Origin of the sequence: Rahnella victoriana (genome assembly GCF_021276285.1) — a bacterium.
Classification (GTDB): Bacteria; Pseudomonadota; Gammaproteobacteria; order Enterobacterales; family Enterobacteriaceae; genus Rahnella; species Rahnella victoriana.
Window position 1 is genome coordinate 1,267,350 of record NZ_CP089919.1, and the last position, 57,671, is coordinate 1,325,020.

46 protein-coding genes, 2 tRNA genes, 3 rRNA genes and 2 riboswitches (2 of these 53 cut by a window edge) are annotated in these 57,671 nt (G+C 53.7%); of the genes, 16 read left to right on the top strand and 35 right to left on the bottom strand.

Annotation, left to right across the window (positions count from 1 at the left end; genetic code table 11):
* Positions 1–1,017, bottom strand: partial view of a replicative DNA helicase gene (gene dnaB / locus J9880_RS05895; protein ID WP_013577363.1) — the 5' portion only. Its footprint begins 390 nt before the window's first position; only the first 1,017 of its 1,407 coding nucleotides appear in the window; its start codon is at positions 1,015–1,017; the stop codon falls past the left edge of the window.
* Positions 1,018–1,199: 182 nt separating this feature from the next.
* Here dnaB and J9880_RS05900 point away from each other — a divergent pair, with 182 nt between their 5' ends.
* Complete coding sequence (locus J9880_RS05900) at positions 1,200–2,183, top strand: quinone oxidoreductase (protein ID WP_232770210.1); 984 nt, start codon at positions 1,200–1,202, stop codon at positions 2,181–2,183.
* Between the two features lie 396 nt (positions 2,184–2,579).
* Here J9880_RS05900 and pspG read toward each other — a convergent pair whose 3' ends face one another.
* Positions 2,580–2,816 carry an envelope stress response protein PspG gene (pspG, locus tag J9880_RS05905; protein ID WP_095924325.1) on the bottom strand — a complete coding sequence of 79 codons (237 nt, stop codon included), beginning with the start codon at positions 2,814–2,816 and terminating at the stop codon, positions 2,580–2,582.
* 201 nt (positions 2,817–3,017) lie between these two features.
* Positions 3,018–4,025, bottom strand: a complete 1,008-nt coding sequence (gene dusA / locus J9880_RS05910) for a tRNA dihydrouridine(20/20a) synthase DusA (protein WP_095924324.1) — start codon at positions 4,023–4,025, stop codon at positions 3,018–3,020.
* A gap of 264 nt (positions 4,026–4,289) precedes the next feature.
* Here dusA and zur point away from each other — a divergent pair, with 264 nt between their 5' ends.
* A complete protein-coding gene (zur, locus tag J9880_RS05915) occupies positions 4,290–4,799 on the top strand; it encodes a zinc uptake transcriptional repressor Zur (protein ID WP_095924323.1) in 510 nt (169 codons plus the stop codon).
* A gap of 134 nt (positions 4,800–4,933) precedes the next feature.
* On the opposite strand, the gene J9880_RS05920 is transcribed toward zur, so the two are convergent.
* The 4 genes from J9880_RS05920 to J9880_RS05935 all read right to left on the bottom strand — a co-directional run bounded on the left by J9880_RS05920 (position 4,934) and on the right by J9880_RS05935 (position 8,098).
* The gene (locus tag J9880_RS05920; protein WP_013577368.1) at positions 4,934–5,143 is read right to left on the bottom strand and encodes a CsbD family protein; all 210 of its coding nucleotides are present in this window, start codon (positions 5,141–5,143) and stop codon (positions 4,934–4,936) included.
* Between the two features lie 199 nt (positions 5,144–5,342).
* Positions 5,343–6,698 carry an MATE family efflux transporter DinF gene (gene dinF, locus J9880_RS05925; protein WP_119823721.1) on the bottom strand — a complete coding sequence of 452 codons (1,356 nt, stop codon included), beginning with the start codon at positions 6,696–6,698 and terminating at the stop codon, positions 5,343–5,345.
* 303 nt (positions 6,699–7,001) lie between these two features.
* Positions 7,002–7,610: a transcriptional repressor LexA gene (gene lexA / locus J9880_RS05930; RefSeq protein WP_095924321.1), complete on the bottom strand. Its 609-nt coding sequence runs from the start codon at positions 7,608–7,610 to the stop codon at positions 7,002–7,004.
* Positions 7,611–7,729: 119 nt separating this feature from the next.
* The gene (locus J9880_RS05935) at positions 7,730–8,098 is read right to left on the bottom strand and encodes a diacylglycerol kinase (RefSeq protein ID WP_095924320.1); all 369 of its coding nucleotides are present in this window, start codon (positions 8,096–8,098) and stop codon (positions 7,730–7,732) included.
* 130 nt (positions 8,099–8,228) lie between these two features.
* On the opposite strand from J9880_RS05935, the gene plsB reads away from it, so the two are divergent.
* Positions 8,229–10,712 (top strand): glycerol-3-phosphate 1-O-acyltransferase PlsB, encoded by a 2,484-nt coding sequence (gene plsB, locus J9880_RS05940; RefSeq protein ID WP_095924319.1) that lies wholly within the window; start codon positions 8,229–8,231, stop codon positions 10,710–10,712.
* Between the two features lie 98 nt (positions 10,713–10,810).
* On the opposite strand, the gene ubiA is transcribed toward plsB, so the two are convergent.
* The 4 genes from ubiA to pgi form a co-directional block, all read right to left on the bottom strand.
* Positions 10,811–11,677 (bottom strand): 4-hydroxybenzoate octaprenyltransferase, encoded by an 867-nt coding sequence (gene ubiA, locus J9880_RS05945; RefSeq protein ID WP_133823668.1) that lies wholly within the window; start codon positions 11,675–11,677, stop codon positions 10,811–10,813.
* Positions 11,678–11,718: 41 nt separating this feature from the next.
* Positions 11,719–12,258 carry a chorismate lyase gene (gene ubiC, locus J9880_RS05950; protein ID WP_119823725.1) on the bottom strand — a complete coding sequence of 180 codons (540 nt, stop codon included), beginning with the start codon at positions 12,256–12,258 and terminating at the stop codon, positions 11,719–11,721.
* Between the two features lie 89 nt (positions 12,259–12,347).
* Positions 12,348–12,755 carry a phosphate-starvation-inducible protein PsiE gene (gene psiE / locus J9880_RS05955; RefSeq protein WP_095924316.1) on the bottom strand — a complete coding sequence of 136 codons (408 nt, stop codon included), beginning with the start codon at positions 12,753–12,755 and terminating at the stop codon, positions 12,348–12,350.
* Between the two features lie 251 nt (positions 12,756–13,006).
* The gene (gene pgi, locus J9880_RS05960; RefSeq protein ID WP_119823727.1) at positions 13,007–14,653 is read right to left on the bottom strand and encodes a glucose-6-phosphate isomerase; all 1,647 of its coding nucleotides are present in this window, start codon (positions 14,651–14,653) and stop codon (positions 13,007–13,009) included.
* A 228-nt stretch (positions 14,654–14,881) separates the two neighbouring features.
* Positions 14,882–15,070: riboswitch (Lysine riboswitch) on the top strand.
* Between the two features lie 108 nt (positions 15,071–15,178).
* Between pgi and lysC the strand changes: the two genes are divergently transcribed.
* Together lysC and panS are read left to right on the top strand one after the other, a co-directional pair.
* Positions 15,179–16,570 (top strand): lysine-sensitive aspartokinase 3, encoded by a 1,392-nt coding sequence (gene lysC / locus J9880_RS05965; protein WP_095925258.1) that lies wholly within the window; start codon positions 15,179–15,181, stop codon positions 16,568–16,570.
* A 90-nt stretch (positions 16,571–16,660) separates the two neighbouring features.
* Positions 16,661–17,578: a ketopantoate/pantoate/pantothenate transporter PanS gene (gene panS / locus J9880_RS05970; RefSeq protein ID WP_095924314.1), complete on the top strand. Its 918-nt coding sequence runs from the start codon at positions 16,661–16,663 to the stop codon at positions 17,576–17,578.
* Between the two features lie 62 nt (positions 17,579–17,640).
* On the opposite strand, the gene J9880_RS05975 is transcribed toward panS, so the two are convergent.
* The 7 genes from J9880_RS05975 to J9880_RS06005 form a co-directional block, all read right to left on the bottom strand.
* The gene (locus tag J9880_RS05975; protein ID WP_095924313.1) at positions 17,641–19,293 is read right to left on the bottom strand and encodes a Na/Pi cotransporter family protein; all 1,653 of its coding nucleotides are present in this window, start codon (positions 19,291–19,293) and stop codon (positions 17,641–17,643) included.
* A gap of 15 nt (positions 19,294–19,308) precedes the next feature.
* Positions 19,309–19,965, bottom strand: a complete 657-nt coding sequence (locus J9880_RS05980; RefSeq protein WP_095924312.1) for an HAD family hydrolase — start codon at positions 19,963–19,965, stop codon at positions 19,309–19,311.
* Positions 19,962–20,954 (bottom strand): ABC transporter ATP-binding protein, encoded by a 993-nt coding sequence (locus tag J9880_RS05985; protein ID WP_095924311.1) that lies wholly within the window; start codon positions 20,952–20,954, stop codon positions 19,962–19,964. The genes J9880_RS05980 and J9880_RS05985 overlap by 4 nt, the downstream gene beginning before the upstream one ends.
* Before the next feature lie 2 nt (positions 20,955–20,956).
* Positions 20,957–21,742 carry an ABC transporter permease gene (locus J9880_RS05990; RefSeq protein WP_131694010.1) on the bottom strand — a complete coding sequence of 262 codons (786 nt, stop codon included), beginning with the start codon at positions 21,740–21,742 and terminating at the stop codon, positions 20,957–20,959.
* Positions 21,743–21,763: 21 nt separating this feature from the next.
* A complete protein-coding gene (locus J9880_RS05995) occupies positions 21,764–22,606 on the bottom strand; it encodes an ABC transporter permease (protein ID WP_095924309.1) in 843 nt (280 codons plus the stop codon).
* A 26-nt stretch (positions 22,607–22,632) separates the two neighbouring features.
* On the bottom strand, positions 22,633–23,430 hold the full coding sequence (locus J9880_RS06000) for an alkaline phosphatase family protein (RefSeq protein ID WP_232770211.1): 798 nt from the start codon (positions 23,428–23,430) through the stop codon (positions 22,633–22,635).
* A gap of 76 nt (positions 23,431–23,506) precedes the next feature.
* Positions 23,507–24,565 (bottom strand): ABC transporter substrate-binding protein, encoded by a 1,059-nt coding sequence (locus tag J9880_RS06005; protein ID WP_095924307.1) that lies wholly within the window; start codon positions 24,563–24,565, stop codon positions 23,507–23,509.
* Positions 24,566–24,769: 204 nt separating this feature from the next.
* Here J9880_RS06005 and J9880_RS06010 point away from each other — a divergent pair, with 204 nt between their 5' ends.
* Positions 24,770–25,480, top strand: a complete 711-nt coding sequence (locus J9880_RS06010; RefSeq protein WP_232770212.1) for a UTRA domain-containing protein — start codon at positions 24,770–24,772, stop codon at positions 25,478–25,480.
* A 235-nt stretch (positions 25,481–25,715) separates the two neighbouring features.
* Here J9880_RS06010 and metH read toward each other — a convergent pair whose 3' ends face one another.
* Positions 25,716–29,417, bottom strand: a complete 3,702-nt coding sequence (metH, locus tag J9880_RS06015; RefSeq protein ID WP_133823662.1) for a methionine synthase — start codon at positions 29,415–29,417, stop codon at positions 25,716–25,718.
* Between the two features lie 247 nt (positions 29,418–29,664).
* Between metH and iclR the strand changes: the two genes are divergently transcribed.
* Positions 29,665–30,507 (top strand): glyoxylate bypass operon transcriptional repressor IclR, encoded by an 843-nt coding sequence (gene iclR, locus J9880_RS06020; protein WP_232770213.1) that lies wholly within the window; start codon positions 29,665–29,667, stop codon positions 30,505–30,507.
* Positions 30,508–30,554: 47 nt separating this feature from the next.
* Here the strand turns inward: iclR and aceK are convergent, their stop codons facing one another.
* The 9 genes from aceK to J9880_RS06065 form a co-directional block, all read right to left on the bottom strand.
* On the bottom strand, positions 30,555–32,267 hold the full coding sequence (gene aceK, locus J9880_RS06025; protein ID WP_232770214.1) for a bifunctional isocitrate dehydrogenase kinase/phosphatase: 1,713 nt from the start codon (positions 32,265–32,267) through the stop codon (positions 30,555–30,557).
* A gap of 51 nt (positions 32,268–32,318) precedes the next feature.
* On the bottom strand, positions 32,319–33,641 hold the full coding sequence (aceA, locus tag J9880_RS06030; protein WP_095924302.1) for an isocitrate lyase: 1,323 nt from the start codon (positions 33,639–33,641) through the stop codon (positions 32,319–32,321).
* Between the two features lie 40 nt (positions 33,642–33,681).
* On the bottom strand, positions 33,682–35,280 hold the full coding sequence (gene aceB / locus J9880_RS06035; RefSeq protein ID WP_232770215.1) for a malate synthase A: 1,599 nt from the start codon (positions 35,278–35,280) through the stop codon (positions 33,682–33,684).
* 370 nt (positions 35,281–35,650) lie between these two features.
* Positions 35,651–36,580, bottom strand: coding sequence for a homoserine O-acetyltransferase MetA (metA, locus tag J9880_RS06040; RefSeq protein ID WP_095924300.1), 930 nt, complete (start codon positions 36,578–36,580; stop codon positions 35,651–35,653).
* 292 nt (positions 36,581–36,872) lie between these two features.
* A 5S ribosomal RNA gene (rrf, locus tag J9880_RS06045) occupies positions 36,873–36,988 on the bottom strand.
* A 127-nt stretch (positions 36,989–37,115) separates the two neighbouring features.
* Positions 37,116–40,011: ribosomal RNA gene (locus J9880_RS06050) — 23S ribosomal RNA — on the bottom strand.
* A gap of 215 nt (positions 40,012–40,226) precedes the next feature.
* A tRNA-Ala gene (locus tag J9880_RS06055) sits at positions 40,227–40,302 on the bottom strand.
* Between the two features lie 136 nt (positions 40,303–40,438).
* A tRNA-Ile gene (locus J9880_RS06060) sits at positions 40,439–40,515 on the bottom strand.
* A 71-nt stretch (positions 40,516–40,586) separates the two neighbouring features.
* A 16S ribosomal RNA gene (locus J9880_RS06065) occupies positions 40,587–42,119 on the bottom strand.
* The 16S, 23S and 5S rRNA genes sit together here with 2 tRNA genes alongside, the layout of an rRNA operon.
* Before the next feature lie 547 nt (positions 42,120–42,666).
* Between J9880_RS06065 and purH the strand changes: the two genes are divergently transcribed.
* The gene (gene purH, locus J9880_RS06070; RefSeq protein WP_095924299.1) at positions 42,667–44,256 is read left to right on the top strand and encodes a bifunctional phosphoribosylaminoimidazolecarboxamide formyltransferase/IMP cyclohydrolase; all 1,590 of its coding nucleotides are present in this window, start codon (positions 42,667–42,669) and stop codon (positions 44,254–44,256) included.
* A 46-nt stretch (positions 44,257–44,302) separates the two neighbouring features.
* Positions 44,303–45,592 carry a phosphoribosylamine--glycine ligase gene (gene purD / locus J9880_RS06075; RefSeq protein WP_095924298.1) on the top strand — a complete coding sequence of 430 codons (1,290 nt, stop codon included), beginning with the start codon at positions 44,303–44,305 and terminating at the stop codon, positions 45,590–45,592.
* Between the two features lie 65 nt (positions 45,593–45,657).
* On the opposite strand, the gene J9880_RS06080 is transcribed toward purD, so the two are convergent.
* From J9880_RS06080 to nudC, 6 genes are all read right to left on the bottom strand, one after another.
* A complete protein-coding gene (locus J9880_RS06080) occupies positions 45,658–46,344 on the bottom strand; it encodes a DUF1481 domain-containing protein (RefSeq protein WP_232770444.1) in 687 nt (228 codons plus the stop codon).
* Between the two features lie 18 nt (positions 46,345–46,362).
* Positions 46,363–46,635 (bottom strand): nucleoid-associated protein HU-alpha, encoded by a 273-nt coding sequence (hupA, locus tag J9880_RS06085; protein ID WP_013577396.1) that lies wholly within the window; start codon positions 46,633–46,635, stop codon positions 46,363–46,365.
* 190 nt (positions 46,636–46,825) lie between these two features.
* A complete protein-coding gene (locus J9880_RS06090) occupies positions 46,826–47,416 on the bottom strand; it encodes a YjaG family protein (RefSeq protein ID WP_095924297.1) in 591 nt (196 codons plus the stop codon).
* Between the two features lie 70 nt (positions 47,417–47,486).
* Positions 47,487–48,167 carry a deoxyribonuclease V gene (gene nfi, locus J9880_RS06095; RefSeq protein ID WP_095924296.1) on the bottom strand — a complete coding sequence of 227 codons (681 nt, stop codon included), beginning with the start codon at positions 48,165–48,167 and terminating at the stop codon, positions 47,487–47,489.
* 9 nt (positions 48,168–48,176) lie between these two features.
* A complete protein-coding gene (hemE, locus tag J9880_RS06100; protein ID WP_119823097.1) occupies positions 48,177–49,241 on the bottom strand; it encodes a uroporphyrinogen decarboxylase in 1,065 nt (354 codons plus the stop codon).
* A 71-nt stretch (positions 49,242–49,312) separates the two neighbouring features.
* Positions 49,313–50,098, bottom strand: a complete 786-nt coding sequence (gene nudC / locus J9880_RS06105; protein ID WP_119823099.1) for an NAD(+) diphosphatase — start codon at positions 50,096–50,098, stop codon at positions 49,313–49,315.
* 105 nt (positions 50,099–50,203) lie between these two features.
* Between nudC and rsd the strand changes: the two genes are divergently transcribed.
* The 7 genes from rsd (at position 50,204) to thiH (ending at position 56,529) form a co-directional block, all read left to right on the top strand.
* Positions 50,204–50,719 carry a sigma D regulator gene (gene rsd / locus J9880_RS06110; protein WP_095924293.1) on the top strand — a complete coding sequence of 172 codons (516 nt, stop codon included), beginning with the start codon at positions 50,204–50,206 and terminating at the stop codon, positions 50,717–50,719.
* A 73-nt stretch (positions 50,720–50,792) separates the two neighbouring features.
* A riboswitch (TPP riboswitch) is annotated at positions 50,793–50,919 on the top strand.
* A gap of 112 nt (positions 50,920–51,031) precedes the next feature.
* Positions 51,032–52,984, top strand: coding sequence for a phosphomethylpyrimidine synthase ThiC (gene thiC, locus J9880_RS06115; protein ID WP_232770216.1), 1,953 nt, complete (start codon positions 51,032–51,034; stop codon positions 52,982–52,984).
* A complete protein-coding gene (thiE, locus tag J9880_RS06120; protein WP_232770217.1) occupies positions 52,981–53,634 on the top strand; it encodes a thiamine phosphate synthase in 654 nt (217 codons plus the stop codon). Before thiC ends, thiE begins: the two co-directional genes overlap by 4 nt.
* Positions 53,627–54,376, top strand: a complete 750-nt coding sequence (locus J9880_RS06125) for a HesA/MoeB/ThiF family protein (RefSeq protein ID WP_232770218.1) — start codon at positions 53,627–53,629, stop codon at positions 54,374–54,376. Before thiE ends, J9880_RS06125 begins: the two co-directional genes overlap by 8 nt.
* Positions 54,373–54,573 (top strand): sulfur carrier protein ThiS, encoded by a 201-nt coding sequence (thiS, locus tag J9880_RS06130; RefSeq protein ID WP_119823105.1) that lies wholly within the window; start codon positions 54,373–54,375, stop codon positions 54,571–54,573. Before J9880_RS06125 ends, thiS begins: the two co-directional genes overlap by 4 nt.
* A 1-nt stretch (position 54,574) precedes the next feature.
* Positions 54,575–55,354 (top strand): thiazole synthase, encoded by a 780-nt coding sequence (locus tag J9880_RS06135; RefSeq protein WP_232770219.1) that lies wholly within the window; start codon positions 54,575–54,577, stop codon positions 55,352–55,354.
* The gene (gene thiH, locus J9880_RS06140; protein ID WP_232770220.1) at positions 55,351–56,529 is read left to right on the top strand and encodes a 2-iminoacetate synthase ThiH; all 1,179 of its coding nucleotides are present in this window, start codon (positions 55,351–55,353) and stop codon (positions 56,527–56,529) included. Before J9880_RS06135 ends, thiH begins: the two co-directional genes overlap by 4 nt.
* A 232-nt stretch (positions 56,530–56,761) precedes the next feature.
* Here thiH and rpoC read toward each other — a convergent pair whose 3' ends face one another.
* Positions 56,762–57,671 carry the final stretch of a DNA-directed RNA polymerase subunit beta' gene (rpoC, locus tag J9880_RS06145; RefSeq protein ID WP_095924286.1) on the bottom strand. Its footprint extends 3,311 nt past the window's final position, so the window shows 910 of its 4,221 coding nt (coding positions 3,312–4,221); its start codon lies beyond the right edge, outside the window; its stop codon occupies positions 56,762–56,764.

Below are 57,671 nucleotides of genomic sequence, written 5' to 3' on the forward strand. Positions count from 1 at the left end.
GATCATGATCAGGCTCAGCCCGCCGTGCTCACGGAAGATGCGTCGGGCGCGCGAACGAACTTCGGTTGGCGTCAGGCCGGACGAGTCATCGATATACATGTTCCGCTTTTCGAGCAGAATGCCCATGGTGCTGGAGATACGCGCCCAGTCTTCATCATCAAGCTGACCGGTACGGATTTTGGTCTGGTCGACGCGGGACAGTGACGCCAGCATACGCATCATGATCTGATCGCCGGGCATCTCCAGACTGAAGATTAACACCGGTTTATCCTGCATCATCGCCGCATTTTCGGCGAGGTTCATCGCAAAGGTGGTTTTACCCATCGACGGACGCGCCGCGACAATGATCAGGTCAGATTTTTGCAGACCGGCGGTTTTCTTGTCGAGGTCGGCATAGCCGGTCGAGACGCCCGTTACGCCATCATGCGGGCGCTGGAACAGTTCTTCGATACGGGAAACGGTGCTTTCCAGAATGCGGTCGATGCTTTTCGGGCCTTCGTCTTTACTGGCGCGGCTTTCGGCAATCTGGAATACGCGGGATTCGGCTAAGTCCAGCAGGTCTTCGCTGCTGCGACCCTGCGGATCATAGCCCGCGTCGGCAATTTCATTGGCGACGGAAATCATTTCACGCACCACCGCACGTTCACGCACGATGTCTGCGTAAGCACCGATGTTTGCCGCACTTGGGGTGTTTTTCGAGAGTTCTGCCAGATAGGCGAAACCGCCGACGGAGTCCAGATCGCCTTTCTGTTCCAGAGATTCAGAAAGCGTGATCAGGTCGATCGGTTTGCTCATTTCCAGCAAACGCTGCATTTCGGTAAAAATCAGGCGATGCGGGCGGCTGAAGAAGTCATTGCTGACCACGCGCTCGGCGACGTTATCCCAGCGTTCGTTGTCCAGCATCAGCCCGCCCAGAACGGATTGTTCAGCTTCCAGCGAATGCGGCGGAAGTTTCAACCCTTCCATCTGGCGATCGCGGTTTTCGTTCTGTTGATTGGTCGGTTTTTTTGCTGCCATCTGTGGATTAATTCCTGCTCTAAGCGCCTGTTTTATGAGCGTCGGGTTTCCAAAAATCGGAGCCTGACTCGCGCGACAGTATAAACCATTTCAAAAGGGTATTAACCCTTAGTGCCGAAAATCTGGATTGTCCCGGACATTTAGCCTAGGGTTGAAATCAGGCTCCATCACGAGGAAAAAACATGGCGAAGCGCATCCAGTTTTCTGAAACAGGCACCCCTGACGTTCTGCAATATGTTGATTATCAGCCACAAGATCCGCAGGCTGGCGAGGTTCAGGTTGAGAACAAAGCCATCGGCATCAACTATATCGATACTTACGTGCGCAGCGGTTTGTACCCACCGGCGAGTTTCCCGGCGGGTTTAGGCACCGAAGCGGCAGGCGTGGTCAGCAAAGTCGGCAGCGGCGTGACCGGCATCAAACCGGGCGACCGCGTGGTGTATGCGCAATCCGCGCTCGGCGCTTACAGTGAATTTCATAACGTGCCGCAGGAAAAAATTGCCCTGCTGCCGGATGCCATCAGCTTTGAACAGGCCGCCGCCTCCTTCCTGAAAGGGCTGACGGTTTATTATTTGCTGCGTAAAACCCATGAAGTGCAGGCCGGTGAAACCATTCTTTTCCATGCCGCCGCCGGTGGCGTGGGTCTGATTGCCTGTCAGTGGGCGAAAGCCCTGGGTGTAAAACTGATTGGCACCGTCGGGTCGGACGAAAAGGCAGAGCGCGCCAAACAGGCGGGCGCCTGGGCGACCATCAACTATCAAAAAGAAGATATCGCGACCCGCGTGGCGGAACTGACCGGTGGCGAGAAAGTCGGGGTGGTGTACGACTCGGTGGGTAAAGATACCTTCGAGAAATCGCTTAACAGCCTGAAACGCCGTGGTTTACTGGTCAGTTTCGGTAATGCTTCCGGCCCGGTGAAAGGCGTGGATCTGGCGATCCTCAATCAGAAAGGCTCCCTGTTTGTCACCCGCCCTTCCCTCAATGGCTACGTGACCAACCGTGAAGAACTCGAGGAAGCCAGCAGCGAGCTGTTTTCACTGATTGCCAGTGGTGCGATAAAAGTCGATGTCAGCGACGCGCAGAAATTCCCGCTCGCAGAGGCAAAACGCGCACATGAAACGCTGGAAAGCCGCGTGACACAGGGTTCAAGTTTACTCATCCCATAAAAGTTTCCCTGAGCCAATGCAAAAAAGGCTTTCACAGATGTGAAAGCCTTTCTTACTGTCTGATTCAGACGACCTCTGATTTCAGACGGGTACTGCTGTAGGGTACTGCCGGGTAAATCCACAGGGCGATGTCACTTAAGCGACTATTGTGTGCCTCAGCGGACTTGATGAATTCAGTTTACAGCCTGCTGGCTGCCAATGAATTCCATCCTAACAGTCACCCATGTTAAAAAATATGATTTATGCGTTTCTACCGCACATTCTGACCCAGCTTGTGATCGCTAGCACATAAGCAAAAGTTATCGCTGCAACGGTTACATTTTTTTGTGCTTAAAAGACAGCCAGCAATCATCATATTTTCAGTGGGTTACGCGAACCAATTATTGATCGTCGTGATTACGGTAAACGACGGCGACGATATTTTGGTTCATCTGGCCGGATAAATGCCCGGTAAATCCACACGGCTACCACCGCCAAAACCAGCCACGGCAACATTTTAATAACAATTGCCAGAAAGCCACCCAACATCATCAGCGCAAAGGCCACGACCAGCGCCGCAATCATGCCCAGCAAAGAGATGCCGGTGAGCATCAGCATAAAGAAAAAACCAAGCACGAAGAGAATTTCCAGCATCGGGTGCTCCTTAATAAGCCATGTGTAATAAGACATGATGTCAAAACACATCTTGGCTATTACAAGAAACGTGCCAGTATGAAAGGAGCGTTAATCCGCTGAATCATAAGAGAAAAATAATACGCAGGCGCGAACGGCCTGCGCAGAGATAGTGAATCTGACTAACTGATAGTGATTTTGCTCACTGGCTTTTTATCGCGGTCAGGCCTGCGCCGCCATTTCCTGCTGCTGAGCGACCATCTGCAATGCCTGTTCAACCACATCAATACCTGCACCGGCTTTATGTGCATTCTCACTGAGATGGCGACGGAACTGACGTGCGCCCGGCACGCCCTGGAACAGTCCCAGAATGTGGCGGGTAATGTGGCCGAGGTAGGTTCCTTTGCTCAGCTCTGCTTCAATATACGGGTACAGCGCACGGATAATGTCCGGCCCGGTTTTCAGCGGCGTGTCGGCACCGAACAGCTCGCGATCTACATTCAGCAACATGCCCGGATTCTGATAAGCCTCGCGCCCCACCATCACACCATCCATATATTGCAGATGGGTTTTGGCTTCTTCGAGCGTTTTAATGCCGCCGTTAATTGCCATCGTCAGATGCGGGAAATCACGTTTAAGCTGATACACGCGCGGGTAATCCAGCGGCGGGATTTCACGGTTCTCTTTCGGGCTGAGGCCGGAAAGCCAGGCTTTACGCGCATGGATAATGAAGGTATCGCAGCCGCCGTTTTCAGACACCTGACGGATGAAATCACAGAGGAATTCGTAACTGTCCTGATCGTCGATACCAATGCGGGTTTTGACCGTGACCGGAATGGAAACCACATCGCGCATCGCTTTAATGCAGTCGGCAACCAGCGATGCCTGCCCCATCAGACAGGCACCAAACATGCCGTTTTGTACGCGATCCGACGGACAACCGACATTCAGGTTAATTTCGTCATAGCCACGTTCTTCCGCCAGCTTCGCACAATGCGCCAGATCGGCAGGATTGCTGCCGCCAAGCTGCAAGGATACCGGATGTTCTTCATCGCCAAAGCCCAGATAATCCCCTTTGCCGTGAATGATGGCACCGGTGGTCACCATTTCGGTATACAGCAGGGTCTGACCGGTCATCAGCCGGTGAAAATGGCGGCAGTGACGATCAGTCCAGTCGAGCATGGGCGCAACGGAAAAACGCTGAGCGGAAAAAGGGGTGGTCCGGGGCATTGCGTGTTGAGTTTCTGACATCGGCCTGACATTCGCTGAAGGGGTTCGTGGCGCTCCTTCCGGCGTGACCGCCAGAGGGAATGTAATCGCTGATTATATCACAGAACAAAGATTCGGCATCTTGTGCCGTTAAGCGAACGAATGACGACGCCGTATCACATCTGAATGGCGCATAATTCGGCGTTTTGCCGCAAGCATGATAAAATCAACACAGGTCGCATGATGTGGCCTGTCTCCCCCCATCTGCGCTCAGAGAACGTTGCTATGACCCTGAATAATCCGGAAAAATTACTTTCACAAGCTGAAGAACTTTGCCAGCAGCGCAATGTTCGCCTGACCCCGCAGCGGCTGGAAGTACTGCGTCTGATGACGCAACAACCCGGTGCGATCAGCGCCTATGATTTGCTGGACTTGCTGCGTGTCAGCGAGCCGCAGGCAAAACCGCCGACCGTTTACCGTGCGCTGGATTTTCTGCTGGAACAAGGGTTTATACACCGCGTTGAGTCAGCGAACAGCTATGTGCTGTGCCACCATTTTGAAGAGCCGAGCCACACCTCTGCGCTGTTTATCTGCGACCGCTGCGGGCTGGTCACCGAAAAAACCACGGACGGCATTGAAGAACGCCTGGCAAAACTGGCGTCAGAGTCCGGATTTGAACTTCGTCATTCGGTGGTGGAAGCGCATGGATTGTGTGCGGAATGTAAAGTCGTGGAAACCTGCGACAGCCATGATCACTGCGATCATGACCACAGTATTGTGGTGAAAAAACGCTGAGGGATGAAGGGATAACGACGAATAACTTGCGGGGGTAAAGGTTGGGTACTTCCGTGTACCCGTATCCTGAATTGTTCCGGGTAGGAGCAGCTAAAGCCAGGATACGTCACTGATACGCGAGGGGGAGTCGCGTGTTACCAGTGATATTTATTTTTGGTTTCCCATTCATTGAGCTCTTTCTCGGCCTGATCTTTCTGATAGCCGTAACGCTCCTGAATTTTACCGACCAACTGATCACGTTTACCTTCAACCACTGTCAGGTCGTCATCCGTCAGCTTGCCCCATTGTTCTTTCACTTTCCCTTTGAACTGTTTCCAGTTACCGTCGGCTTGGTCCTTATTCATAAAATATCTCCTGTTACCTTGGGTTTCGTGAACTGCATTTCTCGCTTGCAGTTCGTCCTTAACACTTTAAAGGTTAGTAGAGAATCCCGATTAATCCTCCCGAAACAGGGATAAAAAGCGTTATTAGGATTAATCCAAAGCAGAAAATAACGACACGTCGGGGTTTATGCCTTTGAAAAATGCGGAAAAATCACCCCATTCAGGACGTAAACCAGGTGTCATGCCGCCAGTAACGACGCCATATCCAGCCCAGCGACAGCCCCCGCAGCCCCAGAAACACCGTCAGTGCCAGCCACAGGGCATGGTTACCCAGCAGCGGTAAGGTGAACAGTGTCAGACCGTATCCCAGCGCCGCCACCAGCATGCTGTTACGCATATCCCGCCCGCGCGTTGCGCCTATGAACATACCATCCAGCAAATAGCACCAGACGGCCACCAGGGGCAGAATGATCTGCCAGCCGAGATAATGGTCAGCCAGCTCACGCAGTTCAGGTAATGACGTCAGCGCGTTAATGATCGCGTCACCCGCCAGGGCATAAACCAGCGCGAAAAACAGGGCGACCAGCCCGGCCTGACGACACGCGGCGTGCCAGACATTCAGCAGTTTTTCGCGGTTACGGGCACCGAACGCCTCACCGGAATGCGCTTCAATAGCGTAGGCAAAACCATCCAGCGCAAAAGCGGTAAACGTCAGCAGATTCATCAGCACCGCGTTCACCGCCACGACGTGACTGCCCAGCCGCGCGCCCAGAATAGTCAGTGAGGCAAAGCAAAGCTGGAGCAGCAATGACCGCAGCATGATGTCGCGGTTAAGCCCCAGCAGACGACGCAGGTTACCGCGCCATGCAGAGGTGATTTCTTCACCGGTAATACCGCGTTGTTTCATCACCCGCCAGACAAAATACAATCCGATCAGCAGGGTGAAATACTCCGAACTGGCGGTCGCCATGGCGGCACCACGCACGTTCCAACCCAGCCCGATCACCAGCCACAGATCCAGAATGATATTCAGCAGATTCCCGGCAATCAGCAGGATCACGGGCCCGCGCACATACTGAATCCCCAGCAGCCAGCCGAGGATCACCAGATTGGCCAGCGATGCCGGCGCACTGAACCAGCGGATTTCAATAAACAACCTCGCCTGTTCCAGTACCGGCTGGCTACCGCCGACAATGTGAAATGCCAGTTCCATCAGCGGATGGCGGAATAACACAATGATGGCACCGGCCAGCACGGCCAGAAGAAAAGGCTGTACGAAGGCACGCGCCAGCAGCTGATTGTCTTTCGCGCCGAGCGCCTGCGCGGTCATGCCGGTGGTGCTCATGCGCAGAAACAACAGCAGCATAAAGAGGAAAGTGGTGATCATAGAACCGACAGCCACACCGCCGAGATAATCCGGGCTGTCGAGATGGCCGATCACTGCGGTATCCACCAGCCCGAGCAACGGCACCGTGATATTGGAAAAAATCATCGGCAACGCCAGCATCCACAGTGCTTTATCGGCAGGACTTAGAAAGGTGTTTTGGAATTTTTGTCGCAGGGAATGATGTTGCATAGAGAATCTCATGCCGGAGGTTCAGGTTATGCCTGTAAATGACATCGCCCCGAAAGGGGCGACGATGAGAGAAAATGCTTTCTCTTTGAATTCAAATGAATGCCGGAGGCGGCCGCCATCCCTATTCAACTATGTTCGATACTATCGAGACCAGACGCTAAATCGAAGCATCTGGCTCACGAATTTGAGCGAGTAATTCGAGTTATATCAAGGCGGCAACTGAGCGAACACCGGGAGCATACACCAGTATGTGACCGGGGTTCGCGAAGGCAGCCAACGAAGAGATAGCTCGAAGTACGAAGATCAAATCCAGTTGCCGTTGCGGATGACGCCTACGGCTAAACCTTCAATGCTGAAATTCTGCTCGCGCAAATCCACCACAATCGGCTGGAACTCGCTGTTTTCAGGCAATAACTGCACCACGCTGCCCTGTTTTTTCAGGCGTTTCACGGTGACTTCGTCATCAATGCGGGCCACAACGACCTGACCGTTACGCACATCCTGCGTTTTATGCACGGCCAGTAAATCACCGTCGAGGATACCGATATCACGCATCGACATACCGCTGACGCGCAGCAGGAAATCGGCGCTCGGCTTAAACATCGCCGGATCGACCTGATAATGGCCTTCAATATGTTGCTGAGCCAGAAGCGGTTCACCGGCAGCCACACGGCCGATCAGCGGTAAACCTTCTTCTTCTTCCATCAGCAGGCGGATGCCACGTGACGCACCGGAGACAATCTCGATAACGCCCTTACGTGCCAGCGCTTTCAGATGCTCTTCCGCCGCATTGGGAGAACGAAACCCCAGACGTGACGCAATCTCTGCGCGGGTGGGTGGCATACCGGTGGTGGAGATATGATCGCGAATAAGGTCATAGACCTCTTGTTGTCTGGTCGTTAAAGCTTTCATTCCGCCCCCTGGTTGTTTATACAGTCTTGCTGTGAGTATATACAGCTAAACGGCCAATGAAAACCTAAGATTGAATAAAAACAGGGCATAACGGTGATTCCTGGAATGCAGATTCCAAATCAGAACCATCGCGGCCAAAAGATGCTGACCCAGACAAAAATCGCCAATATGATGGTCAGCAGTACGGCAGCGGAGCCGATATCTTTGGCGCGGCCTGACAGTACGTGAAATTCAGGGCCGATGCGGTCAATCGCACATTCCACCGCGCTGTTGAGCAGTTCGGTGACGCACACCAACACCACTGAGCCAATCAGCAGAATGCGTTCTATGCTGCTGACATCGCACCAGAATGATAATAAAATTAACGGGATAGCCACACTGGCTTCCTGGCGAAAAGCCGCTTCGTTTTGCCATGCGGCTTTCAATCCTTTCCAGGAATAGCCAGCCGCTTTATAAATTCGGGTAAATCCAGTGACTTGATTCGCCATTTGGGGTACTGATCCTTGAAGGGTTGTCCTTAAAAGTGTGCCGTATTTTAGCTTTTATATGACCACAGATCTCCACGGATCTTTCTGGTATCCTTGCGGCGAAATGGCTAACAAGAGGCTTCACGTTTTTATGTCAGGTTGGCGTAGACTTTATTACACATTATTGAATTTACCACTCTCATTGCTGGTAAAGAGCAAGGTCATACCTTCAGATCCCGTTACCGAGTTGCATTTAGACCCGACGCGGCCAATTCTGTACGTATTGCCTTATAACTCCAAAGCCGATTTGCTGACGTTGCGTGCGCAATGTCTGGCGCAGAATCTGCCCGATCCCCTGATCCCGTTAGAAATCGACGGAACCCTGCTGCCAAGCCACGTCTTCATCGCCGAAGGGCCGCGTGTCTTCTCGTATTACACGCCAAAGCAGGAATCGGTAAAACTGTTCCACGACTATCTGGACCTACACCGCAATAATCCGGAGTTAGACATTCAGATGTTGCCGGTGTCGGTGATGTTTGGCCGTGCGCCGGGTCGTGAAGGTCAGGACGATACGCCACATTTGCGCGTGCTGAACGGCATTCAGAAATTCTTCGCCGTGTTGTGGCTGGGACGCGACAGTTTTGTCCGTTTCTCCAATACCGTTTCCCTGCGCTATATGGCGACAGAGCACGGTACAGATAAAACCATCGCGCAGAAACTGGCCCGCGTGGCGCGGATGCATTTCTCCCGCCAGCGTCTGGCCGCCGTTGGCCCGCGTCTTCCGGCTCGTCAGGATTTATTCAATAAATTACTGGCCTCCAAAGCGATTGAAAAAGCCATTGAAGACGAGGCGCGCAGCAAGAAGATTTCCCATGAAAAAGCCCAGCAAAACGCCATCGCCCTGATGGAAGAGATTGCCGCCGACTTCTCGTATGAAGCCGTGCGCCTGTCTGATCGTGTGCTGAGCTGGACGTGGAACCGTCTGTACAAAGGCATTAATGTTAATAATGCCGAACGTGTACGCCAGCTCGCGCTGGACGGTCAGGAAATCGTCTATGTGCCCTGCCACCGCAGCCACATGGACTATCTGCTGCTCTCTTACGTGCTCTATCATCAGGGGCTGGTGCCGCCGCATATCGCCGCCGGTATCAACCTGAACTTCTGGCCAGCCGGTCCGATTTTCCGCCGTCTGGGCGCGTTCTTCATCCGCCGTACCTTCAAAGGCAACAAGCTGTATTCGACGGTTTTCCGTGAATATCTGGGCGAACTGTTCAGCCGTGGTTATTCGGTGGAATACTTTGTTGAAGGCGGTCGTTCACGCACCGGACGTCTGCTGGAACCGAAAACCGGTACGCTGGCGATGACCATTCAGGCCATGCTGCGCGGCGGTTCACGTCCAATTACGCTGGTGCCGATTTACATCGGTTATGAGCATGTGATGGAAGTGGGCACCTACGCCAAAGAATTGCGCGGTGCGACCAAAGAGAAAGAAAGTCTGACGCAGATGCTTAACGGCCTGCGCAAGCTGCGTAACCTTGGTCAGGGTTATGTGAACTTTGGTGAGCCGCTGCATCTGACCACTTACCTGAACCAGAACGTGCCGACCTGGCGTGAAGCCATCGATCCGATCGAAGCACAACGTCCGAGCTGGCTGACGCCAACGGTGCAGGATCTGGCAGAACAGATCATGGTGCGCATCAACAATTCAGCGGCAGCCAATGCCATGAACTTGTGTTGTACCGCGCTGCTGGCTTCCCGTCAGCGTTCACTGACCCGCGAACAACTGACCGAGCAAATCGACTGCTATCTGCAATTGCTGCGTAATGTGCCTTACAACGCGGATTCGACGGTGCCCGATCTGACGGCCGATCAGTTGCTCGATCATGCGCTGAACATGAACAAGTTCCAGGTTGAGAAAGACAACATCGGCGACATCATCGTTCTGCCTCGTGAACAGGCCGTGCTGATGACGTACTACCGCAACAACATCCATCATATGCTGGTGTTGCCGTCGCTGATTTCCAGCATTGTGATGCATCATCGTCAGGTCAGCCGCGCGGAATTACTGCGTCAGGTAGAACTGATTTATCCGATGCTGAAAGCCGAACTGTTTATGCATTTCGACACGTCTGAACTGCCACAGGTGCTGGATGTTCTGACGCTGGAACTGGCGCGCCAGCAAATCATTCATCTTGAAGATGATGAGCTGACACTCAATCCGGCGCGTATCCGTACGTTGCAGCTGCTGGCTGCCGGCGTACGTGAAACGCTGCAACGCTACGCGATCACTTTCTCCCTGCTCACCAATAATCCAAGCATCAACCGTGGTGCGCTGGAAAAAGAGAGCCGGATTATGGCGCAGCGTTTATCCGTGCTGCACGGTATCAATGCCCCTGAGTTCTTCGATAAAGCAGTGTTCTCGACGCTGGTCGGTACCCTGCGCGCCGAAGGCTATATCAGTGACACCGGTGACGCCATTCAGGAACAAACGCGTGAGATTTACCTCATGCTCAGTGACCTGATGACGCCGGATATCAAGCTGACGATTGAGAGTGCGGGTATGCCTTCCGAGCTGCCGCAACCGACGGAGCCACCGGCTGAGCCTAAGATGGATGTGCGCGATACCGATCACTAACCGGTATTAACGCACGCCAACTGACGGTAAAACAAAACGCCCGGACTTTTTACAGAGTCCGGGCGTTTTTTATGGTCGCTGAATCAGTTCAGGAACACTTACAACGTGAACGCCGACAGACTCATCAGAATACCGAGGAACAGCACCAGCCCGACATAGTTGTTCTGGCGGAAAGCCAGAAAACAGGCATCACGCTCGCGTTTGGCAATCAGCTTCTGCTGATGCACAAACAGCGCCGCAGCCAGCAGCAGCGACCAGTAGAACGGCGCGCCAAGCTGGGAAAGATGCCCGACAAACCCCATCAGCACCAGCGTCGCCAGTTGCAGCAGGCCGATAATCAGTGTGTCAAAACGGCCAAACAGAATGGCGGTAGATTTCACCCCGATCTTCAAATCATCGTCACGGTCGACCATCGCATATTGGGTATCGTAAGCCACCGTCCAGCAGATATTCGCCGCAAACATTAACCAGCAACTGAGCGGCACACTTTCGCTCACCGCGGCATATGCCATCGGGATCGCCCAGCCAAACGCGGCACCTAATACCACCTGCGGCAGATGACTGACGCGCTTCATGAACGGATAAATCCATGCCAGCGCCAGCCCGGCCAGCGACAGCAAAATGGTCATGCGGTTAAGCAACAGCACCAGCCCGAATGACACCAGCACCAGCCCGACGAACAAGATTTTCGCCTGTTTACCGGTGATCGCCCCGCTCGGCAATGGCCGGTTCGCGGTGCGTTTGACATGACCATCAAACTTACGATCGGCGTAGTCATTTACCACACAACCGGCGGCGCGCATGAAAAATACGCCCAGTACAAAGACCAGCAAAATTTTGGCTGACGGCATGCCGCCACCGGCCACCCACAATGCCCATAACGTCGGCCACAGCAGCAGCAGCGAGCCGATCGGCTTATCAATACGCATCAGGCGGCAGTAATCCCGCCATGTGCCCTGAGTCATACTTCCTGACACTCTCTGTTCTCCTTGTTGATCAGTCTGGCTCATGCCTTACTCACTTTGCCCTCTGGGCGGTGAACCGGCGAATCCGGGAGGAAAATTTCGGTCAGCAGCAAGGGTTTGTCAGACAGACGCAGGCGGGAACGGCGCGCCCATAATTCGCCCTGCTCACTGTGCAACTGGCCTAAATGAATGTAATCCCGCGACAAGTTATTGCCGCTGAACAGATAGCGCCCCAGCGGTACAGTGCCCAGATCGACCAGCGCCAGATCCGGCCCGGTCAGCGTTTCTTCAGGAATAACGGTACGCCCGAGCAACCACGGCTGTGCATCACCAAACAGCACGATTTCGCGGATCCAGTAACGGGCGCTTTCCGGCAGTTGCTGCGCTTCGCTTTCACCCAGTTCTTCACGGCTGACAAAACATTCGTTTTGCGGTTTCACGGTGACGGTAACACCCTGCTTTTCAAACCGGCGGGTCATGGATCCCATTTCCATCAGCCAGTCAGCCACATCGGCAGGGACTTGTGAGGGATCGTCGAACCAGTGGATCGGGGATTGTTCGGGAGAGTGGGAATCAGACATCAACGGCTCCGTAATGGAGGCATTCATACCTCCAATGAATTATCTGCCTCGCATTCTAGCGCATCAATGCGAGGCAGTAATTGCCTGATTTATTCGCGGCGCAGACGTTCGCCGTTCGCAAGGAACAGCGTCACCACCAGCACGAGGATCGCGCAGGCGTAAACCAATGTGTCGTAAGGACTTTTATGGTCGACGATGATCAGGCGGATAATCGCGGTGATGCCGATATAAATAAAATAGCGCAGCGGGAAATGATAACCCGACGAAAAGTATTTGATAATCAGGGCAATAAATTCGAAATAGAGGAAGTAAATGACAATCCCCTCGATCAGTAAATACGACGAAGACTGGTCGTTATTCACGAACAGAACCATCGCTAAATGGTAGGTTTCGCGCCCGATAAAAATCATCAGGATCGCGGCCAGCCCTAATAAGAAAACGTTCAAAATTCGCTGCATAATGACGGATATCATCATTGCGCGCTTGGATCCTGCCATGTGATCTACATCCCACTTTTGTTATGAATACCCGCAGAATACCACAGAGTCCGCGCCAGAAAACGGCCATTAAAAAAGGGTCAGCCGGTGAAGGCTAACCCTTTTATTTAGAAATATTGCGACCTGTCCCTCTAAATCATTCGGGCTGGATCAAGGCGGCAAGGGAACGAAGCCCCGGGAGCTTACATAAGTAAGTGACCGGGGTGAGTTCACGCAGCCAACGCTGAAACAGTCTGAAGGATGACGAGGGATTAGCGCCAGTTTTTAAAGCGGTTAATCAAACCGTTAGTCGAGCTGTCGTGGCCGGTAACATCTTTGTCACCTTCCAGTTCTGGCAGGATACGGTTTGCCAGCTGTTTGCCCAGTTCTACGCCCCATTGGTCGAAGGTGTAGATATTGAGGATCACACCCTGAGTAAAGATTTTGTGCTCGTACATCGCGATCAACGCACCCAGGCTATAAGGCGTGATTTCACGCAGCAGGATGGAGTTGGTCGGACGGTTACCTTCGAACACTTTGAACGGTGCGACGTGTTTAACGTCTTCCGGTTTTTTACCCTGATCGGCGAATTCTTTCTCGACGACGTCGAGAGATTTACCGAAGGCCAGCGCTTCTGTCTGTGCAAAGAAGTTAGACAGCAGTTTGGCGTGGTGATCGCTCAGCGGGTTGTGGCTGATGGCCGGGGCGATGAAGTCACAAGGAATGATTTTGGTGCCCTGATGGATCAGCTGATAAAACGCATGCTGACCATTGGTGCCCGGCTCGCCCCAGATAATCGGGCCAGTCTGGTAATCCACAGGATTGCCGTTACGGTCAACGAACTTACCGTTGGATTCCATGTTGCCTTGCTGGAAGTACGCGGCAAAACGGTGCATGTACTGGTCGTATGGCAGGATAGCTTCGGTTTCAGTGCCGTAGAAATCGTTATACCAGATGCCGATCAGCGCCAGCAGAACCGGCAGGTTTTTCTCAGCCGGGGTGTTCGCGAAGTGTTTATCCATCGCGTGCGCGCCGCTCAGCAGCTGTTCGAAATTATCGAAACCGACAGACAGGGCGATGGACAGACCGATGGCTGACCACAGAGAGTAACGGCCGCCGACCCAGTCCCAGAATTCGAACATGTTGTCGGTATCGATACCGAACTCGCTCACCGCTTTACCGTTAGTCGACAGCGCCGCGAAGTGTTTCGCCACGTGTTGGTTGTCGCCCGCCGTTTTCAGGAACCAGTCACGCGCGCTGTGGGCGTTGGTCATGGTTTCCTGGGTGGTGAAGGTTTTTGAGGCGACCAGGAACAGCGTGGTTTCCGGCGACAGGTCTTTCAGCGTTTCGGCGATGTGCGTGCCGTCCACGTTGGAGACGAAATGCATGTTCAGGTGGTTTTTGTACGGACGCAGCGCTTCGGTGACCATGAACGGGCCGAGGTCTGAACCGCCGATCCCGATGTTCACCACGTCAGTGATGGCTTTGCCGGTATAACCTTTCCACTCGCCGCCGATAACGCGTTCGGTGAAGCCTTTGATTTTTGCCAGTACCGCATTCACTTCCGGCATCACATCTTTGCCGTCCACGACGATTGGCGTGTTGCTGCGGTTACGCAGCGCAACGTGCAGAACAGCACGGTCTTCGGTGCGGTTGATCTTCTCGCCAGAGAACATCGATTTGATGGCACCCTGAAGGTCAGTCTCTTTCGCCAGCGCCTGCAGTTTATCCAGAGTCTCTGTCGTAATGCGGTTTTTGGAGAAATCGACCAGCATCTGGTCTTCAAACGTGGCAGAGAATTTGGAGAAACGATCACCATCTTCAGCAAACAGATGGCTAATCTGCACATCTTTCATCTTGTCGAAATGCTGCTGCAGGGCTTGCCAGGCAGCGGTCTGAGTTGGATTGATATTTTTCATAGCAATGCTCTTAGGCTGAGAATAAATATGAGATAACTGACCCGATTGTAGCCTGAACTTCCCGGGAAGAGATGCCTTTTCTTGCGATAGGTTAGATCTGCTAAATCACAATGACAGAGAACAATATTAGATGAGAATCGTTCAAAATGTGGCGCATGAGCCGCCAGACCGTTGACAGACGGGCGAGAACCCGTTATTCCTAAGCACCTAACTCGCGCGCGTGTCGCGTGAGCCAGAAGAGGCGCGTCGCCCAGGTAGTGTATCGGAGGAGCCGAAATCCTGCGAAGGTACATCAGGGGGAGCGACGCCGAGGTCTGAAGCCCGCGGCAGGCATACGATCGACTACAGGGGCTGAATCCCCTGGGTTGTCACCGGGCATCCGCGAGGATGTCGACAAGGTGGGGCGCTTCTGGGTGTATCGTAGCATTTCTACGTCTGCCCCCTTCCCGCTCTCCCCTTGTGCCAATTCTTGAAATGATGGAATAGATGGCCGTCTGGTATGACGACCCTGACACGAGGTTTTACATGAATTACGCAGCATCCCGCAACGCCAACCCGCAGCCTCTGGGCAACGTTATCGTCGCCAAATTCGGCGGTACCAGCGTAGCGGATTTCGACGCCATGAACCGCAGCGCAGACATCGTGCTTGCGCGCCCTGAAGTGCGTCTGGTTGTTCTTTCCGCGTCTGCGGGCATCACCAATTTATTAGTCGAGCTGGCCGAAGGCAAAGAAACCGAACGCCGGGTGTTCCTGCTGGATGAAATCCGCCGGATCCAGAGTGCCATTATCGACCGCCTCGATAATCCGACGGTGATCCGCGAAGAAATCGGCCGCATGCTGGAAAATATCGCCATGCTGTCCGAAGCGGCGAGCCTCGCGACCTCCACCGCGCTGACCGACGAACTGGTCAGTCACGGCGAACTGATGTCTACCCTGCTGTTTGTTGAAATCATCCGCCAGCGCAACGTGCCGGTGGAATGGTTCGACGTGCGTAAAATCATGCGTACCAACGATCGTTTTGGCCGTGCCGAGCCGGACACGCAGGCATTAAACGAACTGACCGTGCAACAGCTGCAACCGCGTTTGCAGGATGCGCTGGTGATCACTCAGGGCTTTATCGGTTCAGAAGGCAAAGGCCGCACGACCACCTTAGGCCGTGGCGGCAGCGATTACACCGCCGCATTGCTGGGTGAAGCGCTGGGCGTTTCCCGTGTGGATATCTGGACTGACGTGCCGGGGATTTATACCACCGACCCGCGTCTGGTGCCGGCAGCAAAACGTATTGACCGCATCGCCTTTGAAGAAGCGGCAGAAATGGCCACCTTCGGCGCGAAAGTGCTGCACCCGGCGACCTTGCTGCCTGCGGTGCGTCGCGGCATTCCGGTGTTTGTCGGCTCCAGTAAAGATCCGTCGGGCGGCGGCACGTTGGTGTGCGATACCACCGACAACCCTCCGCTGTTCCGTGCGATTGCCCTGCGTCGCAGACAAACGCTGGTCACGCTGCACAGCCTGAGCATGTTGCATTCACGCGGTTTCCTCGCCGAAGTGTTTGGCATTCTGGCGCGTCACAGCATTTCCGTTGACCTGATTACAACGTCAGAAGTCAGCGTGGCACTGACCCTCGATACCACCGGTTCGACTTCTTCCGATGCCAGCCTGCTGACCACTTCGCTGCTGACAGAATTATCCTCACTGTGCCGCGTGGAAGTGGAAGAAAATCTGGCGCTGATCGCGATTATCGGCAACAAATTGTCGCAGGCCTGTGGCGTCGGCAAAGAAGTCTTCGGCGTGCTGGATCCGTTCAATATCCGCATGATTTGCTACGGCGCAAGCAGCTACAATCTGTGCTTCCTGGTGCCGGGCAACGATGCCGATCAGGTCGTCAAAACACTACACCGCAACCTATTCGAACAATAACGGGCGCGGTATCTGTGAAGACCGGGCCATGTGCCCGGTCTTTTTTTTGTCTGTACTTTTGCAAAACAACAAAGACAAGGATCATCCTCAATGTTAGCCAAAATCACCCGCCTGTTCCCGCTGTGGGCCGTGCTGTTATCCGTCGCGGCCTATTACTCCCCCGGCACGTTCACCCCGATCGGCCCGCATGTTTCCACCCTGCTGATGCTGATTATGTTCGCCATGGGCGTCACCCTCGAATTCGGTGATTTCAAACGCGTCCTTTCCCGGCCCGGACCGGTGGCTGCCGCGACGTTCCTGCATTATCTGGTGATGCCGCTGGCCGCGTGGGTGCTGGCAAAGCTGTTCCATATGCCTGCCGATCTGTCGGCGGGCATGATTTTAGTCGGCAGCGTCGCCAGCGGAACGGCATCTAACGTCATGATTTACCTTGCTAAAGGTGATGTCGCGCTTTCCGTGACGATTTCTGCGGTGTCCACGCTGGTCGGCGTTTTCGCCACGCCGCTGCTGACGCGCCTGTATGTCGATACGCATATCAAGGTGGATGTGGAAGGGATGCTGCTGAGCATTTTGCAGATCGTGGTGATCCCGATTCTGGCCGGTCTGATCATTCATCATCTGTTCACCAAAACCGTGAAACGTATCGAACCGCTGCTGCCGCTGTTTTCGATGGTCTGCATCGTGGCGATTATCAGCGCCGTGGTGGCGGGCAGTCAGGGCTTTATCGGTTCTGTGGGGCTGATCGTGATTGTGGCGGTGATCCTGCACAACGGCATCGGTCTGCTGAGCGGTTACTGGGGCGGGAAACTGTTTGGCTTTGATGAAACCACCTGCCGCACGCTGGCGATGGAAGTCGGGATGCAGAACTCAGGCTTAGCCGCGACGCTGGGGAAAATTTACTTCACCCCGCTGGCCGCGCTGCCGGGTGCGTTGTTCTCGGTCTGGCACAATCTGTCAGGTTCTTTGCTGGCGGGTTACTGGTCCGGTAAACCGGTTAAAAAAGACTGATTTTCCGACAGGAAAAAGGTGAAAAAAAACGGGCGCCTTCCTCAGCGCCCGTTTTTTTGGTTTTACACCCGCTGCACATCATCGTTGGTTTCGCGCTGTTCATCTTCCTGCTCATCCTGATCCAGCACGTTATACGCCACCGCACAGAACAAGGAATTCAGACGTTTCATGTCGCCCAGCAGGCCGAGATGCAGCGAACTGGTTTCAATGCTCTGCACGTTATGCTGATGCAAACGGTCAACGTGCGCATGGGCGTAACGGCGGTCGAGAATGCGGAAACGGTGTTTCGAGCGGCGCAGGCGGCGCGCACTGGTCAGGTCATTTGACAGGAAAACCCCCAGACTCAGACGCAGGTTATCCAGCAGTTTTTCATGTAAGGCTTCCAGTTCCACCAGTCCTTCCGGCGAGAATGCCCGGCGTGTGGCGTGGGATTTGGCGGTGATATCGCCGGTCATCCGTTCGATAATGTCACCGGCCTGTTCCAGGTTCAGCGCCATTTCGATAATTTCAGCCCAGCGGCGGGAATCATCTTCGCCCAGCCCTTCTTTGTTGATTTGCGCCAGATACAGTTTGATGGCGGTATACAGCACATCAACGTCATCGTCGAGACGCCGTACTTCGCGATCCTGCGCCAGTTTACCGTGCATCACTTCGCGGTTGAGGATCAGCATATGCTCGACCACATCGCCCATGCGCAGGGTTTCGCGGGCGGCATTGGCCAGCGCCAGCGTCGGCGTATCAATCGCACTGACGTCCAGATGGCGCGGGCGCAAACGCGGATCGTCTTCCGGCACATCGGCAATCATCAGCTGGCAAATCTTCGCCATCGGCGCGGTCAGCGGCACCATCGCCAGACAGCGGATCAGGTTGTAGAACATGTGAAAATAAATCACCAGTTCTTCATCCGGAATGCCAAGACGCGACAGTTGCGTGGATAACGGCCCGACAAACGGCAGCACAATCACAAGACCAATCAGTTTAAACAGCGTACTGCCGAGCGCCACGCGACGACCGGCGGCGTTCATTTTGCTGGCATTGATCATCGCCAGCAGGCCGCTGCCGAGGTTGGCCCCGATCACCAGACACAGTGACACTTTGAGGGAAATCACGCCGGTGGCCGCGAGCGTTGCCGTCAGCAGAACCGCCGCCAGACTGGAATAACTGATGATGGCAAACACTGCGCCGGTCAGGGCATCAAGCAGCACATCACCGGTCAGGGAAGAGAACAACACTTTCACACCGGACGCCTGCATGATCGGCGTTGCTGCGCCAACGATCAGCTCCAGCGCCAGTAAAATCAGACCCAGCCCGATCCCGACGCGCCCCATTTGTCCGGCGCGGGTTTGTTTACGGCTGAGGAAGAAGGCCACGCCGACGAAAATCAGCAGCGGAGAAAGCCAGGAGAGATCAAACGTCAGGATACGCGCCATCACGGCGGTCCCGACATCTGCACCGAGAATAATCACCAGCGCAGGTGCCAGCGCCACCAGCCCCTGAGACACAAACGACGTGACCAGCAGCGCGGTGGCATTACTGCTTTGCACCAGCGCAGTCACGCCAATGCCCGCCACAAAAGCCAGCGGTTTTTTCTCGACGCTGTTACTCAGAACGCGGCGCAGATTGGCGCCAAAAACACGCATGATGCCGGTACGCACGATGTGCGTACCCCATACGAGCAAAGAAATAGCAGACAACAGATGCAAAAGGGTTAACACGAAAGAACGGCTCCATTAACGCCAGGCATAGACCGGCCATCCTGCCTGCCGGGCGTGCTGGAGCAGGATGGCGTCCGGATTCACTGCCACGGGCTGGCCCACGCGGGTCAGCAACGGCAGATCATTATGAGAATCCGAATAAAAACGGGCGTGTTGTAACAGGGATTCGTCCTGATTGATGAGATGCAGCAACCGCGACACTTTTCCCTCGCGATAGGTCATCGTCCCCTGCGTGGCACCGGTAAAGCGCCCGTCTTTCATTTCAACACCGATGGCCAGCGTTTCTTCCACACCGAGGAAACGGGCAATCGGCTGCACCAGATGCTCACCGGAGGCGGAAATAATCACCGTCCGGTCGCCCTGCGCGCGATGTGCTGCGAGGCATTCACGCGCCTGCGCATAAATACGCGGGGCAATCACATCCTCGATATAACTGGCGACCATCGTCGCCACGTCATCTTCACGGCGGCCAATCAGCGGCACCAGGGTACAGCGCATGTACTCCTGCATATCCATCTGACCTGCCGCATATTGTTGCATCAGGGCGGCATCCTGTTGCAGAAAAGCCTGCTCATCCGCCACCCAACCTTTCGCGACCATATAGGCTGACCACAAACTCGAACAGTCGCCGCTAATCAGGGTTTCATCGAGATCAAACAGCGCCAGTTTCATGCAACTTCCCGTAACGTAACAAGATCTAACTGTAGACCAATATCGCTGCCATCAGCGCGAAGTGAGGCCACAGAGCGGTTTAAGACATCCACAGACAGCTCCACACCGTGCGCTGAAACGCGATAACGCACGACGTTGCCGAGCAGGCTGTGGCTGAGAATTTTAGCCGGAATGCCTTCAATCAGATCACATATCGTGACCGACTCGGGACGGATGGCAACGCGCCCGGTGTAACGAATGCCGGTCAGCGCCATCGCCTGTTCAGGGCTGAGCAGGTTGTAGCTGCCGATAAAACCCGCCGCAAAGGCATCCACCGGTTCAGTATACAGGGTTTCGGCGTCGGCATTTTGGACGATTTGCCCTTTGTTCATCAGCACGATGCGGTCAGACATGGTCAGCGCTTCTTCCTGATCGTGGGTCACAAAAATCGCCGTCAGGTTCATTTCGCGCTGAATACGGCGGATTTGCTCACGCAAATGCTTGCGGATACGGGCATCCAGCGCGGACAGCGGTTCATCGAGCAACAACAGGCGCGGCTGCGTCACCAGTGAACGGGCCAGCGCCACACGCTGACACTGACCGCCGGAAAGCTGATGCGGATAACGTCTGGCGTAATCGTTCATTTCCACCAGTTCCAGCACTTCCGCGACGCGGCGTTGCAACTCTGAGGCCGGGATTTTTTGCATTTTCAAACCAAAGGCGACATTGGCTTCCACTGTCATATTCGGAAACAGCGCATAGCTCTGGAAGACCATGCCGATACCGCGCTGTTGTGGCGGCAGCGGCACGATATCCTGTCCCTGAATCAGAATTTTTCCGCTGTCGACAGAGGTCAGCCCCGCCAGACAGCGCAGCAGCGTGGATTTCCCGCAGCCGCTTGGTCCCAGCAACGTGACGAATTCGCCCTCTTCTGCCGAGAAATCGATGTTGTTGAAAATCTGCGTCGGACCGTAAGACTTGTTGAGTTGAGTGACCTGCAAATACGACATAATCAGCGCGTTCCTTTGTTCAGCACGTTCGCCACCCAGGTGAAAATCAGGACGACCATGAAATAGGAGATGACCAATGCGCTGGTGAAATGGCCACTGCCATTGCGCATGTTATAGAGGTAAACCTGAACCGTTTCATAACGGCTGCCCGCCAGCAGATTGGCGAACACAAATTCCCCGATCAGGAAAGAAAACGACAGCAGGATGGCGATCATCCCGCCTTTGCGTAAGTTGGGCAAAACCACCAGCAGCGCCGCTTTCCAGGTACTGGCACCGAGCAGATGCGCCGCATCCATCAGGTCGCGCAGGTTGATCGCCTGCATGTTGTTGGAAATGGCGCGATAGATAAACGGCAAGGCGATGGTGAAGTAACACCCGATCAGGATCCACGGCGTACCGGTCAGCGCGAGAGGTTCCGCAGAATACAACTGCATCAGCCCCACCGATGACACCACCGGCGGCACGGCGAACGGCAGCAAAATCAGGATGTTCATCAGCGCATCGAGCTTTGGGAAATAGTAAGCAATCACAAACATCAGAGGCAGGATCAGCACCAGCGAGAGGAAAAGCGTGCCGAAACACACCAGCAGCGAGTGCCAGAGCGCGATCAGGAAACGCGGATCACTCCATAATTCCACCAGCCATTTGAGGGTAAACCCGCTGGGCAAAATGGTGGCGCCCCATTCCAGCACCAGCGCATACACCAGCGTCGCCAGCAACGGCAACATCAGGACAATCAGTAAAACCCAGATCACCACACGGTGGTAAATCGCTTCAGACCGCGACATTTTACGTTCCTTTTCTTTCCGTCAGCCGCGCTGACTGAGATAACTTTTACGCAATAACCACTGATGGATCAGCGTGATAAAGGCCATCAGCACCACCAGTAACATTGCCAGCGCACTGCCCATATTCGGGTCGAGGGAGATATCCCCTGAGACCAGCGCCGCGATGCGCACCGGCACCACGTTGAAGTTGCCGGTGGTCAGCGCATACACCGTGGCATACGCGCCCAGGGCGTTAGCCAGCAAAATCACGAAGGTACCGAGCAGCGCCGGGAACAGCACCGGAATGCCGATATGCCGCCAGTAACTCCAGCGCCCAGCGCCCAGCAACGCCGCCGATTCGCGCCAGTCTTCGCGTAATGCATCAAAAGCCGGATACAGCAGCAACACGCCGAGCGGGATCTGGAAATAGGTATAGAGCACAATCAGGCCGTCTTTCGAATACAGGTCGAAGTGTTCCATCAGGCCATATTTTCTCAGCAACAGTGTCAGACAACCGTTCAGCCCCAGCAGGATCACAAAGGCGAAGGCCAGCGGTACGCCCGCAAAGTTGCTGGTCATATTGGTAAACGACATCACAAAATCATGCAGCTTTGTCGGGCCTAACTGACGAAGTGAGTAACTGCCCACTAACGCGATAAGCAAACCGTACAAACTCGACCAGATGGAAATATCCAGCGAGAAACGCATGGCCTGCAGATAAAAAGGAGACGTCAGAATGTCGCTGTAATTGCCCAGCCCCCAGGCCTCATAGGTTTCGCTGTAAAAGCTGCTCACCGCAATCCAGGCCAGCGGCGCCAGCTGAAAAGCGATGAAAAAAACCAGAAATGGCAGCATAAACAATGCTGCAATCCACTTAGCTTTCATCGGGTATCCTTTAAAAGTGACGGGGTTCAGGCCAGTAATGCCGGGCAATGTGGCTTGTCATGAGCAATATTCAGGATCTGACACAGAGTTCCGCACAGCTCGGTTTGCAGCGGCGCGGCCTCTTTAAAGCTGAATGCACTGCCGAAAACAAATAAAGGCACCTGACGCTCCTCCGGCAAAATACCGCCGTGGCTGCGGTCATCGTTCATGCCGTGGTCAGCGGTGACAATGACCTGATAACCCGCGTCCAGCCAGTCACCGAGATAGCACGACAGAATGCCATCCGCCGTCCGCGCTTTGTTGCGGTATTGCGGCGTCGACAGGCCGAATTTATGTCCGGCATCATCAATGTTCATCGGGTGGATCAGCAGGAAATCGGGATCATGACGACGTCGCAGGCTTTCGGCGTCATCGAAAAGATGCGAATCGGGATAGCCGTCGTCGTAATAAAAATGACCGTGCTGGATAGCCAGCGAGTCGTCGCTGGTATGGCGGTCGCGAGGGGGATCAAACGGCGTGCGGTTATACAACTCGCTGACCCAGTGATAGGCCGCAGCCGCCGTCGTCAGACCGGCGTCGCGGGCATAGTGAAAAATACTGCGTTGTGTTGATAACCGGTCAACGTGGTTATGAACAATGCCACTCATCACCGGCGTCACGCCGGTGAGAATACATTCATAAAGCGGCCGGGACAGCGAAGGCAATTCGCATTCCAGTTGATACAAGCGGCCGCGTCCTGCGGCACACTGCGCCTGTAAATAGCCCATTGCGTCTTTGGCGACCTGATAATTCAGGCCGTCCAGTACTACCAGAATGCTCTTCATCCACGTATGCCTTTCGTACAGGTGTTGTGATTAATCAATGCGTTCGCTGCCCGGTGTTTCTTATTTTTTTAGGTCATTACTGCTGCATATTGATCATGACGTTTTCCTGCCACAGGCGAGGCAAGGTTTTTGCGCTCTTATCCCAGGCAGCGGGATCGGCAATCGGGTGCGCATTTTTGTATTCACCGGATGGCAGGAGTTTGGCTTTTGCGTCGTCCGGCAGGGTGATGTGGTCCGCACGGATCGGACGGGCATAACCCTGCGCTAAGTTGATCTGACCGGCATCAGAGAAAATGTATTCACGCGCCAGTTTGGCGGCATTCGGGTGTTTGGCGAATTTGTTGATGATGGTGGTATAACCGGAAGTGATGGAGCCGTCAGAAGGGATCACCACGTCGAAGCGGGTCTTATCAATTTTGTCGCGATAGCTCAGACCGTTGAAGTCCCAGACCACACCAACCTGCACTTCACCTTTTTCCAGAGAAGCAATCACCGGGTTAGTCAGGCTCAGACGCCCTGCTTTCGCCAGTTTGCCGAAATATTCCAGACCCGGCTTGAGATCTTTTTCATTTCCGCCCATGGCGTAAGTGGCTGCCAGCACGCCGTTTGCGGCCTGCGCGGCGGTGCTCACATCACCGATTGTCACTTTGTATTTGCTCTTCAGCAGATCCGCCCAGCTGTGCGGCTCATCTTTAACCTGAGATTTATCAATGATGAACGCGATAGTGCCGGTGTAAGCGAGTGCCCACATACCGTCTTTATCTTTCGCCCAGTCTGGCACCTGATCCCAGGTAGTGGGTTTATAAGGCTGAGTCACGCCTTTTTGCACAGCAACCGGACCAAAGGCAGCACCCACGTCACCAATATCGGCGCTGGCATTGTCTTTCTCTGCCAGGAACTTTGCGATTTCCTGAGCAGAGCTCATGTCGGTATCGCTGTGCTTGAGGCCATATTTAGTGCTCAGATCAGCCCAGGTGGCTTTCCAGTTCGCCCAGTCATCAGGCATACCGACACTGTTTACCGTTCCTTCGGCTTGCGCCGCTTTCAGGAGTTCAGCAGGAGGTTCAGCGGCAAATGCCGATGAAGCGGAGAAGACAAGTGCGCTGGTTAACACAGAAGCGAACAACTGTTTCATAACGGAAGCTCCGGATGGTAGTGTGTGTGAAGTGCTGGTCTAGTCCAGCAAGAACCAAGCCAATCTAACGATCAATTGTGATAATTATATGTCAGCGCGAAAAAGCAGCAGTTTTAAGCTTCCAGCTGTTAACAGGCGCACATTATTTACGCGATAAAGAGTCGGATTGGTGCAAAAACGCACTGAAATGAGGCTTGCTGTCCGATGAGTGAAGCGCAGACCACCCTTGCCGTTATCTGCAAGGCATTGAGCGAAAGCATTGCAGCCGGGGCATTTTCTGCCGAGGGAAGGCTGCCTTCTGAGCGCGCGTTAAGTGAACAATTTTCTACTACCCGGATCACGTTACGGGAAGCCTTGAGCCAGCTTGAGGCACAGGGGCTGATTTACCGGGAAGTGCGCCGTGGCTGGTTTGTCTCCCCGCCGCGCATTATCTATAACCCGTTGCAAAGAAGTCACTTTCACGCCATGGCGAAAGATCAGGGCCGCAGCGCCCAGACCGAAGTGATTGATGCGAAGCACTGCATTGCTGGCCGTGCGGTGTGTCTGAAATTACTGTTACCGCCGGACAGCGAGGTGATTTGCATCCGCCGGTTGCGGTATATCGACAACCGCCCGGTACTGTATGTCGAACACTATCTCAATCCATTGTATTTTCAGGGGATTCTCGACGCTGATCTCACGGTATCCCTGACAGATTTGTATGCATCTCGTTATGATATTCATTACGGGCGGGTACGGTTCGATATGGTGCCGACATTGCTGACCGGCGAGGCTTCACACGCGCTGCGCGTGGCGTCAGGCAGTCCGGCTCTGTTTATCACACGGACCAACCGCGACCAGCACGATCGGGTCATCGACTGTGATCTGGAATACTGGCGCTATGACGCTCTGCACATCGATGTGGAAGTGAGTTGATTTCAGGAAGAAGGCAAAGGGAAGATGAAAACCGGAAGAAGGTTCAGGAAAGCATGTCGGAATCCGTGAAAACAGGCAGATCGTAAAGACGCCGTAAAATCATCCCTGATGGCTCGAACCGCGCCATCCATGGCGCGGACGCTTTACTCTTCTGCCTGTTTTCACCTCCGGAGCCCGGAGGCTTAAGGTTTCACTGTTACCTGACATGCCCGTGAATTCACGGGCATTGAAAAGGTTAGTCGGCGTCGTAGCCCAGATTTGGCGCCAGCCAGCGTTCCACTTCAGCGACCGGCATATTTTTACGCGCGGCGTAATCCTCCACCTGATCACGCTGAATCTGCGCCACGGCGAAATATTTGCTGTCAGGATGACTGAAATACCAGCCTGATACCGCCGCGCCCGGCCACATGGCGAATGACTCGGTCAGTTGCATACCGGTGTTGGCTTCGACATCCAGCAGCTTCCAGATTTGCCCTTTTTCGGTATGTTCAGGACAGGCCGGATAGCCCGGAGCCGGACGTATCCCCTGATAATTTTCGCGGATCAGGTCTTCGTTACTCAGGTTCTCGTTAGCCGCAAAACCCCAGTACACCTTACGCACTTTTTCATGCAGGTATTCCGCGAACGCTTCTGCCAGACGATCAGCCAGCGCCTTGATCATGATCTTGTTGTAATCATCATGCTGCTTGTCATACGCCTCGGCCAGCGCGTCTTCTTCCAGCCCGCCGGTGACGGCAAACGCGCCCAGATAATCTTTTTTGCCGCTGGATTTCGGTGCGACAAAGTCAGCCAGACAGTAGTTGGCAAAATCCGTTTTTTCGGTTTGCTGACGCAGATGATGACTGACGACCAGCACGTCCTGACGGCGTTCGTCGCTGTAGATTTCGATGTCGTCGCCCTTGCGGTTTGCCGGGAACAGGCCGACCACACCGCGCGGATTCAGCAATTTCTCTGTGGAAAGCTTATCCAGCAGGTCATTGGCATCTTTGAACAGGCGCTTCGCTTCTTCGCCGACCACGTCGTCTTCCAGGATGCGCGGATATTTCCCGGCCAGCGACCAGGTCATAAAGAACGGCGTCCAGTCGATGTAGTTACGCAGCGTTTCAATGCTGGCTTCAACTTTCTGGATACCCAGACGATGCGCCACTGGCGGCGTGTAATCGTCCCAGTCAATCACGGTGGCGTTGTCGCGGGCCACTTCAAGGCTGACTGGCGGTGTGCGGGGTTTTTTACGGCCGTGCTGGATACGCACGGTGTCGTACTCTTTGCGCGTGCGTTCGATAAACGCGTCACGCTGATCTTTTGACAGCAACGCAGAGACCACGCCGACAGAACGCGAGGCGTTTTGCACATAGCAGGTTGCGCCACTGTAATTTTGTTCGATTTTAACTGCGGTGTGCGCTTTCGATGTAGTCGCGCCACCAATCAGCAACGGCATGGTGAAGCCGCGGCGTTCCATCTCTTTCGCCACGTTGACCATTTCGTCGAGCGACGGCGTAATCAGCCCGGAAAGCCCGATGATATCGACATTTTCTTCAATGGCGGTTTTCAGAATTTTGTCGGTCGGCACCATCACGCCGAGATCAATAATCTCGTAGTTATTACATTGCAGTACCACGCCGACAATGTTTTTGCCGATGTCATGCACATCGCCTTTTACCGTGGCGAGCAGGATTTTACCGTTGGTCTGGCCCTTCTCCTTACTGGCCTCAATGTATGGCTCAAGATAGGCCACTGCCTGTTTCATGACGCGTGCGGATTTCACCACCTGTGGCAGGAACATTTTACCAGCACCAAACAGGTCGCCGACGACGTTCATGCCGTCCATCAGCGGACCTTCAATCACTTCAATAGGACGCGCGGCCAGCTGACGGCACTCTTCCGTATCCAGCTCGATAAATTCAGTGATGCCTTTGACCAGCGAGTATTCGAGGCGTTTTTTGACTTCCCAGCTGCGCCATTCCGCCTGCTGCTTATTCGCTTCGCCATCGTCCTTGCTGCCCCGGTATTTTTCTGCCAGTTCCAGCAGACGCTCGGTACCATCGTCGCGGCGGTTGAGGATCACATCTTCAACGGCGTCGCGCAGTTCGGCCGGTAAGTCATCATAAATCGCCAGCTGCCCGGCGTTGACGATGCCCATATCCATACCGTTACGGATGGCGTGATACAGGAACACGGCGTGGATGGCTTCACGTACGGGTTCGTTACCACGGAATGAGAAGGAAACATTGGAAACACCGCCCGAAATCAGCGCGTGTGGCAACTCTGCTTTGATATCGGCGCAGGCTTCGATGAAATCGACGGCGTAGTTGTTATGCTCTTCAATGCCGGTGGCGACTGCGAAAATATTCGGGTCGAAAATGATGTCTTCCGGCGGAAAGCCGACTTTTTCCGTCAGCAGTTTGTAGGCACGACGACAGATTTCAATTTTGCGGGCGCGGGTGTCTGCCTGTCCGGTTTCATCGAACGCCATGACCACCATGGCCGCGCCGTAACGGCGCACCATACGGGCATGGTGCAGGAAGGCTTCCTCGCCTTCTTTCATGGAAATCGAGTTAACAATCCCTTTGCCCTGAATGCATTTCAGGCCTTTTTCGATGACATCCCATTTGGAGGAGTCAATCATGATCGGCACACGGGCGATATCCGGCTCACCGGCAATCAGGTTGAGGAAACGCACCATCGCCGCTTCGGCGTCGAGCATCCCTTCATCCATGTTGATGTCGATGATCTGCGCGCCACTTTCCACCTGCTGACGGGCTACGGCCAGAGCTTCCGCATACTTCTCTTCTTTAATCAGTCGCTTGAAACGTGCCGACCCGGTGACGTTGGTACGTTCGCCGACGTTGACGAACAAGGTTTGCGGGTCGATGGTCAGCGGTTCAAGACCTGCCAGCCGGCAGGCAACGGGAAGAGTTGGCAACACACGAGGCGGAACGCCTTCTACGGCTTTTACCATCGCCGCGATATGCGCAGGCGTGGTGCCACAACAGCCACCGACAATATTCAGAAAGCCCGAGCGCGCCCATTCGGCAATGTGCCCGGCCATTTCTTTGGCGTCCAGATCGTATTCACCAAAGGCATTCGGTAAACCGGCGTTCGGGTGAGCGGTCACGTAGCATTCTGCAATGCGTGATAATTCAGCGACATATTGACGTAGTTCATCCGGCCCCAGGGCGCAGTTCAGGCCAAAAGTCAGGGGCTTAACGTGGCGCAGGGAGTTATAAAAGGCTTCGGTGGTCTGCCCCGACAATGTACGGCCGGAGGCATCGGTAATGGTGCCGGAAACCATCACCGGCAGCACGATGCCCATCGCTTCGAATTCACTTTCTACCGCGAACGTCGCGGCTTTGGCATTGAGGGTGTCGAAGACGGTTTCGATCATGATCAGATCCGCACCGCCTTCGATCAGCGCGCGGGTCGATTCACGGTAAGCTTCGACCAGTTGATCGAAAGACACATTACGGAAGGCCGGATCGTTAACATCAGGCGAGATCGACGCCGTACGGTTGGTCGGGCCTAATACCCCGGCGACGTAACGTGGTTTATCCGGCGTGCGTGCGGTCCACTCATCGGCACACTGACGCGCCAGACGTGCGGCTTCGTAGTTAATTTCCGCCGACAGCGATTCCATATGGTAGTCAGCCATGGCAATCGTGGTGGAGTTAAAAGTGTTGGTTTCGAGGATATCCGCGCCAGCAGCAAGATAACCGTTGTGGATCTCGATGATCACTTCCGGTCTGGAAAGCACCAGAAGATCGTTATTGCCTTTCAGATCGCTTTCCCAGTCAGCAAAACGTTCGCCACGGTAATCTTCTTCTTCCAGACGATAGCTTTGGATCATGGTGCCCATGCCGCCGTCCAGAACCAAAATGCGCTGTGCCAGTTGCTTATGTAGCGCCTCAACTCGATTAGTCACTTTCACCTCATCACCCATCACGCACACCCGGCAAATTGTTCGTTCATACGCCGGAAATTATGGTCAACATCCTAGCATACCTTCCTCAGCCAAAAGCCCGCACCGACGTGAGACTTTTTCAATTCGGGAAGACATCCCGCAAATGCGATGCAACACATCGGATGAGCGCAAAGGCAGGTTGCGATCCATACTGTAAAAACGAAAACCAATTCCAAAAATGACTTTTCTTCGCCAGCTTTTGGCGCATCTTACAAGGAACAGGCTCATGGCAACGTCCGTCTCAGCTCCGGCCAAACGTACTAAGAAAACCAAAGCCGTTGCCGCCACCAGCAGCGCCGCTACCGGGCAGGTTCAGTCCCTGACACGTGGCCTGAAATTGCTGGAATATATCGCGGAAGCCCAGGGCAGCGTGGCGCTGACCGATCTGGCTCAGCAGGCAGGATTACCCAATTCCACCACGCACCGTTTGCTGACGACCATGCAGCAGCAGGGGTTTGTTCGTCAGGTGGGCGATTTAGGCTTGTGGACCATTGGCTCGCATGCGTTTGTGGTCGGCAGCAGCTTCCTGCAGAGCCGCAATTTACTGGCAATGGTGCATCCGATGTTGCGCCGCCTGATGGAAGAATCCGGCGAAACGGTCAATCTGGCGGTGCTGGATCACAGTGACTATCAGGCGATCATCATCGATCAAGTGCAGTGCAATGCCCTGATGCGCATGTCCGCACCGATTGGTGGCAAATTGCCGATGCATGCATCGGGGGCAGGTAAAGCGTTTCTTTCGACGCTGCCGGAAGAACGTCTGGCAAAACTGCTGCATAAGATTGGCTTGCACAGCTATACGCCGCTGACGAAAACCTCTCCGGCAAACCTGAAACAGGAGCTGGCGGATACACGCAAGCGCGGCTATGCCTTTGATGATGAGGAACATGCGCTGGGTTTGCGCTGTGTGGCGACCTGCATTTACGACGAGCATAACGATGCGTATGCGGCGATTTCTATCTCGGGTCCGGTTTCGCGGATCACCGATGACCGCGTGACCGAGCTGGGCGCGCTGGTGATCCACGCAGCAAAAGAAATTACGCAGGCTTACGGCGGCGGGAAACACTGAAAGAAAGACGACAATCCCGCCGGAGTGTGGCGGGATGATGAAGCGTTTTAACGGCGGCAGAAACGCTGAGAGCGGCGATAAGCAAAGACATCTTCAACGTGCCCTTCGCGGATGCGTTGTTGCAAATTACGCCAGTAAGCGGCGCAAAACAGGTCATCGTGTAATGCTTCAAAGATCTGGCCCAGACGTTTGTCACTGCATAAGAAATGCCGGAACTCCTCCGGGAAAACGTCGCCGGGTGCGATGCTGTACCAGGGTTCGCTGGCCAGTTCATCTTCAGGATATCGCGGTGCGGGAATGTCGCGGAAGTTTACTTCGGTCATGTAACAGATTTCATCGTAGTCATAAAACACCACGCGGCCATGACGGGTAACGCCAAAATTCTTAAACAACATATCGCCGGGGAAGATGTTCGCTGCTGCCAGCTGTTTAATCGCGTTGCCATATTCCTCAATCACGTCATGAAGTTGCGCGTCACTGGCCTGTTCCAGATATAAATTCAGCGGCGTCATACGCCGTTCGATGTACAGATGTCTGAGCGCAATAGTGTCCCCCAGATCTTCGATTTTAGCGGGGACTTCGCACTGAAGCTCTGCCATTAGTTCCGGGCTGATGTTTTTCTTCGGCAAAACAAAGTGCTCAAACTCCTGGGTATCGGCCATCCGCCCGACGCGATCGTGTTCTTTCACCAGTTGATAGCAGGCCATGACCTGAGCTTCAGTCACTTCTTTTTGCGGGGCAAAATTATCCTTTATCACTTTGAACACCCGGTCACTGCCGGGCAGGGTAAATACCAGCATCACCATGCCTTTGACGCCCGGCGCAATAATAAAAGGCTGGTCGGTTTGTGCCATAAAGCGCAGGTGCTCACGGTAACATTCTGTTTTTGCGTGCTTCTGGCAACCGATCGCGCTGTAAAGTTCAGCGGTAGTTTTGGCCGGTAAAATCTCACGCAACCATTCCACCAGCGCGCCAGGCTGCGGGGCATACACCATGAAATACGAGCGGGCGAAGCCGAAAACAATGCTGGCGTCGTTGCTCTCAGTCAGACAGGCATCCACAAATAACTGATTCTGATGGCTGAGATGCACCGGTAATAACAGTGGGAATACCTGTGAACCGGCCCTGATTTTGCCGATGATCCACGCGGCTTTATTGCGATAGAAAATCTCGGTCGCGATCTCAATATCCGCATCCGCCAGCCACGTCGCAGAAAAGCGTTGCTGTAAGGCAGTCGCAATATAATCCACATCGCGATTCGCATCTTCCCACGCAAAACGCACCGGAAGGTCGCCCAGCACTTTTGCCAGCGTGACGATAAGCGTTCCGTTAACCGGATACCGCCGTGACAGAGGACGTGCGCAATGATGCGGCCGCAGGGAGGATTGTTCACTGAAAATAAAGAGTTTATCCGCCGTCAGATCCCTGTGTTTAAAAATCCGGCAATAGACTGAATTAAAGAAACTTTCTGCAATTTCAGCACGGGGATAGTCAGGCAGCAGGCCGGAGTAACATTCCTTTATACGGACCAGAAACGCGGCATCATAAAAGTGCTGGCCGGTGATGCATTTAAGCTGCGCGACAACCAGCCCGACATGGTGGTCATACAGATGAATACGCTGTTTCATCGCCGCCTGCACGGCAGGCCAGTCAGCATTTTCAAAGCGTTGCTGGGCGCCTGCCGTCACCTCAAGAAAACGGCCATACTGTGCGTCAAATCCCTGCAAAATGGTCTGCGCAATCAACAGCTCTATACGCATAGCGGCAGCTCCATGAGGAAAAGACCCGGCTTTCACCGGGCCTGCCGGGGATCAGTGTGACGTGGAGGAAAACTGCTGTTCTTCGGTCGAGCCGGTGAGCGCGGTAACCGAGGAACGCCCGCCCTGAATGATGGTGGTGACTTTGTCGAAATAGCCGGTTCCGACTTCCTGCTGGTGGGATGCAAAAGTGTAGCCGCGACCGATGGCGGCAAATTCCGGCTCCTGCACTTTTTCGACGTAGTGCTTCATCCCCTCACCCTGCGCATAAGCATGGGCAAGATCGAACATGTTGAACCACATGCTGTGAATGCCCGCCAGCGTGATGAACTGGTACTGATAGCCCATCGCAGCCAGCTGATCCTGGAAACTGGCAATAGTCTGATCGTCGAGATTTTTCTTCCAGTTAAACGATGGCGAGCAGTTATATGCCAGCAGTTTGCCCGGGAATTTGGCGTGAATAGCCTCGGCGAAACGCTGCGCCAGTTTGAGATCAGGCGTCGAGGTTTCGCACCACACGACGTCGGCATACGGGGCATACGCCAGCCCGCGGCTGATGGCCTGCTCAATCCCGGCGTGTGTCCGGTAGAAACCTTCGTGCGTTCTTTCACCGGTAATAAACTGGCTGTCATACGGGTCGCAGTCTGACGTCAGTAAATCAGCGGCATCCGCATCGGTACGCGCCACCAGCAACGTCGGTACACCCAGCACGTCGGCGGCGAGCCGCGCCGATACCAGTTTCTGGACGGCTTCCTGTGTGGGTACCAGAACTTTGCCCCCCATATGTCCGCACTTCTTCACGGCAGCAAGCTGATCTTCAAAGTGAACGGCTGCGGCACCGGCTTCAATCATCGATTTCATCAGCTCAAAAGCATTGAGCACGCCGCCAAAACCCGCTTCTGCATCAGCCACGATCGGCAGGAAATAATCGGTATAGCCCGGCTGACCCGGTTCAATGTTATTGGCCCACTGAATCTGATCCGCGCGGCGGAAAGTGTTGTTAATCCGCGCCACCACTTCAGGCACCGAATTCACCGGATATAAAGACTGGTCGGGGTACATACTCGAAGCCGTATTCGCATCGGCAGCCACCTGCCAGCCGGAAAGATAAATGGCCTCAATACCGGCTTTCGCCTGCTGCAATGCCTGTCCGCCAGTCAGTGCGCCCAGACAATTGACATACCCTTTACGCGAGGCCCCGTGCAGCAGATTCCACAGACGGGCGGCACCGTGCTGTGCCAGTGTGCATTCGGGATTGACCGAGCCGCGCAGGCTGATCACTTCTGCCGCCGTGTAAGGTCGGGTGATATTTTTCCAGCGTGGCTGGTTCCAGGTTTCTTCAAGCTGCTGAATTTGCTGAGTACGGGTCGTTTTCATGGCAAATGCTCCGGTCTTTTTATGTGTAGGGTAAGAAGGATCAGGCCAGCAGCTGATAGCCCGGCAGTGTCAGGAAGTCGATGAGCTCATCCTGCGTGGTGATTTTTTCCATCAGCGCAGCCGCTTGTGTGAAGCGTCCTGCGCTGAAACGTTGTTCGCCCAGTTCCTGCCGGATGACCAGCATTTCTTCATTCAGCATGCGGCGGAATAAGGGTTTGGTTACGGGTTGTCCGTCGCTGAGCGTTTTGCCGTGGTGGATCCATTGCCAGATCGACGTACGGGAGATTTCAGCCGTGGCGGCATCTTCCATCAAACCGTAAATCGGAACGCAGCCGTTTCCTGAAATCCAGGCCTCGATGTATTGCACCGCAACGCGGATATTGGCGCGCATGCCCTCTTCGGTGCGCTCACCAGCACAAGGTTCAAGCAACTGCTCTGCGGTGATTTCAGTGTCTTCTTCACGTAACACGTCCAGCTGATTTGATCGGCTGCCCAGCGCATTATCGAATGCTTCCAGCACCGTATCGGCCAGCCCCGGGTGCGCAATCCAGGTGCCGTCATGGCCGTTACTTGCCTCCAGCTCTTTGTCTGTGCGGACTTTGTTCAGTACCCATTCGTTACGCTTAACATCTTTACTGGGGATAAATGCCGCCATGCCACCCATCGCAAATGCGCCACGGCGATGGCAGGTTTTAATCAGCAGCCGCGAGTACGCACTGAGGAAGGGTTGCGTCATGGTCACAGACTGGCGATCGGGTAATACGCGATCAGCATGATTTTTTAATGTTTTGATATAGCTGAAGATGTAATCCCAGCGGCCACAGTTCAGGCCGACGATATGATCACGCAGGTGATAAAGAATTTCGTCCATCTGGAATACAGCGGGCAGGGTTTCAATCAGCACGGTCGCTTTGATTGTGCCACGGGATAATCCTGCATAATCTTCAGCAAAACTGAAGACCTGACTCCACCAGTCGGCCTCGTGACAGGACTGCATTTTGGGCAGATAGAAATAGGGACCGCTGCCTTTTGCCAGCAAAGCGCGATAGTTGTGGAAGAAGTACAACGCGAAATCGAACAGCGAACCGGGAATCGCCTCTCCCTGCCAGTTCACATGTTTTTCAGGTAAGTGCAGGCCACGGACACGGCACACCAAAACGGCCGGGTTAGGTTTGAGCTGATAAATTTTTCCGGATTCGTTGGTGTAGCTGATCGTCCCGTTTACCGCATCGCGTAAGTTGATCTGCCCTTCAATCACTTTCTGCCAGTCTGGAGCCAGAGAATCCTCAAAGTCCGCCATGAAGACTTTTACATTGGCATTGAGCGCATTGATGACCATCTTACGTTCGACAGGCCCGGTAATTTCTACCCGTCGATCCAGCAGATCAGCCGGGATGCCTCGTATTTTCCAGTCTGCATTTTTAATGGAATGCGTTTCCGAAATAAAATCCGGTAATGTACCCTGATCTATCTTCTGCTGGACGGCAATACGATCGGCCAGTAAACGGTTACGCAGTGGGGTAAAACGCACAACCAGCTCGGACAAGAAATCTACGGCTTCTTCAGTCAGAATCTGTGCCTCGTTTTCACCAAAACGGCGCGTAAAGCCAAGCTGACTGCGGGTAATTTGCTCTGACATCGCTCTTCTCCTGATTTATCTGCCTAATCTGCCAGACCGCCTCACTGAACAGATGCTGTTACGGTCGAAAACTCACCCGAGACGCACTCATTATTTTGAGGCGATTTTCCTCTGGTCATTTATTGCCCGATAGAGTTAAGCGTAATCAGGAATTCAATAAAATCAAAAACGATTTCCATTTTATTTTTTAAATTAAAAAGTTCCATTTTTAATCAATAAGATAAGAAGGAATAAATTTTCCATAAAATGGTAACGGATTTCGCATTTGAGAAATAAGAGATGAAGGATTGCGGCTGAGAGAAAAGAATCGTAGGGAAAGAAAGATAAGCAGACGACCGGGGAGATCGTCTGCAGAAAACGGAAAGAGGATTTACTCGAGTGTGGGATTCATCTGGCGCAGATCAAACGGTGTGATCTGATAAACGTAATAGTTCAGCCAGTTAGTGAACAGCAAGTGTCCGTGGCTACGCCAGGTCGCTTTGGGTGCCAGTTCGGCGTTATCCTGCGGGAAATAGTTGTACGGCATTTCAGGCGACAAACCGGCAGCCACGTCCCGCAAATACTCTCCGGCCAGTGTCCCTGCATCATATTCAGGGTGTCCGGTCACGAAAGCCATCCGCTTATCCTTTGTGGCAAAGAGATAGGCACCGGCCTCCTCGGATTCAGCGAAAATATCCAGATCTGTATGCTGGCGAAGCACATCTGCCGGGAAGTCTGCATAGCGCGAATGCGGTGCCAGGAAAGATTCATCAAAGCCACGGGTCAGTAACGCCAGCGGTTGCAGCGTCTGATGAGGATACACACCTGATAACTTCGCTTCACGGGTCATTTTAGGCAGGCCGTAAAGCACATTCAGCGCAGCCTGTACCGCCCAGCAAACAAACAGCGTTGATGTCACGTGTTCTTTCGCCCAGTGAATAACCCGTTCAATTTCAGGCCAGTACGCCACATCGCAAAAATCAACCAATCCCAGGGGCGCGCCGGTGACAATCAGGCCATCGTAGTTGTCATGCTGAATATCTTCAAAGTCACAATAGAAGTTATTGAGGTGCTCGGCGGGGGTGTTTTTAGATTCGCGACTATCAATACGCAGCAGCTGCACATCAATTTGCAGAGGAGAGTTGGAAAGCAGTCGTAAAAACTGATTTTCAGTCTCAATTTTCTTCGGCATCAGGTTAAGAACCAGCACCTTAAGGGGACGGATCTCCTGTGTTTTCGCGCGTGATGATGTCATGACAAAGACGTTCTCATTGCGCAGGAAATTCACGGCTGGTAATTCGTCTGGTACCCGGATCGGCATAACAACTTCCTCACTGCATCCATTTATACGTTTAGACTTCTAGATAGCCGAAGATAACGGGTTTTAATCAAGATGTCGAGCCTGCATGCAGTAAGTGAAAATGTTTCAGCTTCAGTTATTAATTTAGAGGGTTTAGTTATATAGGATCGGGAAAAAGAGTTGGTGAGCGATAAGGAGGATACTTCTGAACACTGAATTTCGCAGCTAATAGAGCAATAAGCGAACATAATTACCCAAATTTCCCATAGCAAAAAGCCCTGTACGTCAGTACAGGGCTTTCCACTTATTTGATGCCTGGCAGTTCCCTACTCTCGCATGGGGAGACCCCACACTACCATCGGCGCTACGGCGTTTCACTTCTGAGTTCGGCATGGGGTCAGGTGGGACCACCGCGCTACTGCCGCCAGGCAAATTCTGTTTCATTCATACCGCATCGTGTCATGAGTTCTCACCACACACCGCCATACGAACCAATCTCGGAACAATCAGCTGAAAATCTACTTCAAAGTCTCTGCCAAAACACCTTTGGTGTTGTAAGGTTAAGCCTCTCGGGTCATTAGTACTGGTTAGCTCAATGCATCGCTGCACTTACACACCCAGCCTATCAACGTCTTAGTCTTAAACGTCCCTTCAGGTGGCTTAAAGCCACAGGGAAGACTCATCTCGAGGCAAGTTTCGCGCTTAGATGCTTTCAGCGCTTATCTTTTCCGCATTTAGCTACCGGGCAATGCCATTGGCATGACAACCCGAACACCAGTGATGCGTCCACTCCGGTCCTCTCGTACTAGGAGCAGCCCCTCTCAATCTTCCAACGCCCACGGCAGATAGGGACCGAACTGTCTCACGACGTTCTAAACCCAGCTCGCGTACCACTTTAAATGGCGAACAGCCATACCCTTGGGACCTACTTCAGCCCCAGGATGTGATGAGCCGACATCGAGGTGCCAAACACCGCCGTCGATATGAACTCTTGGGCGGTATCAGCCTGTTATCCCCGGAGTACCTTTTATCCGTTGAGCGATGGCCCTTCCATTCAGAACCACCGGATCACTATGACTACTTTCGTACCTGCTCGAGCCGTCACTCTCGCAGTCAAGCTAGCTTATGCCATTGCACTAACCTCACGATGTCCGACCGTGATTAGCTAACCTTCGTGCTCCTCCGTTACTCTTTAGGAGGAGACCGCCCCAGTCAAACTACCCACCAGACACTGTCCTCACCCCAGATTATGGGGCCGAGTTAGAACATCAAACATTAAAGGGTGGTATTTCAAGGTTGGCTCCACGCAGACTGGCGTCCACGCTTCAAAGCCTCCCACCTATCCTACACATCAAGGCTCAATGTTCAGTGTCAAGCTATAGTAAAGGTTCACGGGGTCTTTCCGTCTTGCCGCGGGTACACTGCATCTTCACAGCGAGTTCAATTTCACTGAGTCTCGGGTGGAGACAGCCTGGCCATCATTACGCCATTCGTGCAGGTCGGAACTTACCCGACAAGGAATTTCGCTACCTTAGGACCGTTATAGTTACGGCCGCCGTTTACCGGGGCTTCGATCAAGAGCTTCTCCTTACGGATAACCCCATCAATTAACCTTCCGGCACCGGGCAGGCGTCACACCGTATACGTCCACTTTCGTGTTTGCACAGTGCTGTGTTTTTATTAAACAGTTGCAGCCAGCTGGTATCTTCGACTGGCTTCAGCTCCGGGAGCAAGTCCTTCACCTACGCGCCAGCGTGCCTTCTCCCGAAGTTACGGCACCATTTTGCCTAGTTCCTTCACCCGAGTTCTCTCAAGCGCCTGAGTATTCTCTACCTGACCACCTGTGTCGGTTTGGGGTACGATTTCGTGTTACCTGGAGCTTAGAGGCTTTTCCTGGAAGCTTGGCATCAACTACTTCACCACCGTAGTGGCTCGTTATCACGCCTCAGGGTTAAAGTAATCCGGATTTACCAGGACTACACCTACACGCTTGAACCGGGACAACCGTCGCCCGGCTAGCCTAGCCTTCTCCGTCCCCCTTCGCAGTAACACCAAGTGCTGGAATATTAACCAGCTTCCCATCGACTACGCTTTTCAGCCTCGCCTTAGGGTCGACTCACCCTGCCCCGATTAACGTTGGACAGGAACCCTTGGTCTTCCGGCGTGCGGGTTTTTCACCCGCATTATCGTTACTTATGTCAGCATTCGCACTTCTGATACCTCCAGCAAACCTCACAGTTCACCTTCGACGGCTTACAGAACGCTCCCCTACCCAACAACGCATAAGCGTCGCTGCCGCAGCTTCGGTGCATGGTTTAGCCCGTTACATCTTCCGCGCAGGCCGACTCGACCAGTGAGCTATTACGCTTTCTTTAAATGATGGCTGCTTCTAAGCCAACATCCTGGCTGTCTATGCCTTCCCACATCGTTTCCCACTTAACCATGACTTTGGGACCTTAGCTGGCGGTCTGGGTTGTTTCCCTCTTCACGACGGACGTTAGCACCCGCCGTGTGTCTCCCGTGATAACATTCTTCGGTATTCGTAGTTTGCATCGAGTTGGTAAGCCGGGATGGCCCCCTAGTCGAAACAGTGCTCTACCCCCGAAGATGAGTTCACGAGGCGCTACCTAAATAGCTTTCGGGAGAACCAGCTATCTCCCGGTTTGATTGGCCTTTCACCCCCAGCCACAAGTCATCCGCTAATTTTTCAACATTAGTCGGTTCGGTCCTCCAGTTAGTGTTACCCAACCTTCAACCTGCCCATGGCTAGATCACCGGGTTTCGGGTCTATACCTTGCAACTTGACGCCCAGTTAAGACTCGGTTTCCTACGGCTCCCTATACGGTTAACCTTGCTACAAAATATAAGTCGCTGACCCATTATACAAAGGTACGCAGTCACCCAACAAAGTAGGCTCCCACTGCTTGTACGTACACGGTTTCAGGTTCTATTTCACTCCCCTCGCCGGGGTTCTTTCGCCTTTCCCTCACGGTACTGGTTCACTATCGGTCAGTCAGGAGTATTTAGCCTTGGAGGATGGTCCCCCCATATTCAGACAGGATGTCACGTGTCCCGCCCTACTCATCGAACTCACAACGTATGCATTTTTGTGTACGGGACTATCACCCTATACTGTGCGACTTTCCAGACGCTTCCACTAACACATACCCTGATTCAGGTTCTGGGCTCTTCCCCGTTCGCTCGCCGCTACTGGGGGAATCTCGGTTGATTTCTTTTCCTCGGGGTACTTAGATGTTTCAGTTCCCCCGGTTCGCCTCATTACACTATGTATTCATGTAATGATAATGTGTCGAAACACACTGGGTTTCCCCATTCGGGTATCGTCGGGTATAACGGTTCATATCACCTTACCGACGCTTTTCGCAGATTAGCACGCCCTTCATCGCCTCTGACTGCCTAGGCATCCACCGTGTACGCTTAGTCGCTTAACCTCACAACCCGAAGGTGTCTTAAAAGACATCATCGCGCTGCGATTATTTGAGAGACTCTGTTACAGACTAATCCACCACTCAGTACTTCTACGGAGAGTGATGTTCAGCTGTAAACTTTCAATTTTCAGCTTGTTCCAGATTGTTAAAGAGCAAAATACTTCGCAGCATACTGTTTCCAATACACTCTGAAGTATTATTTAGGGGCTGTACGGTAATGGTGGAGCTAAGCGGGATCGAACCGCTGACCTCCTGCGTGCAAGGCAGGCGCTCTCCCAGCTGAGCTATAGCCCCATACAGTCACTTACAGATACCTTAATCACTAACACATCAGGAAGATGAGTTAGCCAATTTGTTCTCAGGCAAGGCGGAGTTCATACGACGTTTGCAACCGCAAACGAGTGTGACGACAACGCACATGAGGACGAATTGGTAGGCCTGAGTGGACTTGAACCACCGACCTCACCCTTATCAGGGGTGCGCTCTAACCACCTGAGCTACAAGCCTATTAAGGTATTTCTGCTCGTTACTTTCTATCAGACAATCTGTGTGGACACTGCACAATGCGTATCTTTAGGTAAGGAGGTGATCCAACCGCAGGTTCCCCTACGGTTACCTTGTTACGACTTCACCCCAGTCATGAATCACAAAGTGGTAAGCGCCCTCCCGAAGGTTAAGCTACCTACTTCTTTTGCAACCCACTCCCATGGTGTGACGGGCGGTGTGTACAAGGCCCGGGAACGTATTCACCGTAGCATTCTGATCTACGATTACTAGCGATTCCGACTTCATGGAGTCGAGTTGCAGACTCCAATCCGGACTACGACATACTTTATGAGGTCCGCTTGCTCTCGCGAGTTCGCTTCTCTTTGTATATGCCATTGTAGCACGTGTGTAGCCCTACTGGGGGCCATGATGACTTGACGTCATCCCCACCTTCCTCCGGTTTATCACCGGCAGTCTCCTTTGAGTTCCCACCATTACGTGCTGGCAACAAAGGATAAGGGTTGCGCTCGTTGCGGACTTAACCCAACATTTCACAACACGAGCTGACGACAGCCATGCAGCACCTGTCTCAGAGTTCCCGAAGGCACTAAGCTATCTCTAGCGAATTCTCTGGATGTCAAGAGTAGGTAAGGTTCTTCGCGTTGCATCGAATTAAACCACATGCTCCACCGCTTGTGCGGGCCCCCGTCAATTCATTTGAGTTTTAACCTTGCGGCCGTACTCCCAGGCGGTCGACTTAACGCGTTAGCTCCGGAAGCCACGCCTCAAGGGCACAACCTCCAAGTCGACATCGTTTACAGCGTGGACTACCAGGGTATCTAATCCTGTTTGCTCCCACGCTTTCGCACCTGAGCGTCAGTCTTTGTCCAGGGGCCGCCTTCGCCACCGGTATTCCTCCAGATCTCTACGCATTTCACCGCTACACCTGGAATTCTACCCCTCTACAAGACTCTAGCTTGCCAGTTTCAAATGCAGTTCCCAAGTTAAGCTCGGGATTTCACATCTGACTTAACAAACCGCCTGCGTGCGCTTTACGCCCAGTAATTCCGATTAACGCTTGCACCCTCCGTATTACCGCGGCTGCTGGCACGGAGTTAGCCGGTGCTTCTTCTGCGAGTAACGTCAATGTTCAGTGCTATTAACACTGAACCCTTCCTCCTCGCTGAAAGTGCTTTACAACCCTAAGGCCTTCTTCACACACGCGGCATGGCTGCATCAGGCTTGCGCCCATTGTGCAATATTCCCCACTGCTGCCTCCCGTAGGAGTCTGGACCGTGTCTCAGTTCCAGTGTGGCTGGTCATCCTCTCAGACCAGCTAGGGATCGTCGCCTAGGTGAGCCATTACCTCACCTACTAGCTAATCCCATCTGGGCACATCCGATGGCGTGAGGCCCGAAGGTCCCCCACTTTGCTCTTTCGAGGTCATGCGGTATTAGCTACCGTTTCCAGTAGTTATCCCCCTCCATCAGGCAGTTTCCCAGACATTACTCACCCGTCCGCCGCTCGCCGGCAAAGTAGCAAGCTACTTCCCGCTGCCGCTCGACTTGCATGTGTTAGGCCTGCCGCCAGCGTTCAATCTGAGCCATGATCAAACTCTTCAATTAAAAGTTCGATTTGCTTCAACAAGTGAAGCGGTGCTCAAAGATTACTTCGTAATAATTCAACTAAATGAATTACTGCTTGGTCACTCTTTAAGACTTGATATTTTTTGCCACCGAAGTGGCTGATATCGTCTTGTGAGTGCCCACACAGATTGTCTGATAAATTGTTAAAGAGCAGTGAGTTACGCGCTTTCGCTTGCTAACTCGAGGTGGCGTATATTACGCTTTCCTCATTCAGTGTCAACCGTTTATTTCATCCGGTCATCACTGTTTTTAATCTTTCCGACCCGGTTACTTCGTGATGTTGTTCACGTTGTTCCCTGTCGATGGAGCGGCATTATAGGGAGTTCTCAGCAGGCCGCAAGGGCTAATTTTAAGAAAAAACACCGTTTGCTGCATTACACAGCAAACACACTGCTTATACCGTGTTTTGCACAGATTTATCCACAGAGCCGCAGGAATCTCAAATTTTGCGAGCGTCGCGCAATCGTTTTCGCTACAATTTCGCGCGTTAGTTTTCTGCTCTCTCTAAGCCAAGGATACAACCACCATGCAACAATCTCGTCCAATCCGCCGCGCCCTGCTCAGTGTTTCTGATAAAGCCGGTATCGTAGAATTCGCCCAGGCCCTGTCTTCGCGTGGCGTTGAATTACTTTCCACTGGCGGAACGGCCAGCCTGTTGGCGAAAGCTGGCCTGCCAGTCACTGAAGTGTCTGACTACACCGGCTTCCCGGAAATGATGGATGGACGCGTCAAAACCCTGCACCCGAAAGTTCACGGTGGCATTCTCGGCCGTCGCGGGAAAGATGATGAAATCATGGCGCAACATTCCATTGCGCCAATCGACATGGTGGTCGTTAACCTTTATCCGTTCGCACAAACTGTCGCGCGCCCGGACTGTTCCCTGGAAGATGCGGTAGAAAACATTGATATCGGTGGCCCGACCATGGTTCGCTCAGCAGCGAAGAACCATAAAGATGTGGCGATCGTGGTTAAGAGCAGTGACTACGCTTCTATTATAGAAGAGATGGATGCCCACAGCGGCTCGCTGACGCTGGCGACCCGTTTCAACCTGGCGATTAAAGCCTTCGAGCACACAGCCTCTTACGATGGCATGATCGCTAACTACTTTGGCACAATGGTACCGGCTTACCATGGTGATACTGAATCCGCATCTGGCCAGTTCCCGCGCACACTGAATCTCAGCTATATAAAGAAACAAGATATGCGTTATGGCGAGAACAGCCATCAGAACGCTGCCTTCTATATAGAAGAAAATGTCAGCGAGGCGTCTGTTGCCACCTCGACCCAGCTTCAGGGCAAAGCACTTTCCTATAACAACATTGCCGATACTGATGCGGCACTGGAATGCGTGAAAGAATTCGCGGAACCCGCCTGCGTCATCGTTAAGCATGCCAACCCTTGCGGTGTGGCTATCGGCGACAGCATTCTGGCTGCTTACGAGCGTGCCTATCAGACGGATCCGACGTCCGCTTTCGGCGGCATCATTGCCTTCAACCGTGAACTGGATGCTGAAACCGCGAAAGCCATCATCAGCCGTCAGTTTGTAGAAGTGATCATTGCGCCATCCGTGAGCGCCGAAGCGCTGGCGTTGACCGCTGCCAAACAAAACGTGCGTGTACTGACCTGCGGACAATGGCAGTCTCGCCACAAAGCACTCGACTTCAAGCGTGTCAACGGCGGCCTGCTGGTACAGGATCGCGATTTGGGTATGGTTGAGGCGGCTGATCTGCGTGTGGTTTCAGAGCGCCAGCCGACGGAGCAGGAACTGACGGATGCGCTGTTCTGCTGGAAAGTCGCAAAATTCGTGAAATCCAACGCCATTGTGTATGCACGAGACAAAATGACGATCGGTATCGGTGCCGGCCAGATGAGCCGCGTTTACTCTGCCAAAATTGCCGGTATCAAAGCCGCCGATGAAGGTCTGGAAGTTGCCGGTTCCGTGATGGCTTCTGATGCCTTCTTCCCGTTCCGCGACGGTATTGATGCCGCCGCCGCCGTGGGGATTACCTGTGTTATCCAGCCCGGTGGTTCTATTCGTGATGATGAAGTGATTGCCGCCGCCAACGAACATGGCATTGCGATGCTGTTCACCGACATGCGCCACTTCCGTCATTAATTTTCTTTCAGCGGGTGCGATGCGCCCGCTCACCCGGAGTCCTCGAATGAATATTTTAATTATCGGTAACGGCGGGCGTGAACATGCACTGGCATGGAAGGCATCGCAGTCACCTCTGGCTGATAAAGTCTTTGTCGCGCCTGGCAACGCGGGCACCGCGCTGGAACCCTTGCTGGAAAACGTTGAGATTGCCGCCACTGACATCGCCGGTTTGCTGGCTTTCGCCAAAAGTAATGACATCGGCCTGACCATTGTTGGCCCTGAAGCTCCGCTGGTGATTGGCGTGGTTGATGCTTTCCGTGCAGCGGGCCTGAAGATTTTTGGACCGACACAGGAAGCCGCGCAGCTTGAAGGCTCTAAAGCGTTCACCAAGGATTTCCTGGCCCGCCATAACATTCCAAGCGCGGATTATCAGAACTTCACCGAGATCGAGCCGGCGCTGGCCTATCTGCGTAGCAAAGGCGCGCCGATTGTCATCAAAGCTGACGGTCTGGCGGCGGGCAAAGGTGTCATTGTAGCAATGACGCTGAAAGAAGCTGAAGATGCCGTTCACGACATGCTGGCGGGAAATGCATTCGGCGATGCGGGCCATCGTATCGTTATTGAGGAATTCCTCGATGGCGAAGAAGCGAGTTTCATCGTCATGGTCGACGGCACCAATGTGTTGCCGATGGCGACCAGTCAGGATCACAAGCGCGTAGGTGACGGCGACAGCGGCCCGAATACCGGCGGTATGGGCGCGTATTCCCCGGCGCCCGTGGTGACTGACGAAATCCATCAGCGCGTGATGGATCAGGTGATCTGGCCGACTGTGCGCGGGATGGCAGCGGAAAATAATACATACACCGGCTTCCTGTATGCGGGTCTGATGATCTCCGCTGATGGTCAGCCAAAAGTGATCGAATTCAACTGCCGTTTCGGCGATCCGGAAACTCAGCCGATCATGTTGCGTCTGCGTTCGGATCTTGTGGATCTTTGTCTGGCCGGTGCTGAAGGCCGTCTTGCAGATAAAACCTCCGAGTGGGATCCGCGTCCTTCACTGGGCGTGGTGCTGGCCGCCGGTGGTTATCCTGCTGATTATAAAAACGGTGACGTTATCCATGGTCTGCCGCTGGAAGAAGTGCCGGACGGGAAAGTGTTCCATGCGGGTACCCGTCTGCAGGATGAGCGGGTGGTGACGAATGGCGGACGCGTATTGTGCGTGACCGCATTGGGTAAAACCGTCGAAGCGGCTCAGGCCCGTGCGTATGATTTAGCGAAAGATATTCACTGGGATGGCAGCTTTTGTCGCAAAGACATCGGTTACCGTGCCATCGATCGCGAACGCAATCAGTAACCCTGACTCACCTGACGATCAAAAAAGGCACGCTTCGGCGTGCCTTTTCTTTTACGAAAACGGGATCAGAGCTCAGACTCTTTCGGTTCCCATTTACAGAAGTCTTCATTGGCGACCAGCAACAGTTCATTGCCTTCCGGTGCCGTCAACCAGGCCAGGCCCAGATTATCGTTACTGCGGCTTGCGCGTTTCGCCAGCCAGACCTGAGAACGCACGGTCAGCTCCGGAGTAACCTGTTCGCCCGCGCAGGTGGTGATAATTCCTTTATGCCAGCGGGCCTGAATCAACCGGACATTTCCCGCCTTCAGCGCACTGCTCAAATCCAGGACTTTTGACGCTTCGTATTTATAGCGCTCAACGTCATCTGAGGACAATTTTTCGCGGCGCTCAGGCAGTTGTCGCTGCATAAAGCTGACATGGCCCTGCTCGTCGAAACGCAACATAACGCCCAAATCTGTTTTGGTCGCATGGGTTTCTTTGACCAGATGCAGTTGGCCCTGCTGGAATTCGTATCGGGTAATGATCGTATCGCCGCCGTAATAGGGGCTGTAGACGTTGAGGATCGTTTGAGGCTCGTTCTGTGCGCTGTCTTCGCGCCAGATCCGGTTGATGCCTTGATCGGCCACATAGCCGCTGGCAAAGAATAATTCGGAAGTGTTTTTAGAACTGCAACCCACCAGACCGAGCACCAGTAAACCTGCTACCAGTCTGGGGGTGATAAACTGAAGGGGCTTAAAGACCCCTTCGCTTATTCTTTTCACTGCAAGCAATTACTTAACAGCGTCTTTCAGAGCTTTACCAGAAACGAACGCAGGCACGTTTGCAGCTGCGATTTTGATTTCTTTACCAGTCTGTGGGTTACGACCAGTACGCTCGTTACGATGATTTACCTTGAAAGTCCCGAAACCAACCAATTGTACAGCATCACCTTCTTTCAGAGACTCGGTAATAGCAGACAGAGTAGATTCAAGAGCAACTTTGGCCTGTGCTTTGGAAAGATCAGCTTTGTCCGCAATTACATCAATCAGTTGAGTCTTGTTCATAAGTTATCCTTTACAGTGTGTTTATCGTTTGCAAAGCATCGAGTGCGACGGATATGCCGATTGACAGCACCCTCCTGCATACACGCACCGATAGCCACTTTTTTTACGCCCCCCAAATGTAGACCAGACAGGGTGCGGATGTGAAGCCTTAAGGCACGACAAATCAGGCGTTAAATCACGTTTTCTCGCCTTATTGCGCTAAATTTATGCCAATGTTACTGACAGCGGCTTCACGCAGGTCAGAACGTAACCCTTTTATTAATTCCAGGTCACGCTCCTCACAGTCAGCCAACAGGCGAAAAATCTCCCATTGGATGTCCCATTCTTCTTCAACAGCAGGAATGACCTTAAGTTCTTCATCGGTCATTTCTTTACCGGCCTGGGTCATTTCCAGCATCGCGACAGTACGAATTGACGTCTCGCTGACGGCAATCGCATGAGACAGCGTTTCGCCACTCAGACGCGAATGAATCAGTTCGCCTAATGCAATACAGGCGTCGATGGCCGGATACACCCCATAGAGGTCGTAATCGTCGGAAGAAGGCACTGCTTCCTCCAGTTTTTCGAGCTGTGAGTCAAAATTGACCTTGGCGTCTTTTACCACCAGCGTTTCCCAGATTAAATCCAGAATACGGCGGTAAAGCTGTGCTTCGCCAAACCCGGTTTCCAGGCAAAATGCCTGATAGTTCGGGTACATGCGTTCACACAAGCTCGCCATAAACGTCACGTGTTGCCAGCTTTCCAGCTTTTCGAGACGTAAATGAATTGGATTACGTAACATGAGTTGATCTCGTTAACTTTTCTGCGCGGGAGTTTACCTGAAATAAATCAATATCCCTATTCCTTGATTCCTAAAGATCATCACTCAACCGTTGCCAGCGTTGAAACGCCGCCCGGTTTGATGCCACCGCATCGGCCCAACGGGTCGGTTCAGGCAGACGATATTGCCGCATGCACTGCGCCACCCAATAAAGGGCGGATTCCATGCTGATGCGATTGCCCGGAGAGATAAAGAGAGGATTACAGCGTAGCTTGCTGCGCCAGACCCAACCAATCTGTTCATCGCCTTCATACAACGCCTGCTGACTGTATTGCTCTTCACCCAGCGGCAGAAACTGACCACACAAGCGACTTTTGGCCACACCAATGGTCGGTACGTCGATCATCAGACCAAAATGACTGGCGACGCCGAGACGACGTGGATGGGCGATCCCCTGCCCGTCAACCAGCACCAGATCAGGACGGGAAGAGACCTGCTGCCAGGCTTGTAACAGTGCGGGAAGCTCACGGAAAGAAAGGAAACCGGGAATATACGGCATCACGGTAGGAATGCGGGCGATCTGGTATTCCACCAGTTCCAGCGACGGATAGCGTAAAACAGCCACCGCCGCGCGCGTCACTTCGCCACCCTGTTCGAAGCCAACATCCACACCAGCGATCAACGCCGGTGTGGTGAATCCAGGTGGATCCTGCAGTTCAATCTGATCTGCGAGGATCCGTTGCTCTTCACGTAATGCACGGGTATCGATCATACCGGTTTTTTACTCGTGATATTGACGGGACAGGCTGTGTACCGCTTCCACGAAGGCACCCGCGTTTTCCGGCGGGACATCCTGATGAATGCCGTGACCCAGGTTAAACACATGACCATTGCCTTTGCCGAAACCGGCCAGAATGGTTTCCACTTCCTGCTCAATACGTACCGGCGAGGCATACAGCATGGAAGGATCCATATTGCCCTGAATCGCGACCTTATCGCCGACACGTCGACGCGCCTCGGCAATGTCGGTGGTCCAGTCCAGACCCAGCGCATCACAGCCTGTTGCGGCCATCGCTTCCAGCCACTGACCGCCACCCTTGGTAAACAGAGTCACCGGCACGCGGCGGCCTTCGTTTTCACGGATCAGGCCATCGACGATTTTGTGCATGTAGTTCAGGGAGAATTCGCGGTAATCGCGAGGCGTCAACACGCCGCCCCAGGTGTCAAAAATCATCACCGACTGGGCGCCCGCTTTGATCTGAGCGTTAAGATAAAGAATGACACTGTCTGCCACTTTATCGAGTAACAGATGTAACGTGGCCGGATCGGCGTACATCATCTTTTTGATTTTGGTGAAGGCTTTACTGCTGCCGCCTTCTACCATATAAGTTGCCAGCGTCCACGGGCTGCCGGAGAAACCAATCAGCGGCACTTCGCCTTTCAGGTTTTTACGGATAGTGCGCACGGCATTCATGACATACCCGAGTTCCATTTCCGGATCAGGCACCGGCAGTTTTTCGACATCAGCACGGTTAGTCAGGGGTGAAGAAAAACGCGGGCCTTCACCGGCTTCGAAATACAACCCCAGCCCCATTGCATCAGGAATGGTCAGGATGTCGGAGAACAGGATCGCCGCATCCAGCGGATAGCGACGAAGCGGCTGTAAAGTCACTTCACAAGCCAGCTCGGCATTTTTGCACAGTGACATAAAATCACCGGCTTCAGCGCGGGTTTCTTTGTACTCCGGCAAATAACGACCTGCCTGACGCATCATCCACACCGGTGTAATGTCCACAGGCTGACGTAACAAAGCACGCAGGTAACGGTCGTTTTTCAACTCATTCATTCTTGCTCTTTCCTTCAATATTCGGGCTGCCCGACAATCATCTGACGGCATTCTATCACGCAAAACTGACGCTAGACGTCGTCGTCTTCGCTTTCTGCGCGGCACTGCGCAACGGTATCTTCAATCAGACGCCGGGCAATCGTCCCCGGCGGCGGCAATTGCGGCAAGGCGTCAAAGCGGTACCAGCCCGCATTCAGCAACTCTTTCGGATCATGCACTATCTCGCCGCTGTCGTAATCAGCCATAAACGCCATCATCAGCGAATTGGGGAACGGCCACGGCTGGGAACTGACATAACGGACATTCTTCACGCGGATGTTGCTTTCTTCCATCACTTCGCGTGCCACGGTTTCTTCCAGCGTTTCGCCGACTTCTACGAACCCCGCCAGCACCGTGTGGATGCCATTACGATGACGGACATGCTGCGCCAGCAAAATCTCATCGCCTTTGCGGATCGCCACAATGATGCAGGGCGCAATTTGCGGGTAATAGCGCTCGCGGCAGTGTCCGCAGAGCGCAGCCCACTCAGTTTTGCTGACGTGCATTTCATGTCCGCAGTAACCACAAAACTGATGAGAACGGTAAAATTCTGACAGCTGCACACCACGGCCGACCAGCTGGAATAATCCGCGATCCTGATCCAGCAACTGACGGGCGGAAACCATATGGTTTGGCATCGCCTGACGAACCAGCCAGACCGGTTCGCCCTGCCATTCGCCAATCTGACGCGCTGTCTTACCGGTCAGAGAAAATTGTGCAGCGCTGCCAAACGGCAGTTCGCCCTCAGGCAGCCACAGCTTGCCTTCCTGACTGATGACCCACCAGCCGTTGTGTTGCTCAGTAATCTGTAATTCCATAATTGTTGTTGCATAACCTCGTCGGGACTGACAATCTGAGAGTGATCTTTACATATTAGTAACGTTTCTTTTCGGTTACTTTTTTTATTGCTCACGGAGTCAACCATGCTAAATCGTCTGGAAAGACTGACCCAACGCGTTGGTGGCAGTAATGAATTAGTCGATCAGTGGCTACACGCGCGTAAAGAATTGCTGGTTTCTTACTGCACACTGGTCGGCCTGAAACCCAATAAAGAAAAACATACACCTTTGAATGAAAAGGCGCTGGACAGTTTTTGCCATCACCTTGTCGACTATCTTTCTGCCGGGCATTTTCATCTTTATCCACGCATCATTGAAGAAGTCGATGGTGCCGACAGCCCGAAGAAAGTGAAGGCGGCAAAAATCTATCCTGCACTGGAACTGAATACTGAAGCTATCATGGCTTTCCATGACAGTTACACAGAAACTGATATTGATGATGACAATGCTTTCGCGTTTCATTATGCATTATCGGATATCGGTGAAGCGTTAGATGCCCGTTTTCAGCTGGAAGATCAATTAATTATCATGGCCTTCGAGCCGCCCGCGGAGGGTGCGTTACCTCCGGCGAATGAACCTGATCTCGCCAGACCGGCTTAACGTGTTACCACCCTAAGACCCTGCTCAGGGTTACAGTTTTACTTGTAGTTTAAAAAAACGCCTCCTATATTGAGGCTTCTTGTCGGAGTGCCTAGCGCATAATTTTCTGTTGAGAATTACGCCAGGCTGAGACCGTTAATTCGGGATCCGCGGAACCTGATCGGGTTAGTACCCGCGAAGGGAACAAGAGTAATGTTATGCGTTCAGCACAATCTGGCATCAGGCCGCCCGTGCTTCACCGCCCATTTTTACTCCTGCCGTAAACCTCCAGACAAGCAATTTTCCATCACGTTTTTTTGCGAGGAATTTGCTATGTCGAGTACCCAAAAACCCGTTACTTCAGAAAAGAAATCGTCAAACCGCCGCGAACAACGCGCGCAGGCTCAGTCATTTATCGACAGCCTGCAGGGCGAAGCCTTTCCAAACTCCCGCCGTATTTATCTGCACGCTGACCGCGACGATATCGGCGTGCCGATGCGTGAAATCCAGCTCAGCCCGACACTGGTCGGCGGCGGCAAAGACAATCCGCAGTTCGAAGATAACGAAGCAATCCCCGTCTATGACACCGCCGGGCCTTATGGTGATCCGTCGGCAGTGATTGATGTACACATCGGTCTGGAAAAATTACGCACCCGATGGATCAACGAGCGGGCGGACACGGAAGAACTTCCGCAGGTCAGCTCCGGCTTTACCCAGCAGCGTCTGGCGGATGAAGGTCTGGACCATCTCCGCTTCGAACACCTGCCACGCCCGCGCAAAGCGATGTCGGGTAAAAATGTCACGCAGTTGCATTACGCACGCAAAGGCATAATTACGCCTGAAATGGAATTCATCGCCATCCGCGAGAACATGGGACATGAGCGGATCCGCGGCGAGGTTTTGCGCCAGCAACATCCCGGCGAAAGTTTTGGTGCGCATCTGCCCGCCAACATTACGGCGGAATTCGTGCGTCAGGAAGTCGCCGCCGGTCGCGCCATCATTCCTGCCAATATCAATCACCCCGAATCAGAGCCGATGATCATTGGCCGCAATTTTCTGGTGAAAGTGAATGCCAATATCGGCAACTCGGCGGTGACGTCATCCATTGAAGAAGAAGTTGAGAAACTGGTGTGGTCGACGCGCTGGGGCGCGGACACGGTAATGGATCTCTCCACCGGCCGCTATATTCATGAAACCCGTGAATGGATCCTGCGTAACAGCCCGGTGCCGATCGGTACAGTACCGATTTATCAGGCGCTGGAAAAAGTGAATGGCGTGGCCGAAGACCTGAACTGGGAAATGTTCCGCGATACGCTGCTGGAACAGGCAGAGCAAGGCGTCGATTACTTCACCATTCACGCCGGTGTGTTGCTGCGCTACGTACCGATGACCGCCAGACGCCTGACCGGCATTGTGTCGCGCGGCGGTTCAATCATGGCGAAATGGTGTCTTTCTCATCATCGCGAAAGTTTCCTGTATGAGCATTTCCGTGAAATCTGCGAAATCTGCGCCGCTTACGATGTCTCGCTGTCCCTGGGCGACGGCCTGCGTCCTGGCTCGATTCAGGATGCCAATGACGAAGCGCAGTTCGCCGAATTACGCACGCTCGGCGAACTGACTAAAATTGCCTGGGAATACGATGTTCAGGTGATGATCGAAGGGCCGGGGCATGTGCCGATGCAGATGATCCGCCGCAATATGACCGAAGAACTCGAGCATTGCCACGAAGCGCCGTTCTATACCCTCGGCCCGTTGACCACCGATATTGCGCCGGGTTACGACCATTTCACTTCCGGCATCGGTGCCGCGATGATTGGCTGGTTTGGCTGCGCCATGCTCTGTTATGTCACGCCAAAAGAGCATCTCGGCCTGCCGAACAAAGAAGACGTTAAGCAGGGTTTGATTACCTACAAAATCGCAGCCCATGCCGCCGATTTAGCCAAAGGCCATCCGGGGGCACAAATCCGCGATAACGCCATGTCAAAAGCGCGGTTCGAATTCCGTTGGGAAGACCAGTTTAATCTGGCTCTTGATCCGGCCACCGCCCGCGCCTACCACGATGAAACGCTGCCGCAGGAATCCGGCAAAGTCGCACACTTCTGTTCAATGTGTGGCCCGAAATTCTGTTCGATGAAAATTACTCAGGAAGTTCGCGATTACGCCGCCGCGCTGGAAGCCAAAGCCCAGCCAATAGAACTCGTTGAATCCGGTATGGCGCAGATGTCAGCTGAATTCCGTTCACGCGGCAGCGAGCTTTATCATCCTGCCACGGAGATCAACAAATGAATCAGTCATCGCAACCCTTCCCCGCCGTTCCTTTTCACCTCGGTTTATATCCGGTGGTTGATACGGTGGAATGGATCGCCCGCCTGCTGGAAGCGGGCGTTAAAACCTTACAACTGCGCGTGAAAGACTTACCCGATGAGGAAGCCGAACCGGCCATTATTGATGCCATCGCGCTGGGAGCGAAATATCAGGCGCGGTTATTCATCAACGATTACTGGCGTCTGGCAGTAAAACATCAGGCTTATGGCGTGCATCTGGGTCAGGAAGATCTGGATACTGCCGACCTTGAGGCAATCCGTCAGGCCGGTTTACGACTGGGCGTGTCCACCCACGACGATGATGAAATGGCGCGCGCTGTCGCCGTCAATCCTTCGTATATCGCCCTCGGCCATATCTTCCCGACGCAGACCAAAGATATGCCTTCGGCACCGCAGGGGCTGACAGAACTGGCCCGACACATTAAGCAACTCGACGGGAAATTCCCGACGGTGGCTATCGGCGGGATCAGCATTGAACGCGCGCTGTCGGTTCTCGACTGCGGCGTCGGCAGCATTGCCGTCGTCAGCGCCATTACACAGGCAACGGACTGGCGCGCTGCCACCGCCGAACTGCTGGCTTTATGCGCCAGCAAGGGGCAGGAAAATGCTTAACGATGCGGCTTTTATGCGCTACAGCCGCCAGCTGATGCTGGAGGAATTTGGCCCGCAGGCGCAGGAAAAGTTACAGGCGGCGAAAGTGCTGATTGTCGGACTCGGCGGGCTGGGTTCTCCCGCCGCGTTATATCTGGCGGCGGCGGGCGTCGGCACGCTGGTTCTGGCCGATGACGATCAGCTGCATATCACCAATCTTCAGCGACAAATCCTCTATCGCACGGCAGACCTCGATCAGAACAAAGCGACGCTGGCAAAGCGCGAACTGCTGCGCCTCAACCCGTTGTGTGAAGCCGTAGCCCTGACAGAACGGCTGGCAGGGGAAGCGTTAACCGGAGCCGTGTCGGGTGCCGATATTATTTTGGATTGCAGCGATAACATGGAAACCCGACATGCGATCAATAAAGCCTGCGTGGATGCGGGGAAAACCTTGATCAGCGGCAGCGCCGTCGGATTCAGTGGTCAGCTTCTGGTACTCGAAACTCCCTACGTACACGGTTGTTATGCCTGTCTGTATCCGGATCAGGAAACGGTGCAGCGCAACTGCCGCACATCGGGTGTGCTCGGGCCGGTCGTCGGCACCCTCGGCACACTTCAGGCGCTGGAAGCACTGAAAATTCTGGCCGGATTACCGTCGACACTGAGCGGAAAGTTGCGGCTGTTCGACGGCAAAACACAGAACTGGCGATCGTTGCAACTCACGCGTTCTCCAGCCTGTTCTGTTTGCGGAGGCCATCCGTGAACATTCTGGTTAATGACGAACCGCATCACGTCGCAGAGCCAATTACGCTGCATGCCCTGCTCAATCTGCTGGCGCTGAATCCGGCGGGCAGCGCACTGGCAGTCAATCAGGTCATTATCCCCCGTGATCACTGGGCTGCACATTGGCTGGAAGACGGTGATGAGATCCTGCTTTTTCAGGCGATAGCCGGAGGCTGACATGTTAAAAATTGCTGATACCACATTTACGTCGCACCTTTTTACCGGAACGGGGAAATTTTCCAGCCCTGCGCTGATGCAACAGGCGCTGGCGGCATCCGGCTCTCAGCTGGTGACCATGGCGATGAAGCGCGTCGATCTGCGTCGCGGCGGTGATGACATTCTTTCCCCGCTGCAACAGCTCGGCGTGCGGTTACTGCCCAATACATCGGGGGCAAAAACGGCGGAAGAAGCAGTGTTCGCCGCACAACTGGCAAGAGAAGCTTTGGGTACCCACTGGGTAAAACTGGAAATTCATCCGGATGTAAAATATCTGCTTCCCGATGCCGTCGAAACGCTGAAAGCCGCAGAGATTCTGGTGAAACAGGGTTTTGTTGTTTTGCCGTATTGCAGCGCGGATCCGGTTTTGTGTAAGCGTCTTGAAGAAGCGGGTTGTGCCGCCGTTATGCCGCTGGGTGCGCCGATTGGCTCCAATCAGGGACTGCAAACCCGCGAGTTTCTGCACATTATCATCGAACAGGCGCGCATTCCGGTGGTTGTTGATGCCGGTATTGGTGCGCCGAGTCAGGCTGCGGAGGCGCTGGAACTGGGTGCTGATGCCGTGCTGGTCAACACCGCGATTGCCGTCGCGGGCGATCCGGTCGCGATGGCCACGGCGTTCCGGCTGGCGGTTCAGGCCGGGGTTATCGCCCGCCAGAGCGGTTTGGGTGGCAGACAACGCCACGCCAGCGCGTCCAGTCCGCTGACCGGTTTCCTTAATACCTCGCAGGCGTTGTCATGAATAATTTTACGGATGTCTGGTCAACGCTGAACTGGGATGACATTTCCCTGCGCATCAATAGCAAAACATCCCGTGATGTGGAAAAGGCGCTCAGCCGCAACAAAATCAGTCGGGAAGATTTCATGGCACTGATTTCTCCGGCTGCGCTGCCTTATCTGGAACCGATGGCGCAGCGTGCGCAACAACTCACGCGCCAGCGGTTCGGCAACACGGTGAATTTCTTCGCACCGCTGTATTTATCCAATCTTTGCGCCAACGAATGTACCTATTGCGGCTTTTCGATGAGCAACAAAATTAAACGTAAAACGCTGGATGAGGATGAAATCAGGCGGGAGTGCGAAGCGCTGAATACGCTGGGCTTCAAACATCTGTTGCTGGTCACCGGCGAACACAAAGGAAAGGTCGGCATGGACTATTTTCGCCGTCACTTCCCGGCGATCAGACGTCATTTTGATTCGCTGATGATTGAGGTTCAGCCGCTGCAACAGGAAGAATATGCCGAGCTGAAAACATTGGGGCTGGATGGCGTGCTGGTTTATCAGGAAACCTATCATGCGCCGACGTATGCTTTGCATCATCTTCGCGGGCAGAAACAGGATTTCTTCTGGCGGCTCGAAACCCCGGACCGGCTCGGGCGTGCGGGAATCGATAAAATCGGGCTGGGTGCGCTGTTCGGCCTCTCAGGAAACTGGCGGACTGACAGTTATATGGTGGCCGAGCATTTGTTGTACCTGCAACAAGCTTACTGGCAAAGCCGCTATTCGGTGGCGTTTCCGAGATTACGTCCCTGCACCGGCGGCATCGAACCGGCTTCCCTGCTGGAAGAAAATCAGCTGGTACAACTGATTTGCGCTTTCAGAATGCTGGCGCCGGATGTCGAGCTTTCACTGTCGACACGTGAATCGCCTTATTTTCGGGATCACGTTATTCCGCTGGCGATCAACACCGTCAGTGCCGGATCCAAAACACAGCCCGGCGGCTATGCCGATGATCATCCGGAACTGGAGCAATTTGCGCCGCACGACAAGCGTTCGCCTCAACATGTGGCAAACGCGTTAACCCGCGCCGGGCTGCAACCGGTCTGGAAAGACTGGGACAGTTTTTTGGGGCGCGTCTCGCAGGAAAATGTCGCCGGATGGCAAACTGATAAACTCTCAGGAATGCAGATTCCATAAAGTGATTTTGCCCCTCGCGCCAGCACGCAGCGGGCATTACTGTGCTTTTGCCGCTGCACATTCGCAGATGGCCGGCGCCACGCATCCCGGTGCTGCTTCCAAATAGCCGGAACAGGTTATCGTCCAGTTCCCTGTTCCGGCTCCTCTTTCCAGATCGTTTCAACTCGCACACTTCAGGCAAAAAAAAAACCGCTCCCGGAGGAGCGGTTCTATGCGTTTCGACAGAAGACGATTAATCGTCGCTGTTACCGAAACCTGCGTTCAGCAGTTCAGCCAGGTTAGCCGTTGCTTCATCCGCGCTGACTTGCGGTACAACTGGCACTTCGCCTTGTGCTTTACGGCGTGCACGATCCTGGTGATAAGCGTAACCGGTACCGGCTGGGATCAGACGGCCAACGATAACGTTCTCTTTCAGGCCACGCAGTTCATCACGTTTACCGGCAACAGCCGCTTCGGTAAGAACACGCGTGGTTTCCTGGAACGACGCAGCAGAGATGAAGGATTCGGTCGCCAGGGATGCCTTGGTGATACCGAGCAGGTCACGGCTGAATGTTGCCGTGATTTTGCCTTCAGCTTCCAGCTTACGGTTAGCGATTTTAACGCGAGACATTTCTGCCTGCTCGCCTTCCAGGAAGTCAGTGCCACCGGCGCTAACGATGGTGCCTTTACGCAACATCTGACGAACGATAACTTCGATGTGCTTATCGTTAATCTTAACGCCTTGCAGACGGTAAACTTCCTGCACTTCGTTGGTGATGTAGCGGGTAACCGCGTGAACACCACGTAAACGCAAGATGTCGTGCGGAGACTCAGGGCCGTCGGATACGACGTCACCACGTTCCACAACTTCGCCTTCGAACACGTTCAGCTGACGCCATTTAGGGATCATTTCTTCGTAAGCATCGCTGCCATCTAACGGAGAAATTACCAGACGACGTTTGCCTTTGGTTTCTTTACCGAAGGAGATGATCCCGCTGATTTCAGCAAGGATTGCAGGCTCTTTCGGACGACGTGCTTCGAACAGGTCAGCAACGCGTGGCAGACCACCAGTGATGTCCTTGGTACCGCCGGATTCCTGAGGAATACGCGCCAGGGTGTCACCAGAGTGGATCTGAGTACCATCTTCCAGCTGAACAATCGCT

What these genes read in the sequence shown, in the direction of transcription:
- J9880_RS06005 (WP_095924307.1), bottom strand. Translation starts at nt 24,565, where the DNA reads ATGAAACAGTTGTTCGCTTCTGTGTTAACCAGCGCACTTGTCTTCTCC.
- J9880_RS05920 (WP_013577368.1), bottom strand. Translation starts at nt 5,143, where the DNA reads ATGAATAAGGACCAAGCCGACGGTAACTGGAAACAGTTCAAAGGGAAA.
- J9880_RS06135 (WP_232770219.1), top strand. Translation starts at nt 54,575, where the DNA reads ATGTTAAAAATTGCTGATACCACATTTACGTCGCACCTTTTTACCGGA.
- J9880_RS06125 (WP_232770218.1), top strand. Translation starts at nt 53,627, where the DNA reads ATGCTTAACGATGCGGCTTTTATGCGCTACAGCCGCCAGCTGATGCTG.
- pgi (WP_119823727.1), bottom strand. Translation starts at nt 14,653, where the DNA reads ATGAAAAATATCAATCCAACTCAGACCGCTGCCTGGCAAGCCCTGCAG.
- J9880_RS05990 (WP_131694010.1), bottom strand. Translation starts at nt 21,742, where the DNA reads ATGTCGCGGTCTGAAGCGATTTACCACCGTGTGGTGATCTGGGTTTTA.
- J9880_RS05985 (WP_095924311.1), bottom strand. Translation starts at nt 20,954, where the DNA reads ATGTCGTATTTGCAGGTCACTCAACTCAACAAGTCTTACGGTCCGACG.
- J9880_RS06090 (WP_095924297.1), bottom strand. Translation starts at nt 47,416, where the DNA reads ATGTTACGTAATCCAATTCATTTACGTCTCGAAAAGCTGGAAAGCTGG.
- J9880_RS05935 (WP_095924320.1), bottom strand. Translation starts at nt 8,098, where the DNA reads ATGGCGAATCAAGTCACTGGATTTACCCGAATTTATAAAGCGGCTGGC.
- lysC (WP_095925258.1), top strand. Translation starts at nt 15,179, where the DNA reads ATGAATTACGCAGCATCCCGCAACGCCAACCCGCAGCCTCTGGGCAAC.
- hupA (WP_013577396.1), bottom strand. Translation starts at nt 46,635, where the DNA reads ATGAACAAGACTCAACTGATTGATGTAATTGCGGACAAAGCTGATCTT.
- aceA (WP_095924302.1), bottom strand. Translation starts at nt 33,641, where the DNA reads ATGAAAACGACCCGTACTCAGCAAATTCAGCAGCTTGAAGAAACCTGG.
- thiE (WP_232770217.1), top strand. Translation starts at nt 52,981, where the DNA reads ATGAATCAGTCATCGCAACCCTTCCCCGCCGTTCCTTTTCACCTCGGT.
- purH (WP_095924299.1), top strand. Translation starts at nt 42,667, where the DNA reads ATGCAACAATCTCGTCCAATCCGCCGCGCCCTGCTCAGTGTTTCTGAT.
- dusA (WP_095924324.1), bottom strand. Translation starts at nt 4,025, where the DNA reads ATGCCCCGGACCACCCCTTTTTCCGCTCAGCGTTTTTCCGTTGCGCCC.
- rsd (WP_095924293.1), top strand. Translation starts at nt 50,204, where the DNA reads ATGCTAAATCGTCTGGAAAGACTGACCCAACGCGTTGGTGGCAGTAAT.
- dinF (WP_119823721.1), bottom strand. Translation starts at nt 6,698, where the DNA reads ATGCAACATCATTCCCTGCGACAAAAATTCCAAAACACCTTTCTAAGT.
- hemE (WP_119823097.1), bottom strand. Translation starts at nt 49,241, where the DNA reads ATGAATGAGTTGAAAAACGACCGTTACCTGCGTGCTTTGTTACGTCAG.
- iclR (WP_232770213.1), top strand. Translation starts at nt 29,665, where the DNA reads ATGGCAACGTCCGTCTCAGCTCCGGCCAAACGTACTAAGAAAACCAAA.
- plsB (WP_095924319.1), top strand. Translation starts at nt 8,229, where the DNA reads ATGTCAGGTTGGCGTAGACTTTATTACACATTATTGAATTTACCACTC.
- purD (WP_095924298.1), top strand. Translation starts at nt 44,303, where the DNA reads ATGAATATTTTAATTATCGGTAACGGCGGGCGTGAACATGCACTGGCA.
- metA (WP_095924300.1), bottom strand. Translation starts at nt 36,580, where the DNA reads ATGCCGATCCGGGTACCAGACGAATTACCAGCCGTGAATTTCCTGCGC.
- ubiA (WP_133823668.1), bottom strand. Translation starts at nt 11,677, where the DNA reads ATGACTCAGGGCACATGGCGGGATTACTGCCGCCTGATGCGTATTGAT.
- thiH (WP_232770220.1), top strand. Translation starts at nt 55,351, where the DNA reads ATGAATAATTTTACGGATGTCTGGTCAACGCTGAACTGGGATGACATT.
- metH (WP_133823662.1), bottom strand. Translation starts at nt 29,417, where the DNA reads ATGGGTGATGAGGTGAAAGTGACTAATCGAGTTGAGGCGCTACATAAG.
- aceK (WP_232770214.1), bottom strand. Translation starts at nt 32,267, where the DNA reads ATGCGTATAGAGCTGTTGATTGCGCAGACCATTTTGCAGGGATTTGAC.
- J9880_RS05900 (WP_232770210.1), top strand. Translation starts at nt 1,200, where the DNA reads ATGGCGAAGCGCATCCAGTTTTCTGAAACAGGCACCCCTGACGTTCTG.
- psiE (WP_095924316.1), bottom strand. Translation starts at nt 12,755, where the DNA reads ATGGCAGGATCCAAGCGCGCAATGATGATATCCGTCATTATGCAGCGA.
- zur (WP_095924323.1), top strand. Translation starts at nt 4,290, where the DNA reads ATGACCCTGAATAATCCGGAAAAATTACTTTCACAAGCTGAAGAACTT.
- pspG (WP_095924325.1), bottom strand. Translation starts at nt 2,816, where the DNA reads ATGCTGGAAATTCTCTTCGTGCTTGGTTTTTTCTTTATGCTGATGCTC.
- lexA (WP_095924321.1), bottom strand. Translation starts at nt 7,610, where the DNA reads ATGAAAGCTTTAACGACCAGACAACAAGAGGTCTATGACCTTATTCGC.
- J9880_RS05995 (WP_095924309.1), bottom strand. Translation starts at nt 22,606, where the DNA reads ATGAAAGCTAAGTGGATTGCAGCATTGTTTATGCTGCCATTTCTGGTT.
- J9880_RS06010 (WP_232770212.1), top strand. Translation starts at nt 24,770, where the DNA reads ATGAGTGAAGCGCAGACCACCCTTGCCGTTATCTGCAAGGCATTGAGC.
- nfi (WP_095924296.1), bottom strand. Translation starts at nt 48,167, where the DNA reads ATGATCGATACCCGTGCATTACGTGAAGAGCAACGGATCCTCGCAGAT.
- J9880_RS05980 (WP_095924312.1), bottom strand. Translation starts at nt 19,965, where the DNA reads ATGAAACTGGCGCTGTTTGATCTCGATGAAACCCTGATTAGCGGCGAC.
- panS (WP_095924314.1), top strand. Translation starts at nt 16,661, where the DNA reads ATGTTAGCCAAAATCACCCGCCTGTTCCCGCTGTGGGCCGTGCTGTTA.
- ubiC (WP_119823725.1), bottom strand. Translation starts at nt 12,258, where the DNA reads ATGTCTGATTCCCACTCTCCCGAACAATCCCCGATCCACTGGTTCGAC.
- aceB (WP_232770215.1), bottom strand. Translation starts at nt 35,280, where the DNA reads ATGTCAGAGCAAATTACCCGCAGTCAGCTTGGCTTTACGCGCCGTTTT.
- J9880_RS06000 (WP_232770211.1), bottom strand. Translation starts at nt 23,430, where the DNA reads ATGAAGAGCATTCTGGTAGTACTGGACGGCCTGAATTATCAGGTCGCC.
- thiC (WP_232770216.1), top strand. Translation starts at nt 51,032, where the DNA reads ATGTCGAGTACCCAAAAACCCGTTACTTCAGAAAAGAAATCGTCAAAC.
- nudC (WP_119823099.1), bottom strand. Translation starts at nt 50,098, where the DNA reads ATGGAATTACAGATTACTGAGCAACACAACGGCTGGTGGGTCATCAGT.